Annotated in this window: 59 protein-coding genes (2 of these 59 cut by a window edge); 33 read left to right on the top strand and 26 right to left on the bottom strand. The window is 43.8% G+C overall.

The features are described from left to right. The 7 genes in view from FM019_RS19410 to FM019_RS19380 are tightly spaced (at most 32 nt apart) and all read right to left on the bottom strand, a layout consistent with a single transcriptional unit that may run on beyond the window. Positions 1–737 carry the 5' portion of a glutathionylspermidine synthase family protein gene (locus tag FM019_RS19410; RefSeq protein WP_143837732.1) on the bottom strand. Its footprint begins 430 nt before the window's first position, so 737 of the gene's 1,167 nt are visible here — the first part of the coding sequence; its start codon is at positions 735–737; its stop codon lies off the left edge, out of view. A 32-nt stretch (positions 738–769) separates the two neighbouring features. Beyond that, positions 770–1,381 (bottom strand): DUF1190 family protein, encoded by a 612-nt coding sequence (locus FM019_RS19405; RefSeq protein WP_143837731.1) that lies wholly within the window; start codon positions 1,379–1,381, stop codon positions 770–772. An 8-nt stretch (positions 1,382–1,389) separates the two neighbouring features. Further along, a complete protein-coding gene (locus FM019_RS19400; protein ID WP_143837730.1) occupies positions 1,390–1,806 on the bottom strand; it encodes a DUF350 domain-containing protein in 417 nt (138 codons plus the stop codon). A gap of 27 nt (positions 1,807–1,833) precedes the next feature. Continuing rightward, complete coding sequence (locus FM019_RS19395; RefSeq protein WP_143837729.1) at positions 1,834–2,481, bottom strand: YjfK family protein; 648 nt, start codon at positions 2,479–2,481, stop codon at positions 1,834–1,836. Positions 2,482–2,495: 14 nt separating this feature from the next. Further along, positions 2,496–3,557 carry a potassium channel protein gene (locus FM019_RS19390; RefSeq protein ID WP_143837728.1) on the bottom strand — a complete coding sequence of 354 codons (1,062 nt, stop codon included), beginning with the start codon at positions 3,555–3,557 and terminating at the stop codon, positions 2,496–2,498. A 16-nt stretch (positions 3,558–3,573) separates the two neighbouring features. After that, a complete protein-coding gene (locus tag FM019_RS19385; RefSeq protein WP_143837727.1) occupies positions 3,574–4,254 on the bottom strand; it encodes a PspA/IM30 family protein in 681 nt (226 codons plus the stop codon). A 26-nt stretch (positions 4,255–4,280) separates the two neighbouring features. Then, positions 4,281–4,670 carry a YjfI family protein gene (locus tag FM019_RS19380; RefSeq protein ID WP_143837726.1) on the bottom strand — a complete coding sequence of 130 codons (390 nt, stop codon included), beginning with the start codon at positions 4,668–4,670 and terminating at the stop codon, positions 4,281–4,283. A 213-nt stretch (positions 4,671–4,883) separates the two neighbouring features. Between FM019_RS19380 and FM019_RS19375 the strand changes: the two genes are divergently transcribed. The 9 genes from FM019_RS19375 to FM019_RS19335 all read left to right on the top strand — a co-directional run bounded on the left by FM019_RS19375 (position 4,884) and on the right by FM019_RS19335 (position 15,276). After that, a complete protein-coding gene (locus FM019_RS19375) occupies positions 4,884–5,165 on the top strand; it encodes a DUF6471 domain-containing protein (RefSeq protein ID WP_143837725.1) in 282 nt (93 codons plus the stop codon). 209 nt (positions 5,166–5,374) lie between these two features. Then, positions 5,375–6,415 (top strand): tRNA preQ1(34) S-adenosylmethionine ribosyltransferase-isomerase QueA, encoded by a 1,041-nt coding sequence (gene queA, locus FM019_RS19370; protein ID WP_143837724.1) that lies wholly within the window; start codon positions 5,375–5,377, stop codon positions 6,413–6,415. A gap of 134 nt (positions 6,416–6,549) precedes the next feature. Continuing rightward, entirely contained in the window at positions 6,550–7,674 is a 1,125-nt protein-coding gene (gene tgt / locus FM019_RS19365; protein WP_143837723.1) for a tRNA guanosine(34) transglycosylase Tgt, read from the top strand. Positions 7,675–7,683: 9 nt separating this feature from the next. After that, a complete protein-coding gene (yajC, locus tag FM019_RS19360; RefSeq protein ID WP_143837722.1) occupies positions 7,684–8,019 on the top strand; it encodes a preprotein translocase subunit YajC in 336 nt (111 codons plus the stop codon). A gap of 59 nt (positions 8,020–8,078) precedes the next feature. Beyond that, on the top strand, positions 8,079–9,923 hold the full coding sequence (gene secD, locus FM019_RS19355) for a protein translocase subunit SecD (RefSeq protein WP_143837721.1): 1,845 nt from the start codon (positions 8,079–8,081) through the stop codon (positions 9,921–9,923). Between the two features lie 9 nt (positions 9,924–9,932). Continuing rightward, entirely contained in the window at positions 9,933–10,874 is a 942-nt protein-coding gene (secF, locus tag FM019_RS19350; protein ID WP_143837720.1) for a protein translocase subunit SecF, read from the top strand. 206 nt (positions 10,875–11,080) lie between these two features. Continuing rightward, positions 11,081–12,205 (top strand): GGDEF domain-containing protein, encoded by a 1,125-nt coding sequence (locus tag FM019_RS19345; RefSeq protein ID WP_143837719.1) that lies wholly within the window; start codon positions 11,081–11,083, stop codon positions 12,203–12,205. Positions 12,206–12,418: 213 nt separating this feature from the next. Beyond that, on the top strand, positions 12,419–13,399 hold the full coding sequence (locus FM019_RS19340; protein WP_143837718.1) for a hypothetical protein: 981 nt from the start codon (positions 12,419–12,421) through the stop codon (positions 13,397–13,399). Next, positions 13,396–15,276 carry a M14 family metallopeptidase gene (locus FM019_RS19335; protein WP_143837717.1) on the top strand — a complete coding sequence of 627 codons (1,881 nt, stop codon included), beginning with the start codon at positions 13,396–13,398 and terminating at the stop codon, positions 15,274–15,276. Before FM019_RS19340 ends, FM019_RS19335 begins: the two co-directional genes overlap by 4 nt. Before the next feature lie 33 nt (positions 15,277–15,309). On the opposite strand, the gene suhB is transcribed toward FM019_RS19335, so the two are convergent. Then, positions 15,310–16,083: an inositol-1-monophosphatase gene (suhB, locus tag FM019_RS19330; RefSeq protein WP_143837716.1), complete on the bottom strand. Its 774-nt coding sequence runs from the start codon at positions 16,081–16,083 to the stop codon at positions 15,310–15,312. Positions 16,084–16,343: 260 nt separating this feature from the next. Here suhB and FM019_RS19325 point away from each other — a divergent pair, with 260 nt between their 5' ends. Further along, positions 16,344–16,799, top strand: a complete 456-nt coding sequence (locus FM019_RS19325; RefSeq protein WP_143837715.1) for a hypothetical protein — start codon at positions 16,344–16,346, stop codon at positions 16,797–16,799. A 76-nt stretch (positions 16,800–16,875) separates the two neighbouring features. Here FM019_RS19325 and FM019_RS19320 read toward each other — a convergent pair whose 3' ends face one another. Together FM019_RS19320 and FM019_RS19315 are read right to left on the bottom strand one after the other, a co-directional pair. Next, positions 16,876–17,307: a nuclear transport factor 2 family protein gene (locus FM019_RS19320; RefSeq protein WP_143837714.1), complete on the bottom strand. Its 432-nt coding sequence runs from the start codon at positions 17,305–17,307 to the stop codon at positions 16,876–16,878. 141 nt (positions 17,308–17,448) lie between these two features. Next, positions 17,449–19,956 carry a PilZ domain-containing protein gene (locus FM019_RS19315; RefSeq protein WP_143837713.1) on the bottom strand — a complete coding sequence of 836 codons (2,508 nt, stop codon included), beginning with the start codon at positions 19,954–19,956 and terminating at the stop codon, positions 17,449–17,451. A gap of 136 nt (positions 19,957–20,092) precedes the next feature. On the opposite strand from FM019_RS19315, the gene radA reads away from it, so the two are divergent. Continuing rightward, positions 20,093–21,457, top strand: a complete 1,365-nt coding sequence (gene radA, locus FM019_RS19310; RefSeq protein WP_143837712.1) for a DNA repair protein RadA — start codon at positions 20,093–20,095, stop codon at positions 21,455–21,457. Positions 21,458–21,486: 29 nt separating this feature from the next. On the opposite strand, the gene FM019_RS19305 is transcribed toward radA, so the two are convergent. Both FM019_RS19305 and ettA read right to left on the bottom strand, forming a co-directional pair. Then, on the bottom strand, positions 21,487–21,846 hold the full coding sequence (locus tag FM019_RS19305) for a PilZ domain-containing protein (RefSeq protein ID WP_143837711.1): 360 nt from the start codon (positions 21,844–21,846) through the stop codon (positions 21,487–21,489). A gap of 95 nt (positions 21,847–21,941) precedes the next feature. Then, a complete protein-coding gene (gene ettA / locus FM019_RS19300) occupies positions 21,942–23,609 on the bottom strand; it encodes an energy-dependent translational throttle protein EttA (protein ID WP_143837710.1) in 1,668 nt (555 codons plus the stop codon). Between the two features lie 141 nt (positions 23,610–23,750). Here ettA and FM019_RS19295 point away from each other — a divergent pair, with 141 nt between their 5' ends. The 11 genes from FM019_RS19295 to FM019_RS19245 all read left to right on the top strand — a co-directional run bounded on the left by FM019_RS19295 (position 23,751) and on the right by FM019_RS19245 (position 32,794). Then, on the top strand, positions 23,751–24,779 hold the full coding sequence (locus FM019_RS19295) for a Gfo/Idh/MocA family protein (RefSeq protein WP_260681678.1): 1,029 nt from the start codon (positions 23,751–23,753) through the stop codon (positions 24,777–24,779). A 198-nt stretch (positions 24,780–24,977) separates the two neighbouring features. Then, positions 24,978–26,234 (top strand): serine hydroxymethyltransferase, encoded by a 1,257-nt coding sequence (glyA, locus tag FM019_RS19290; protein WP_143837709.1) that lies wholly within the window; start codon positions 24,978–24,980, stop codon positions 26,232–26,234. Between the two features lie 189 nt (positions 26,235–26,423). Continuing rightward, a complete protein-coding gene (locus FM019_RS19285) occupies positions 26,424–26,822 on the top strand; it encodes a rhodanese-like domain-containing protein (protein WP_143837708.1) in 399 nt (132 codons plus the stop codon). Positions 26,823–26,943: 121 nt separating this feature from the next. Then, positions 26,944–27,393, top strand: coding sequence for a transcriptional regulator NrdR (gene nrdR, locus FM019_RS19280; RefSeq protein WP_143837707.1), 450 nt, complete (start codon positions 26,944–26,946; stop codon positions 27,391–27,393). Positions 27,394–27,401: 8 nt separating this feature from the next. Beyond that, a complete protein-coding gene (ribD, locus tag FM019_RS19275; protein WP_143837706.1) occupies positions 27,402–28,532 on the top strand; it encodes a bifunctional diaminohydroxyphosphoribosylaminopyrimidine deaminase/5-amino-6-(5-phosphoribosylamino)uracil reductase RibD in 1,131 nt (376 codons plus the stop codon). Between the two features lie 30 nt (positions 28,533–28,562). Continuing rightward, a complete protein-coding gene (locus FM019_RS19270) occupies positions 28,563–29,225 on the top strand; it encodes a riboflavin synthase (RefSeq protein ID WP_143837704.1) in 663 nt (220 codons plus the stop codon). A 46-nt stretch (positions 29,226–29,271) separates the two neighbouring features. Next, entirely contained in the window at positions 29,272–30,369 is a 1,098-nt protein-coding gene (gene ribBA / locus FM019_RS19265) for a bifunctional 3,4-dihydroxy-2-butanone-4-phosphate synthase/GTP cyclohydrolase II (protein WP_143837703.1), read from the top strand. A 64-nt stretch (positions 30,370–30,433) separates the two neighbouring features. Continuing rightward, the gene (gene ribE / locus FM019_RS19260; protein WP_143837701.1) at positions 30,434–30,907 is read left to right on the top strand and encodes a 6,7-dimethyl-8-ribityllumazine synthase; all 474 of its coding nucleotides are present in this window, start codon (positions 30,434–30,436) and stop codon (positions 30,905–30,907) included. A 3-nt stretch (positions 30,908–30,910) separates the two neighbouring features. Next, positions 30,911–31,342, top strand: a complete 432-nt coding sequence (gene nusB / locus FM019_RS19255) for a transcription antitermination factor NusB (RefSeq protein ID WP_143837699.1) — start codon at positions 30,911–30,913, stop codon at positions 31,340–31,342. 1 nt (position 31,343) lies between these two features. Next, positions 31,344–32,306 carry a thiamine-phosphate kinase gene (gene thiL / locus FM019_RS19250; RefSeq protein WP_143837698.1) on the top strand — a complete coding sequence of 321 codons (963 nt, stop codon included), beginning with the start codon at positions 31,344–31,346 and terminating at the stop codon, positions 32,304–32,306. Then, complete coding sequence (locus FM019_RS19245) at positions 32,306–32,794, top strand: phosphatidylglycerophosphatase A (RefSeq protein WP_143837696.1); 489 nt, start codon at positions 32,306–32,308, stop codon at positions 32,792–32,794. Before thiL ends, FM019_RS19245 begins: the two co-directional genes overlap by 1 nt. 36 nt (positions 32,795–32,830) lie before the next feature. On the opposite strand, the gene FM019_RS19240 is transcribed toward FM019_RS19245, so the two are convergent. Further along, on the bottom strand, positions 32,831–33,943 hold the full coding sequence (locus tag FM019_RS19240; RefSeq protein WP_143837694.1) for a Gfo/Idh/MocA family protein: 1,113 nt from the start codon (positions 33,941–33,943) through the stop codon (positions 32,831–32,833). Between the two features lie 450 nt (positions 33,944–34,393). Between FM019_RS19240 and FM019_RS19235 the strand changes: the two genes are divergently transcribed. Genes FM019_RS19235 through FM019_RS19225 form a run of 3 tightly spaced genes read left to right on the top strand, consistent with a single transcriptional unit; the run spans position 34,394 to position 37,914 of the window. Next, positions 34,394–35,512: a DPP IV N-terminal domain-containing protein gene (locus FM019_RS19235; protein WP_185969352.1), complete on the top strand. Its 1,119-nt coding sequence runs from the start codon at positions 34,394–34,396 to the stop codon at positions 35,510–35,512. A gap of 17 nt (positions 35,513–35,529) precedes the next feature. After that, positions 35,530–37,278 (top strand): hypothetical protein, encoded by a 1,749-nt coding sequence (locus tag FM019_RS19230; RefSeq protein WP_143837691.1) that lies wholly within the window; start codon positions 35,530–35,532, stop codon positions 37,276–37,278. A gap of 45 nt (positions 37,279–37,323) precedes the next feature. Then, a complete protein-coding gene (locus FM019_RS19225; protein WP_143837689.1) occupies positions 37,324–37,914 on the top strand; it encodes a hypothetical protein in 591 nt (196 codons plus the stop codon). A gap of 111 nt (positions 37,915–38,025) precedes the next feature. On the opposite strand, the gene FM019_RS19220 is transcribed toward FM019_RS19225, so the two are convergent. From FM019_RS19220 to FM019_RS19200, 5 genes are all read right to left on the bottom strand, one after another. Beyond that, entirely contained in the window at positions 38,026–40,098 is a 2,073-nt protein-coding gene (locus tag FM019_RS19220) for a TonB-dependent receptor (RefSeq protein ID WP_185969351.1), read from the bottom strand. 267 nt (positions 40,099–40,365) lie between these two features. Then, positions 40,366–41,295, bottom strand: coding sequence for a type II secretion system protein GspC (gene gspC, locus FM019_RS19215; protein ID WP_143837686.1), 930 nt, complete (start codon positions 41,293–41,295; stop codon positions 40,366–40,368). 168 nt (positions 41,296–41,463) lie between these two features. Further along, entirely contained in the window at positions 41,464–43,329 is a 1,866-nt protein-coding gene (dxs, locus tag FM019_RS19210; RefSeq protein ID WP_143837684.1) for a 1-deoxy-D-xylulose-5-phosphate synthase, read from the bottom strand. 24 nt (positions 43,330–43,353) lie between these two features. After that, complete coding sequence (ispA, locus tag FM019_RS19205; RefSeq protein WP_143837683.1) at positions 43,354–44,247, bottom strand: (2E,6E)-farnesyl diphosphate synthase; 894 nt, start codon at positions 44,245–44,247, stop codon at positions 43,354–43,356. Then, positions 44,244–44,495: an exodeoxyribonuclease VII small subunit gene (locus tag FM019_RS19200; protein WP_143837681.1), complete on the bottom strand. Its 252-nt coding sequence runs from the start codon at positions 44,493–44,495 to the stop codon at positions 44,244–44,246. The genes ispA and FM019_RS19200 overlap by 4 nt, the downstream gene beginning before the upstream one ends. 357 nt (positions 44,496–44,852) lie before the next feature. On the opposite strand from FM019_RS19200, the gene pomA reads away from it, so the two are divergent. Together pomA and FM019_RS19190 are read left to right on the top strand one after the other, a co-directional pair. Beyond that, a complete protein-coding gene (gene pomA / locus FM019_RS19195) occupies positions 44,853–45,617 on the top strand; it encodes a flagellar motor protein PomA (RefSeq protein ID WP_143837679.1) in 765 nt (254 codons plus the stop codon). Beyond that, positions 45,617–46,543, top strand: coding sequence for a flagellar motor protein MotB (locus tag FM019_RS19190; RefSeq protein WP_143837677.1), 927 nt, complete (start codon positions 45,617–45,619; stop codon positions 46,541–46,543). The genes pomA and FM019_RS19190 overlap by 1 nt, the downstream gene beginning before the upstream one ends. 94 nt (positions 46,544–46,637) lie before the next feature. On the opposite strand, the gene FM019_RS19185 is transcribed toward FM019_RS19190, so the two are convergent. From FM019_RS19185 to FM019_RS19155, 7 genes are all read right to left on the bottom strand, one after another. Beyond that, positions 46,638–47,186 (bottom strand): DUF3833 domain-containing protein, encoded by a 549-nt coding sequence (locus FM019_RS19185; RefSeq protein ID WP_143837676.1) that lies wholly within the window; start codon positions 47,184–47,186, stop codon positions 46,638–46,640. A 1-nt stretch (position 47,187) separates the two neighbouring features. Continuing rightward, positions 47,188–47,631, bottom strand: coding sequence for a chalcone isomerase family protein (locus FM019_RS19180; RefSeq protein WP_143837674.1), 444 nt, complete (start codon positions 47,629–47,631; stop codon positions 47,188–47,190). 82 nt (positions 47,632–47,713) lie between these two features. Further along, positions 47,714–48,967: an SAM-dependent methyltransferase gene (locus FM019_RS19175; protein ID WP_143837672.1), complete on the bottom strand. Its 1,254-nt coding sequence runs from the start codon at positions 48,965–48,967 to the stop codon at positions 47,714–47,716. Beyond that, entirely contained in the window at positions 48,957–49,700 is a 744-nt protein-coding gene (locus tag FM019_RS19170) for a DUF1365 domain-containing protein (protein ID WP_143837814.1), read from the bottom strand. The genes FM019_RS19175 and FM019_RS19170 overlap by 11 nt, the downstream gene beginning before the upstream one ends. Then, on the bottom strand, positions 49,700–50,974 hold the full coding sequence (locus FM019_RS19165) for an NAD(P)/FAD-dependent oxidoreductase (protein WP_143837670.1): 1,275 nt from the start codon (positions 50,972–50,974) through the stop codon (positions 49,700–49,702). The genes FM019_RS19170 and FM019_RS19165 overlap by 1 nt, the downstream gene beginning before the upstream one ends. An 8-nt stretch (positions 50,975–50,982) precedes the next feature. Further along, complete coding sequence (locus FM019_RS19160; protein ID WP_143837667.1) at positions 50,983–51,702, bottom strand: SDR family NAD(P)-dependent oxidoreductase; 720 nt, start codon at positions 51,700–51,702, stop codon at positions 50,983–50,985. Next, positions 51,702–52,121 carry a nuclear transport factor 2 family protein gene (locus FM019_RS19155; RefSeq protein WP_143837665.1) on the bottom strand — a complete coding sequence of 140 codons (420 nt, stop codon included), beginning with the start codon at positions 52,119–52,121 and terminating at the stop codon, positions 51,702–51,704. Before FM019_RS19155 ends, FM019_RS19160 begins: the two co-directional genes overlap by 1 nt. Positions 52,122–52,271: 150 nt before the next feature. On the opposite strand from FM019_RS19155, the gene FM019_RS19150 reads away from it, so the two are divergent. The 3 genes from FM019_RS19150 to FM019_RS19140 are packed head-to-tail and all read left to right on the top strand — an operon-like array spanning position 52,272 to position 54,175. After that, complete coding sequence (locus FM019_RS19150; protein WP_260681677.1) at positions 52,272–52,853, top strand: LON peptidase substrate-binding domain-containing protein; 582 nt, start codon at positions 52,272–52,274, stop codon at positions 52,851–52,853. Positions 52,854–52,911: 58 nt separating this feature from the next. After that, positions 52,912–53,526 carry a sigma-70 family RNA polymerase sigma factor gene (locus tag FM019_RS19145; protein ID WP_143837661.1) on the top strand — a complete coding sequence of 205 codons (615 nt, stop codon included), beginning with the start codon at positions 52,912–52,914 and terminating at the stop codon, positions 53,524–53,526. Beyond that, on the top strand, positions 53,519–54,175 hold the full coding sequence (locus tag FM019_RS19140; RefSeq protein WP_143837659.1) for a ChrR family anti-sigma-E factor: 657 nt from the start codon (positions 53,519–53,521) through the stop codon (positions 54,173–54,175). The genes FM019_RS19145 and FM019_RS19140 overlap by 8 nt, the downstream gene beginning before the upstream one ends. Before the next feature lie 86 nt (positions 54,176–54,261). Here FM019_RS19140 and FM019_RS19135 read toward each other — a convergent pair whose 3' ends face one another. Beyond that, a complete protein-coding gene (locus tag FM019_RS19135) occupies positions 54,262–55,029 on the bottom strand; it encodes an outer membrane protein assembly factor BamD (RefSeq protein ID WP_143837657.1) in 768 nt (255 codons plus the stop codon). Between the two features lie 152 nt (positions 55,030–55,181). On the opposite strand from FM019_RS19135, the gene rluD reads away from it, so the two are divergent. The 3 genes from rluD to clpB all read left to right on the top strand — a co-directional run. After that, positions 55,182–56,165 (top strand): 23S rRNA pseudouridine(1911/1915/1917) synthase RluD, encoded by a 984-nt coding sequence (gene rluD / locus FM019_RS19130; protein ID WP_143837655.1) that lies wholly within the window; start codon positions 55,182–55,184, stop codon positions 56,163–56,165. Continuing rightward, the gene (pgeF, locus tag FM019_RS19125) at positions 56,158–56,913 is read left to right on the top strand and encodes a peptidoglycan editing factor PgeF (protein WP_143837654.1); all 756 of its coding nucleotides are present in this window, start codon (positions 56,158–56,160) and stop codon (positions 56,911–56,913) included. The genes rluD and pgeF overlap by 8 nt, the downstream gene beginning before the upstream one ends. A 243-nt stretch (positions 56,914–57,156) precedes the next feature. After that, a protein-coding gene (gene clpB, locus FM019_RS19120) for an ATP-dependent chaperone ClpB (protein WP_143837652.1) crosses the window boundary here: on the top strand, positions 57,157–57,671 show its beginning. 2,059 nt of this gene lie beyond the right edge of the window; the window shows 515 of its 2,574 coding nt (coding positions 1–515); it begins with the start codon at positions 57,157–57,159; the stop codon falls past the right edge of the window.

Here is a 57,671-nt window from a genome sequence, read left to right as displayed (position 1 = left end):
CCAAACTCCTCACGCTGCATAAATTCCCAGGGGTATAGTTTGAATAGCGTATCGATTTGTAGGTCTTGATGATCGGTAAAACGGCCCGTTTCATCAATACCTATTTGTTCAATAAAAACAAATGGAACATCTAATCCAGCTTCTGCCGCACAGTCTTGTAAATATTGAACTGTGCCACGATCTTCAACGGTATCCTGGCAGCAAGCAAAGTGAAAAACGTCACTTTTATAAAATTGCGCGATCTGTGCAAACTGATTGATTAGCTTTTCTTGCAGTGAGTTAAATTGATCGGCGTTACGCGCTAATTGATTGCTATCTACTTTGTCTTGCAACCAAAGCCATTGCCAAAACCCCGATTCGTAAAGGCTGGTAGGGGTGTCAGCATTGTTTTCGTATAACTTTGCGTGTCCACTGCCATCATAAGCAAAATCTAGTCTTGAATATAATGACGGAGCGCGAATGTTCCAGGAATCCGCAATGGGTTGCCAAAATGTTTCTGGGATTTGGAAGCGAGCCATCAAGGCTTCATCTCGCACAACTTGCTCAACTACCTCAAGACACATTTGATGGATTTCTTCTGTCGGATCTTCCAGGTCCCGCTCAATTTGCTTCAGGGTGAACTGGTAGTAAGCCGATTCGTCCCAATAGGGCTCTCCATACATGGTATGAAAATGAAAACCAAACGATTGAGCTTTTTGTTGCCAGTTTGCTCTGGGCTGGCTAGGTAATCGAAACATATTATGCTCAAAAGGTCATTTTTTTCAGTGTGTTATCCGCCCCAGCCGCCTTTTGAGCCACTTCGACTGCCCCAGCTCGATTTAGCCCTAACAGAAGAGCCAAAGCCGCCACGCTTGATCGTGCGAGAAACCGTAGGCTTAGCTTTAAACGCATCAGGCCTGACTTTATAACGGCGTTTACGCAAATCCCCGTAATCGTAACCGTCTGCAGTTAACCATCGGTACCGATAGGAAGAGTAGGGTGAGTAAGACGTGAACATAGGTTGATAATAATAGCGACTAGGCGAGAGTAAATTGCCAATCATATATCCAGCCATAAGGGGCATGAAAAAAGAACCTGAGTTTTGTTGAACGGCGTAACATTGATTTGCACCAAAATCGCTTTCACAGTCGTTTCGGCCGTTATATTTCGGACCAGTACGTTGCGCTTCTTCAAGCGCCTGAGCATAGGCGGTTTCACAGGTTTGTGCGTGTTCAGGGTTGGCATTCGTACACTCGAGCGCATCCTTATAAATCACGGCATCCTGCCTGTCATCTGCACAAGCAGCTAAAAATACTGATGTCACACCTATGGCAAGTGGTTTAGGGACAAAATGCTTACGCATTCTGTTTAGGTTGATTTGAGCACTGCGTTTGCGTGTCATATATCCTCCTAATAGGTCATACAGGCTGCGTTTAGAACACCGACAGCTATTGACATTGACGCTAGCATGACACCCGCAGAAATTTCCTGATTATCAATACGCTCAGCAATTTTGGGCATAAAAGTAAAACGTAAAAGCAAAAATGCTAGGATTTGTGCAACCAAGGCAACCACACCCCAAACACCAAAATCAATCAGTGAAGCCGAGTTCGATGCAGCGCCACCCAAGGCAATACTAAAACCTAAAATTGCTCCACCAAAACCGATGGCGGCGGCCGTGTTGTGATCATCCTTAACTAATTTCCATTCGTCATGGGGTGTCACTGCTGCATACGCGAGCTTAAAAATAAACAGTAAGACGATTGAAATGCCGAAGTAAATGGCAAAATCTCCCAGCCCCGCTATTGAATCCAGTATTGCATCCATTTTTTTTTCCTCGTGATTTATTTTTGCTTAACCATTAATTCGGATATCTGAGGGCAATACATCGAAGCCCGTACTCACCACTAGACAGCGGTCGTAGTTATTGTTGACTATTTTTTCTTCTGCACTAACTAGCAGCGTTTCTGCAGAATCATTGTCTATGGCTCGTTCATAGAGCATGACAAATTGATCGGTTTCACTGATATCCCCATCTAGCTCGTAGGTTTTTTCCGTCATTGCTACCGGTGGCGATTCTTCACCTACAGCGTCCCAGACTCTATCAAAATCTTGGCCATTAAGTTGGTATTTTGGTTGGGAAACCCTGTTACTCATGACGTTTTGCCACTGACTATCAGACCCTATGGTTTTGGTCTCATAAAAATACCAGAGTTTCACATCTGTAATATGATTTTCTGTGTCACCACCATCTAAGATCACCTGTAAAAACGCATCATCGTCGGTATAGAAGCGCAAAATTTTTCCACCGGTATCGAGGTGCGCTTCTCCTACTGCCTGAATTAAATGTTGCCTCGCTGCACCTTCAATGGTCAATGACGGTTCAATTAGTTTGAGTTTCAAATCATCCAACTCAAAAGAACCACCCAAATATAAGCCCATTATTTCTGGTGCTTTGGGTTTTTCCGATATCTTTTTTTTACCAAAGAGTTTTGAAAACATGACATTGACTCCTGCTAGGCACTCGTTGCCGATAATGCCTGCCAATCGAATTGTTTGATCCGTTGCTGTGCAATATAAAATAGCTTGTATCCAGGCTTTAGCGGTTCATCAAGCTGTGGATTGAGATTGACCGTTGCTGGTCGTTCCGGCGGTAAAAACCCAATAAAGGTAGCGTCGTATTTTCGTTTGAGCGCTAAAAATACATCTTCAACACGCAATGATGGAAGCTCTTTGGGAACTTCTATTGAAAACTGGGCTTGGCCATCTTGCACGGTTAATAAATCGTATTGAAGCAGACTGGAACCGGGATCAAACGCAGATTTTGCCAACATTTCAACCGCTAAACTTGGTGTGCATTCAACGTTCGGGCAGTGGGTTTGCAATAGCTCAACCAAACTTTCGTCTTTGAAGTAAGCAATTAAATGTCCATCTTGATTGCGTTTGCTGCAATACAAAGCTGTAGTCATAGTGACATCATCTTCTTCATTGTCCATGACAATGACCGACGCCTGAGCAACGCAGGCCCTGTCCATTTCAGCATTACTATTGAAAGAACTCACCTTAACGAATTCGATTTTATCCGGCATAGGGTTGTCTATGTCCGCTTTTGCGCACAAAACAATGTCAGGTTGGTAGTCGGTTTCGGCACGTTCTTTGAGCAGTAAATTCAGTAACTGAATCGTGCGTTGACCATTCCAACCAATAACTAATACGTGGTTTTCTGTAGATAGAGGTTTCAAACCTTTGACTCCTTTTTGCCATTGCATTGACACCCAGGTTGCAATCCGTCCCAACACCATTGCAAAGATACTAAGCCCCAGTGGAATGACGTAGAACGAAACTATGTATTTACCAAGTTCGGTGCTTGGAGATAAGTCACCATAGCCGACTGTTGAGCCGGTAACGACTAGCCAGTAGACAAAGTTGCCGCTGTCGAGTAAGTCATGTTCACCTGCAAGATTTAACAGGCCCCAACTGGTAAAGCCATAAAACAAAAGCGCCAGTACAATACTGTACCAGCGCATTTCTGAGAATACTCGTGAGAAAACCTTGCGTACTCTGTTCAGCACATACATAGAGTTTAGGTATTCCTTATTGTCCTAGGATCCGCTTCAATTCGTCATCGGCAGAACTTTTACCACCGTGTATGCCAGCCTCGGCCAAGCGCTTTTCCAAATCATCTGACGACTCATTAGTGGCTAACTCTTCTGCAGCTTCCAATTCGGCATTTCTAAGTTTCTGTTTTTCTTGAATACGACTAAGGGATTCGGTAGCCGTTTTCATCTTACTATTGGCACCCATGTGGCGAGAAGACACTGCCACTTGCGCCTTTTGCACGGATTCGGTTGCTTTGACCATGTCAACTTGTTGTTCAAGTCGTTTTAGGTTGGCTTTGGCTTGCGAAATGTTTCCAGCGAGCTGCTTTTCAGATTGAGTAAATTGATCCAAATAGGCTTGCTCACCCTCTAACTCCACAGTTAAATCAGACACTTTCTGTGCGCAGTCAAGCGCCAATTGACGATCTGTGTCGACTGCTTTTCGTGCATGCTCTTCATATTGTGCAATCGATGTTTTTAAACTGTCGACTTTCTGCTGTGCGAGTTTGCACTTTGCCAAAATTTGCGTGCGCGCATGATCAGACTTGCGTAATTCTTCTTTCGCTTCACGAATTTCTTGTTCAAGAATACGGATTGCTTGGCTATCTACCACGTTTTGTGCAGCTTCCGTCGCACCGCCTTTTACTGCAGTGACTAATTTTCTCCAAACTGACATAAAATTCTCCTAATTAATCCATTCGATTAACGTAAATGATCTTGGTAGGCATCTAAAAACGCCGCCACATTATGAAATAGCGTTGCTACTTCTATCATCACACTCTCCGCTTTAGACTGAGAACTCAGTGCGCCAAACGCGACATAATATTCTTCGTCAGCGACCGTTGAAATCCCTACTGTCGTAAGCGGGAAGAGCATGTGTGTCTTGAGTATTTCCTCATTTAGTGCGTTTTTGTCTTTTACTTCCGAAGTAGAAAACAATAACGATTCCACAATAATTTGCTCACCACTTATGGCTAGCCATGCATCGAGTCCGTCTGCATTAGCGATCATTAAACAGTTTTCTTCGCGAGTGACCACAAGGTCGTCATTCTCAGTAAAAAGGGTCTCAAGTTGATTAAGGTCCCAAGTCATGCCTACTCTCCTGTCAGTGTTATGACCATAGTATGTTACCTTTGTATACGAAAAAACATGATCAGTAATCAAATCAATTGTAAGTTTTTTTGCAACGGTGCAGATAATAGTCAAGATAGGATAGGATTGTCAATTTTTATTTTTACCAATTGATTAAAATGCGTCACTAATGTAAATTATAAGTCACAAAAAGATTGTAGGTGTAGGTTGCCAATGTCAAGTAATAATAGCAGCGCCAATTGGCGCCAGGTCGTCCAACGTATTATCAAGGCTGAAATGTCAAAGCGGGGAGTTAAGTACCAAGACTTGAGTGAGCGCCTCGCCAAAGTAGACGTCAATCAAAGTGCAGATAATCTGCGCAACAAAGTGAATAAAGGGATATTAGGCGCCGATTTACTTTTACAAATCATGGTTGTGCTTAATATGCGTAAAATAGACAGAGACGAAATTGTCGAAATATTTGCTGATATGGGTGTCAGTTTGGATAATGAGTGAATTTTTCTCCAGAAAAAAAGTAAAAAAAAGCCCGACAGGGGATGTCGGGCATAAATTCGTTTGGGAGAAACGTCGAAAAAATTAAGTGTTTATAATTTAGCCTATCTGCACTTTAACTCAAGCATTTGAGGGTATGCTCAACGCACAAAAGGTATTTTTTATAATACCTAAAATGCCTGGATTTATTTAGTAAACCTGCTAGGAACACAATGAAAGTATCTGATTTCCACTTCGATTTACCTGACGAGTTAATTGCTCGATACCCAACTGAACAACGCTCCGCAAGCAGATTGCTATGTCTCGACGGCAAGTCTGGAGAAGTTAATCACTCCCATTTTACCGCTTTTGTCGAACACGTTGATGCGGGTGATTTACTTATTTTTAATAATACGCGAGTTATCCCCGCTCGATTATTAGGGCAAAAGGCAACGGGCGGAAAAGTTGAAGTGCTTGTAGAACGAATTATTGATGAGCAAACCCTTCTGGCTCACGTAAAAGCGAGCAAATCACCAAAACCCGGTACCGTACTCAAATTGGAAAGTTACATTGAGCTTGAAATGGTTCAACGACGGGATCAATTATTCGAATTACGTGTTCTCAATGACCAACCTATCCTGGCGCTACTTGAAGCGTACGGGCACATGCCATTGCCACCATACATAGATCGTCCTGATGAAGATTCTGACAAAGAACGGTATCAGACCGTTTATTCGGAAAAACCCGGTGCAGTCGCAGCACCTACAGCAGGGCTACATTTTGACGATGAAATTTTAGCTGCACTTAAGGCAAAGGGTGTCAACATGGAGTTTGTGACCTTGCATGTCGGCGCGGGTACCTTTCAACCGGTTCGAGTCGACAATATTGAAGAACACCATATGCACTCGGAATATGCCGAGGTTCCACAAACTGTCGTTGATGCGATAAACCAGACTAAAGCCAGTGGAAAGCGTGTCATCGCCGTTGGCACAACTTCAGTACGTTCATTAGAGTCTATGGCAGCAGCTACGGTGAAAAAAGGGAAGCCTATGGCGCCATTTTTTGAAGACACCGAAATTTTCATTTATCCCGGCTACCAATTTGAAGTTGTCGACGCGATGTTGACCAATTTTCATTTACCTGAATCAACACTAATTATGCTAATCAGTGCGTTTGCGGGTCGAGATAATGTAATGAACGCGTATCAGCAAGCAATTGAGAAAGAGTATCGATTTTTTAGTTATGGCGATGCCATGTTGATAGAAAAAGCCTAAAAATTCCTTCAATAACAAAGTTTGTGCTGAATATCGTCGATTGGCGATTTCAGCCAAGCACAGTTTCCTTTATAATCCCCGCTGTTTTGTGCACTGGACTGTTTTCCGGTATGCAGGAATCGAGAAGGTAAAAAATGAAATTTGAATTAGAAACTACCGACGGCAATGCTCGGCGGGGAAGGTTGGTGTTTGAACGTGGTGTTGTTGAGACGCCTGCGTTTATGCCGGTAGGAACCTACGGCACCGTAAAGGGCATGACGCCAGAAGAGTTAAAAGATACCGGTGCTCACATATGTTTGGGAAATACCTTCCATCTTATGTTGCGTCCTGGCACAGAAATTATGAAGCAACACGGTGATTTGCATGACTTTATGCATTGGGACAAACCTATTCTCACCGACAGCGGTGGTTTCCAGGTATTTAGCCTAGGCGACTTACGCAAAATCACTGAAGAGGGCGTGACGTTTCGTTCGCCAATAAACGGTGAAAAAATATTATTGACCCCTGAAAAATCCATGGAAGTGCAAAAAGATTTGGGCTCTGACATCGTGATGATTTTTGACGAATGTACGCCTTACCCAGCGACTGAGGCTGAAGCTCGTCGTTCTATGGAGTTATCTTTGCGCTGGGCGAAACGTAGCAAAGATTCGCATCAGGGTAACCCTTCGGCCCTATTTGGGATCATTCAAGGTGGTATGTATGAGGGTCTTAGAGACCTATCATTAAAAGGACTCGAAGACATTGGATTTGACGGTTATGCCATCGGTGGATTGTCGGTTGGAGAGCCCAAAGAAGACATGATAAGAGTGTTAGATCACACCGCACACAAGATCCCACAAGACAAACCCAGATATTTGATGGGTGTCGGACGACCAGAAGACATTGTTGAAGCCGTACGTCGAGGCATTGACATGTTTGATTGCGTGATGCCAACTAGAAATGCGAGAAACGGGCATCTATTCGTTACCGATGGAGTGATCAAGATCCGCAATGCTAAGCATAAGACGGATACTGGTCCACTTGATGAAAAATGTGATTGTTACACTTGTAAAAACTATTCACGGTCATATCTACATCATTTAGATAAGTGCAATGAGATACTCGGCGCCAGATTGAACACGATTCACAACCTGAGATATTACCAGCGCGTGATGCAAGGTTTACGTGACGCGATAGCCGAACATAAACTGGATGATTTCGTTGCACAATTTTATGCTGACAAAAATATGCCCGTACCGGCATTAGAACAACAAAAATAAGAGGAATTTATGAGTTTATTTATTTCCAATGCTTACGCACAACAAGCAGGTGGCGGGCAAGGCGGTGGCTTTGAAATGCTAATTTTATTGGGTGTATTTGGCCTGATTTTTTATTTTATGCTTTATCGCCCTCAAGCAAAACGCGTAAAAGAGCATAAAGCGCTTATTTCCTCCATCGGTAAAGGGGATGAAATTTTGACCCAAGGCGGTATGGTCGGAAAAGTGACAAAAGTAAATGAAGAGAAAGATTTTATTGAGGTTGCACTGAACGACAACACTAATATTGTCTTACAAAAAAGTGCGATTTCAGTAGTGTTACCAAAGGGTACAATGAAATCAATCTAATTTGAAAAGCGGGAAAACATCGGTTTTCCCGTTTTGCGTTTGTAGTGAAGGAAAGCTAAGTGTTAAATCAAACTCCCCTGTGGAAGTACATAATGGTGTTAATGGTCGTTGCCGTTTGCACGCTTTATGCTTCCCCGAACCTTTATGGTGAGGATTACGCAGTTCAAATTTCAGCAGCTAAAGATTCCACTGTTGATTTGAACCTGGTTGATCGTGTCAACGCTCAACTAGAAAAAGCGGGTATAGAAACTAAGGCCGTTGCCTTAGAGAACGAACAAATTCTTATCCGACTAAATGACGATTCGTCACAAAGATTGGCCAGAGAAGCGTTGGAAAGCGCCTTGGGTCGAGATTATATTGTGGCAATGAATCTTGCCCCAGATACGCCAGAATGGTTGGACAATCTAGGCGGCACACCCATGAAGCTTGGCTTGGATTTGCGCGGTGGTGTGCACTTCTTGATGGAAGTGGACATGCAATCGGTAATGACTAAGTCGCTAAAGGACATGGAAGGTGATTTTAAAACGTCTTTGCGTGAAGAGAGAATACGCTATCGACGGGTTTCCATTGTTAATGACGTAGTTCAGATTCAGTTTCGCGACCAAGAAACCCTTGAAAAAGCAGAATTTTTCCTCAAGAACCGCAACGCCGATATCACTATAGTGGAACAAGGAGAGTTGACCTTAGTTGCGAGTATGTCGGAGACCAAATTAGCCGAGATTCGTGATTATGCGGTCAAACAAAACATTACTATCATGCGCAACCGGGTTAACCAACTTGGTGTGGCTGAGCCTTTAATACAGCGTCAAGGTGCGGATCGTATCGTGGTGCAATTACCAGGTATCCAAGACACTGCGCGCGCTAAAGAAATTCTCAACGCCACCGCGACCCTTGAATTCAGAATGGTCGATCTTGATCATGATGTACGCGACGCTGTTAATGGACGGGTTCCACCGGGCTCCGAATTGATCAACGATCAACAAGGGGTACCTCAGTTGCTTAAGCAAGACATCATGCTTGAAGGTAGCCATATTATCGATGCAAATAGTGGTGTAGATGAATACGGCATGCCGAAAGTTTCAATTTCATTGGACTCAGCGGGTGGCAGCAAAATGTCCTTGGGTACTAAAGGAAATATTGGTAAACCCATGGCAACGGTATTTATTGAATACCAAGCCACCAATGAAAAAAATGCCGATGGCAAAATAATATTTGTTCCAGAACGGGAAGTGGTGAGCGTAGCAACTATTCGCGCTCAGTTAGGTAGCCGTTTTGAAATTACTGGATTAGATTCGCCTAAAGAAGCGCGCGATTTAGCCTTGTTGCTTCGCGCTGGCGCATTGATCGCGCCGATTACCATTGTCGAAGAAAGAACAGTTGGGCCAAGCTTGGGTCAAGAAAACATTGATTTGGGAATGCAAGCTATCATTTGGGGCTTTGTGTTGGTGCTTGCTTTTATGTTGGTTTACTACAAAGCATTTGGTGTTGTTGCCAACGTCGCTCTGACTGCCAACCTGGTTATGATTGTCGGCGTGATGTCTATGATTCCAGGAGCAACCCTAACCTTACCGGGTATGGCAGGTATAGTGCTAACCGTTGGTATGGCGGTTGATGCGAACGTACTCATTTTTGAAAGGATCCGAGAAGAGCTGCGCGACAGCAGAAGTCCTCAGCAGGCGATTCATCATGGTTACGATAGCGCTTTCTCGACAATATTGGATGCCAACATCACGACCTTTATCGCTGCATTAATACTTTTTGCAGTGGGAACTGGCCCTATCAAAGGCTTTTCTATCACGCTGATGATAGGTATTGTGACCTCGATGTTCACGGCCATTATTTTAACCCGCACTATTGTCAATGGTGTTTGGGGCGGCAAACGCCTCGAGAAATTGTGGATTTAGGAGCGGGCAATGCAAATACTTAAATTAAAAGAAAATGTGAACTTCATGTCATTGCGGATACCTGCAATGATACTTTCTGGCCTGCTTATCATTGGTTCTTTGGTTAGTTTATCTATTAATCAACTGAACTGGGGATTGGATTTCACTGGTGGAACCCTGATTGAAGTCGGTTATGATCAACCGGCTAAATTGGACGAAATTCGTGTCAATCTGGAAAGTGCCGGTTTTGGTGATGCAGTTGTGCAAAACTTTGGCAGCAGTGAAGATGTTTTAATCAGACTGGCGCCTCGTGAAGGCGTTAAAGCCGAAGAAGTTGGCGATGAGGTGCTAAAGACTCTTCGAGCTACAGGCGATAACGTTGATATGCGCCGCATTGAGTTTGTTGGTCCAAACGTAGGTGAAGAGCTGACAGAGCAAGGTGGTTTGGCAATGCTAACTGCGCTTATCTGTATTCTGATTTACGTTGCAATGCGTTTTGAATGGCGTTTTGCCTTGGGCTCTGTTACCGCGTTGGCTCACGACGTAATTATTACTTTAGGCTTATTCTCGGTGTTGCAATTAGAGTTTGATTTGACGGTCTTGGCGGCAGTGTTAGCGGTTATTGGTTATTCGCTCAATGATACTATTGTTGTTTCAGACCGCATCCGTGAAAACTTCCGCAAAATCAGAAAAGGTGAGCCAGTAGAAATTATTAATATCTCGCTTACCCAAACTTTGAATCGAACGATCATTACGTCTTTGACGACCATTTTGGTATTGCTGGCGTTGTTTTTTAAAGGTGGTGCACTGATCCACGGTTTCGCTACAGCCCTGTTATTTGGTGTAGTAATTGGTACTTATTCTTCCATTTACGTGGCCAGTTTAGTTGCATTGATGTTAGGCATCAGCAAAGAAGACCTAATGCCGACTGTTGTTGAAAAAGAAGGCGCGGATTTAGATCCCATGCCATAAAAACAGAAGACTGAAACGCAAAGGTCGAATTTATTCGACCTTTTTTTATGGTTATTTTTCAAGATGCTAGGTGTGTATGGCGATATTTCCAGCCTTAGGGGGAGTAAAAAAATACCCTATAATTCAATTGGTTATAACAACTTTTAGTTTAAAATGTTCAAAATTTGTTCTAATCTAGGGGGAGATTAATCGAATAAGTAACATTTGTGGAAATAACAACAGCGACAGGCTTCTTGGCATCGCTACTACTCATCAATTGCACAATTGCATTTTGGCTTTTACGCCTTGTTCCAATTGAAAACAATCGTTTTCAACGAAATTCACTGCGTTATTTTAGCGCTTACTTTTTATATAGTGTCATTGGCCATTTAGGTTATGCTGCGCGACCTTTCGTTCCCTTGGAATTGTCTGTAGCGATTACAAACGGGTTCATTTTAGTGTCGGTCTACTGCATTGTATTTGCGTTACTCTGGCGTTATAAACAAGAAATTAATTTTAATACTCCACTGGTGCTTTTTCACATTGGGCTCTTCACCGGTGCGCAAACAACTCTTAGTTTTCTCTATCCAGAATACGATATATTGCGCTTGGCCCTTATCTACATAAATGTCACAGCGGTTTTACTTTATGCCCTGAGTTTATTTAGCCGTTTTCGTAAAAAAAACTCGCAAACTGGGCGGTTACTTAGTATTGCAACACTAGTCGCGGCACTAAATGTATTGAGTATTCCTATTTCGTATTTAGCGACGTCTAGCTCAGTCATGTTTTTGAATATAATGCTTGTTAGTCAAAACGCTATCACCTTTTTGATGTTTGCAGCTATCATGTTCACGCTCTTCAACGACTCACTGCTTACCTTAAAAAGTAGTTCTAGCATCGATCCAGTTAGTGGTGTTTACAATCAAAAATATTTCATAGAGCAAGCCAACAAATTTCTCAGTGCAGCAGAACGTCATCAATTTCCAATCAGCATCATCTTGTGCGATATCGAGAATTTTTTAACGATAAAAAAGCAGGGTGGTCAGCAAGCGAGCGACGAATTGATAAAGCGGGTCGCGGAAGTTTTGAAACATGAAATGCGACAAGAAGATTTTATCGCCAGATTCTCCAGTGAAGTCTTTGTGTTGTTGTTGCCACAGACAAGAGAAAATGGCGCAGAGCTCATAGCAGAGCGCATTGAATTGGAAATTTCAAATTTACCGATAGACACAATCGATTGTTCCGAACCCATTGTTGTAAAAACCGGTGTCACAAGTATTACCCAATTTACCGACATTCAATCCAGTATCACTGAAGTACAAAATAAACTGTTTGCGAGCAGAAGCAATTAGTCGAACCCTGAATGTCTTGCGATACAAGGCCTTACCAAGTCAGCAAATCTTCCAATATTTGCCTGTTTACTCAATGAAAACAATGACCAACTACTACACAATTCGTAGATAAAGGTGTAGGTTAATACTTTGACAAGAAGTAACTTTGATTATGAAAACAATGCTTACGCCAACCATCTCAGGGGCTAAGTCATTGAAAAAGTGTGGTGCAATATGAAAACGCTTATTTATATAACGATGCTCGGCATGTACTGTTTGTTGACGAATAGCGCGTTGAGCCAAATCGTCTCTGAAAATCAACTAAGGGATAAAATATCTTACTGGAACGAGTCGAAGTCTGACATTGTTAAATTGCAATCTGTTGACCAGATCCAGAACGTACTGGACAAACTTGACGATGCTGACAGAGCGGTTCTCAGCCATTTGTGGTTAACTAAACTCTCTGAGCTAGAACAAGTTAACGCAGGGCAAAAGCACTGGTTGGACAATATGCTGAAAAGTGATCTCACCTTATCTGGGTACTTGGACGATCACCCAGAGAAGCTTTTAGACCTGATTACAATTTCTCGCTCTGCCAAGTCAACTATTCGTCTACTAAATGTAAAACACTTGGCTACAGTGTTGTCCCAGCAGTGGCAACAAGATGCGGTTGAATGGACTAACTGGTTAGAGCCGCAGACTTCCAATTATGCAGCGCTCATCCATTGGTTAAAAACGACGTCGCCAGAACAAGCAAAAAGGATTTCAGCGCAATGGCTCAATGCTGATTTGTTACCTAGTTTACCTGACAATCATGCGCTCACAGTGTTGCTAACTAAAAATTATTCTTTGGAATTAGTTGGGTATTTAGTACAAAGGCGCGCTGATGAATTTACCTATCAGTATTATCAACAATTACCTCAAACATCTGATTCGTTTAGTGCAATTGCCCAACTCGATTTAGCCTTGGGTAATTCTGACCTAGCTTCTCAAGCAATACTTGCCCTTGCGACTCATTATTCTCACGAACTAAGCGCACAAACCTTGATTAAAAACGCATTGCACAAGCCTTCAACGCAATGGTTCGCTATCACTGCATTGGAAAAAGTCAAAGACGAAGAGTTTAGAACTGCATTGCTAAAACGCTATGATAGCGACGCTTCAAGTTTGGCAAAAGCAGCTAAGAAGCAACTTAAAAAAGGAGAATCCCTATGACTCGATTTTCCTTACAAATATTGTGTTGGGGATTGGCTGCATTTTCAATTTCACTGAGTGCTGTCACCTTTACCTACACGAATACTGAAACAGGACCGAACAACATTCCTCTTGGCTTAGTAGTTCCTATTCCAGTGGATTCACTGACCCCGATCCCTGGCTTTCGTACCTATAACAGTCTAAATCTGAGACATGTGCAAATGACGGACGCCTCTGAATTGTTTACACAAATACAAATTGGTCAAACCGTCAATGGAAGAGCGATTTTTGCTTACAGTATAGGTGATGCTGACACAGTGACTATCAATGGAGATAGGGAAGGCTCAGCACTAATTAATGGTGGAATTCACGCCCGAGAATGGCAGACGCCTGAAGCGGTAACAGGATACATGGAGTATTTGTTTGATAATCAAGGCGATCAGCATCTTGCTCAATTTCTCTTGGAAAATATGCATTTTGTGGTTATTCCCGTATTGAATATTGATGGCTTTTTACAAACCCAACGTTTTCCAAACCTGGTCACTGACACCTCTTCTACGCCACGAGATGGACGTATGCGGCGCAAAAATATGCGCGATGTAGATGAGGACATTGATACCCTCGGCGACAATTTAAACGGTATCGATTTGAATCGGAACAATGCTCCCTATTGGGCAACCAGCAATAGTAGTTCAAATGACGTTTCAAGCTTGGTGTATCATGGTGCCAGTCCAGCGTCGGAGCCTGAAACCCAGGCGTTACAACAAGGTGCAACGGTTGCAGGAGAAGACCGGTTGCGCTTTTACATTGATACCCACTCTTTTACGCAAAAATATTTTGCTTCTTATACAAACAATAGCAGGCGTAACTCTGTTAATGATCGAATCGCTCTTATCATGCGTGCGGCCAACAATTTTAAGTATGAATACGATCCGACGCCAGCGAATGTTGGTATCGGTTTGACGGACGAATATTTCGCCAACACTTATCAGGCGATTTCCTACACGTTAGAGACCGAACCTGCACAATCTAATGCTGAATATGGTGGCACGGGTGTTTCCCACAGCGGATTTGTTTTGCCAAATGCTGAAGTGCCGCGTATGCGCACAGAAACGACTAATGCGACCATGGCTGGTTTGTATGCCATGACCTATCCTCCATCATTAACAGGGCTAGAGATTGTTCGCACTCGGGACCAAGTTAGTGTATTTGTCGGACAATTTGTCAAACAAGGTGAAGAGCGAGTTCTTAACGTTTCGAGTACTGAGCCTTTGCAAGGCGAAGAGCAATATCAACTGTTTGTGCGATTCAACAAACCTATGCGACAACTTGAAAACGGAGAAGTGGTTGGATTCTCTAATTTGTCCAATCCCATAGGTATTTCACTTGAATTAACAGGGACCATTGATGCGCAAGAGATTGTCTACGACATGGATACCTCGCAAGGAGAGTGGCTGGTGGATAACGAGTTTAGCCGTTATAAAACCGATACATTCTCGCAACCCTTTAGTCTGCCCAGTAATTTCGATTGGAGTGCACACACCTTGCTATCCTTATCCGCGACTGCAAAAGATTTCACGGGTCAAAATCTGGATGCAGATACATCTACCATTGCAGATTGGCAAAATGGCAGTTGGTCTGATTACGAAGACAGCAATGGAAACAGTAACAATGATCAGGGAGGTACAAATAAGGCGTTTAGACTCATTGATGATGGTAGTGATTTGTTCGCACCATCAGCACCTCCTCCGACGCCTACGCCGACTCCTGCACCGACACCGTCTCCGACACCTAGTTCATCTTCAGGAGGTGGGGCCTTACCAATGGGCATGTTGATGCTGTTGATAGTGATAGCACGGCGACGATTATCTGCAATTGGGCACAAAAAAGGGAGATAACCATCTCCCTTCAATGAAAAAACAGGCTAGAGGCTACTTTAGATGTTTAACCAATGACTGCACTACCCGGGGGTTTCCAGCGACTATTTCACCTTTATAAAGCGGGTCATTGCCACCCGTGTAGTCCGTTACCAAACCGCCTGATTCTCTGACCAATAGCTCGCCTGCAGCAATATCCCATGGTTGCACTCCTCGCTCCCAGTAACCATCATAGCGGCCCGCCGCTACATAAGCTAAATCTAACGCAGCAGAACCACAACGACGGACATCACCGCATTGTTTGAAAATGTTAGTAAATCGCGAAATAGACTCGTCGCTTTGCGCTTTATCTTTGAAAGGAAATGCGGTTGCGAGAGTGGTATTAGTTAAGTCTTTGGCTTTTCCTGTACGTATTCTAAAGCCGTTTAACTGGGCGCCTGCACCTTTGCTGGCGGTAAAAAGTTCACCACGAATCGGGTCAAAAACCACTGCCTGGTCAATGCGACCTTTGTGCATAAGCGCGATAGAAACAGCAAAGTGTGGGATGCCTTTAATGAAATTGGTCGTACCATCGAGTGGGTCAATGATCCATTGGAAATCTTTATCTCCTTCTACCAGGCCACCTTCTTCGCCAACGAAGCTGTGATCAGGAAAGGATTGCTGAATTTTGGAAATAATGGTTTGTTCAGCTTCCTTGTCTACTTTAGTGACGAAGTCGTTCTCGCCTTTTTTCTCAGTCAACAAGTCACTGCGATTTTCAAATCCACGTGTAATGACGTTTCCGGCCGAGCGCGCAGCGCGCACAGCTATATTCAGCATAGGATGCATAAGATTCCACCAATTTTAAAAGAACGTTGCCGCGCAATGCCAATGCATTGCACAAAATTTCGCCGCGCAGTCTACCAGTTTTCCCGAAGGATGCAATATTTAAGTCGTATCTAGTCTCAATGTACAGCTTATAAAATTGATGAACTAAGTCTAATATGGGCTGTATTATTTATACACTGATACAGATAAAATGCTGCAAAGTAATTGGTACATGATTAACCTGACTAAACACTTAGCCGAAAGAAAAGGGAAGTTTTTCCATGCAAAACATTATCATTATATTGCTATGCTTGTTCACCATGGGGTGCAGCAGTACAGGGCTGAAAGTTGACTTGGACAGCGATAAATCTCAGGTGCTCGAAATATTTTCTGCAGCGGACAACCAAACCGCTCAAGGGCTAGTGACTTACCTAGAGAATGTTGATGAAAATATCGTTTTAATGCCTCACAATCACCCCGCAGTTATTGGTAAGTCAGCATACGAGCAGCACATCATCCAGAATTGGCAGGGTGGTACGACCATAATTAAACATGAATTAATAGAAATGACCTCTTTCAAAGACGTAGTGATTGCAAGAGGGCGCGCTATAGGCACATTTCGACCCAATGATTCACAAGATGTCTTTGCTTTTGAAACGAAAAATATGTTTGTTTTTAAACGAGATGCTCGAGGAAACTTAAAAGTGTGGCAGATAATCTTTAATATGCAGCCCTAATAGGCTAATTAACCCCAATCCAGAATAAATGGTTGTGCTTACAACTACTGTTTATCTATGATTTGGGTAATTATAATTATCGCTCAATAAAATGGGCCACTTTGTCACTTATCTGCCAGCTTTCGCCGTTGTGAATGAGGTTCAAATAGTCAACGTACCCTTTTTTGCCATTCTCTCCCCACGTAAACTCAACGGTAGCATTAGCCGCTTTATTGGTTCTTTTCATATCGGTAATTTGTATTTTTGCATTCCATTGATTGCCTGTGTCGACTAACTTTGCGAAAGCGTCACGGGTATAGTCATTAAATTTACCTTCTTCATCATAGTACTGAATCGAAGCCGACTCAGAAAACGCAGCGAGTACGTGTTTACCCGATCCGGTTTTGACGCCAGTGATGTATGAATTCACGGCTTCTTCCGGGGTAGCAAAAGAATTTGCCAGTACAAGATTGGAAATAAGGAAACATAAAGTGGCTAAGACAGTTTTTAAAACAATAAAACGAGACATGGTGGACCCTCAGTGATGAATGCAAATTTAAACAAATCCTAACGATTTACTATGAACACTGCAAAAGCTTATTCACATGCGTATTCACAGAAGATGAATTTGTTCAGAAAACCCAATGCAACGGCAGGACAAATTATGTTGTTACGCTTTTAACAGATGCTCGACTTTGGTTGTTTTGACCTTGTGGTAAGCAGGAGCTTGATGGTTATTTTGAATTTCTTTCAAACTAAAATGGTGACGGATCATTACTTCGTCTGTGACATCTATCAGATCACCCACTCCAATGATGTTCCAAAGTTGCTCTTCGAGAACTTTTGCGCGATGGATGGCGTATATGCCCACATAGCTTAATTCAGATTGAAGCTGTTCTAAATCTGGTCTGCCTGCTCTGGCCAGAAAGACTTTAACCGCAATAAATTGACCATTGTCTTTCGCTTGAGAAATGAAATTTTTTCGTTCTTTGTCACCATGGAATTGATCGGAAAAACGACTTTTCACTGCTTCATCAATATGTTCTTTGCTGGGATCAAAGGCAACAAATATCTCGCGCATGACCGGCTTATTGTTGGTTTTTATTTTCTTCAGTGTGTACTGAATAAAATCTAGCTCAACACCGTAAGTCGAATATAAAAAGTGTAAATTGTAATTGCCTTGCTCTGCCCCAAACACCAACAAGTTATTGAGTCGACTATCCGGATTGCTGGTAACCATAGCATCGGGTAAAAATTCAATACCTTCTTTACGTATAAAAAATGCGGTATTGATCACGTTGCTGGCATATAGGTTGCGCATGGCAGTGCCTATACCTGGAATTTCTTCTTCTTCTTTGAATGCTTTTAATTTTGAACGATTGTTTTTGATCAGTTCATCGAAAAAACGTTGAGCCGTTTTATTGACAGCATCGGTGACGGCCTGCAGATGTAAAACATTTCTGTCGTAAGATATGCCTTTGACCCGATAAGGCAGGTTAACCAGTTCATATTTGCGTGTGACTTTTTGTAGAACAGGGAAACTCAATTTTACTAAGTCTTTTTCTTCACCGTGAAAAAAGTCATTAAGCTCCACTCTTAGTCCGCGTGTAGATACGTCTTCGCTACTCCCCTCTAAGGTCATATCACCAAAATTGAGCAACACTTTGGTGCGCAACTGATAACGAGTTTCCTTACGTTGATTATGATATTTGAAACGAAACATTTGGACTACTGGCGGGATCTTGTTTCGTGGGTGTCCAAACACTTTTAGTTGAGAGATTTCACCGCGACGAATTGGGATCCTTTCGTAGTTTTGGGTACCAACTTCGTCGGTAATATCCGTGATTAACGCGATGTTATGTATATTTTTCAACCGCGCCATGAGTCGAGGGGCAGGAGGCTGGTTTTGCCTTTTTACTGCGCTACTGATGGAATCCGGCAAGGAAAGTGGAATGTGAGTTTGTTCGAGATCCATGTCGGTGATTTGAACTTTATAAACCCTCCAACTGGCCTTACGAGCACCGTAACCCAAGAACACTTTCATCAGGTCGGGTCTTTCAAATAGCTCTTCTTGGCTGGCAGAATAGAAGTAAACCTTCTCATCTTTGATATGGTTAAAGGCGTAGACTATTGTCTCTCGTTGAATTCCAGTTGCATTAGCCAAACGTTCGATACGGTGATGGTTCAACATGTACCCGAGGCGCAATTCGAATTGCTCATCACTCCAAAAATACAGGGGGTCTTTATTACTGTCGTTTATCAGCGCATATTTAGGTCGATTAATACCATTTATACGTTCGATATAGACCGGAACCGACGTAAAGTTGGGAATAAAATACTGCTCATAGGTTTTCACTTTTATGGCGTTAAGCGTATTGTCCATATTGACTTTGTAACGCCGTTTATTACCGTGTATGAATTTTTCGAAAAAGTCTTCAAAAGCATGAGACGCCAACTCATCGTTTTTATGTAAATTGAGCTTTTGTTCATCTTTGTTATGCTCTACATCGACTATGGTATAACCAACACCTGCTTTTCTATCGATATTGTATTCACCTTCCAGACCTCGAAATTGCACGGTGATCCGCTCGCCCACCTTGAATAGATGTTCACTCGCTACTTTAACTTTCAGCCCACTCACTGACACATCAATGGTTGATGCTTGAATACTCTTGTTAAGTTCAGTAAATATCTCAATATTAACGGTAAAATTCATCCGCTCTTCGGAGCGCTTGGCATAGTCACCAAAACGGAAGACAGGTGCATGGTGAGGCTGCACGGGTTTAACGTTTGTGCCTTCTTTTTCTGCTTCTTCTCGTTGTTTTTGATAAATTACACGATAGCTGTTTTCGGTATTTTTGACCGCTTCATATACGCCCATCGTGTATTCACCAAATAACCGTACTTGACGCTCAAATACATCGATCGCGGTATCGTCCAAATAATGTGATTTACCCTGATAAGTATATTCTCTGCAATCGCCTGCGACTTGGCCACGTAAGTCAATTAAACGTAAACAGGGGCGGGCAAGGCGTTTTAGCTCCATTTTGATAAGGAAACGCTTTTGTTTTGCGACGCTAGAGGCAACCTGCGATAGAACCTGATTAAACTCAGGTTCATTGATCATAGGTTTGAGCTGCTCAATGATGTCTTTGTATTCAGCTAAATCTTGACTCATGCCAGTTAAATGTTCGTTATGGTTCGCGCGTCAATGTGATATTCTGTTATCGGCAATGGTTGAATAATCTTTGACACAAACTAAATGGCCATTTTCCATCTTCTTAAGACCCTAAATTAATGTAGTTCAATAACTTATGGCAAAACGAAAAACTGCTTTTGTATGTTCCGATTGTGGAGCAGAGTTCCCTCGCTGGCAAGGACAATGTAATGATTGTCAGGCATGGAATACGATTTCTGAAATAGTGCTCAGCTCCGACAAGCACACTCCCGAACGGAACCTAAAGGGTTATGCTGGTCAAACTCATGCTCAGGTAGACACACTGGATAAAATTGATCTTCAAGCTTTACCGCGCTTTAGTGCCGGGTTCAAAGAGCTCGATCGTGTTCTGGGTGGCGGTATTGTACCCGGCGCAGCCATGCTAATTGGCGGTTCGCCAGGGGCCGGAAAAAGTACCTTGTTGTTACAGGTCATGTGCCATCTAGCCGAAGGGCGCAGCGCCTTGTACGTGACAGGTGAGGAGTCTTTGCAACAAGTGGCGATGCGCGCGCAACGATTGGGGCTACCAACATCCAAATTAAAAGTATTGGCTGAAACCAATGTCGAAACCATCTGCGAGCTGGCGCTTGTGCACAAGCCGGATATCATGGTCATCGACTCAATTCAGGTTATGCATGTGTCAGACATTCAGTCTGCACCAGGTAGCGTGTCACAAGTAAGAGAAAGTGCGGCTTTTTTAACGCGGTTTGCCAAGCAACATCACATAGCCATGTTTTTAGTGGGGCATGTCACCAAAGAAGGAAACCTTGCTGGGCCTAAAGTCTTGGAACACTGCATCGATTGCTCAATGATGCTTGAGGGAGAAAGTGATAGCCGATACAGGACGTTACGTGGTAATAAAAATCGATTTGGCGCGGTCAATGAACTGGGCGTATTTGCGATGACAGATAAAGGATTAAAAGAAGTCAGTAATCCCTCAGCGATTTTTCTAAGCAGGGATGAGCAGCAATCGCCGGGCAGCATCGTGATGGTGGTTTGGGAAGGCACTCGACCTCTGTTAGTCGAAATTCAGGCGTTGGTGGATTATTCGCAGATGGCGAACCCCAGGCGCATTGCGGTGGGGCTAGAATCCAATCGACTCGCCATGTTGTTGGCGGTGTTGCATCGCCATGGTAATGTGCAAATGAACGACCAGGACGTATTTGTCAATGTCGTTGGGGGCGTAAGGGTATCCGAAACCAGTGCTGATCTGTCACTGCTCCTTGCAATGATATCCAGTTTCAGAAATCGTACACTAGCCAAAGAACTCATTGCCTTTGGTGAAGTGGGATTAGCAGGAGAAATAAGACCTGTGCCCAATGGCATGGAAAGGATCCAAGAAGCCGCGAAACACGGGTTTAAGAAGGCCATCGTGCCCAAGGGCAATAAACCGAAGCAGACCATTCCCGGTATTGAAGTGATTGCGGTTTCTCGGTTGTCTGATGCGTTGGACGCGCTATGAATTAGTTGAAGGATAGCAAACGAGCGTGTTTACTCATGCTCGCTCAGAGCTTTTAGATCGCGGTGCAATAGCGTCTCGTCGCCTAAATTGAGTTCAACTATACGCCTTAACTCTGTCATGCTTTCGATATCCATGTGTTCGGCATGAAACCCCAAACAGTGATTGGCACTATGCACGATGCTGCCTTCGAGAAGAATGTGACGATCGGCTCCTTCCATTTCAATATCTAATTCAAAAGTTTTTTCCAGATCGGCCGTAAATTCATCGGGATAGGCAATTAATGCACCTTTTAATGATAAGTCGAGTACGTCGGTCTGCCATTGGCGACCCTCTTGTTTCAGCAGGGCGTGGGCCGAATAAATTACACGATTAAATTGACGCTTATCCATATTAGTGCAGGTTCAGTAAATTTTAATTATCAGTTAAGCATAAAAAGAGCGCGATTGCGCTCTTTTAGAATTCTACTTGTCGAATACCGAGAGAATTATTTGCTGATCTTTTTGTATTTGAGTCGATGAGGCTCAACTACATCTTCTCCCAAGGTTTCTTTCAGCCAGGCTTCATAATCTGTGTAATTGCCCTCGTAGAAATTGATCTTCCCTTCATCACGGTAATCCATGATATGCGTTGCAACGCGGTCTAAGAACCAGCGGTCATGGGAAATCACCATGGCACATCCTGGAAATTCCAACAACGCATTTTCAAGTGCACGCAACGTTTCAACGTCTAAGTCGTTAGTGGGTTCATCCAGTAGCAGAACATTTCCACCGGCCTTTAGCAGTTTGGCAAGATGGACGCGGTTCCGCTCACCACCAGACAAATCTTTAATAAATTTTTGTTGGTCGGTACCTTTGAAGTTGAATCGACTACAATATGCTCGGCTATTGAGTTCAAAGTTACCAATTCTGATCACATCTGAGTCATCAGAGATTTCTTTATAAACAGTATTATTTTCATTCATGTGGTCACGAAACTGTTCGACACTGGCCAATTGAACGGTGTCGCCTACTACAATTTCACCTGAATCGGGTTGTTCTTGTCCACTGAGCATTCTAAATAACGTAGATTTACCTGCACCATTGGGACCGATAATGCCGACGATTGCGCCTTTTGGCACTTTAAATGACAAATCGTCGATCAATAGTCGGTCACCATAAGATTTGTTTAAATGGTTGACTTCGATGACCTTGTCACCCAATCGCTCACCAGGAGGAATGAAAAGTTCATTTGTTTCATTACGTTTTTGGTAATCACCGGTATTAAGTTCTTCAAATCGGGCCATACGGGCTTTACTCTTCGCCTGTCGGCCTTTGGGATTAGAGCGCACCCATTCCAATTCTTGTTTGATCGATTTTTGCCGGGCATTTTCAGTGCGTTCTTCCTGCTCCAGACGTTTGTCTTTTTGCTCAAGCCAAGAAGAGTAATTGCCTTCCCAAGGAATACCTTGGCCACGGTCGAGTTCTAATATCCAGCCTGCAACATTGTCGAGGAAATATCGATCATGGGTAATCGCTACCACAGTGCCTTCATAGTCATGTAGGAATCTTTCTAACCAAGCGACAGATTCAGCATCCAAGTGGTTGGTAGGTTCATCAAGTAGCAACATATCGGGCTTTTCCAATAGTAATCGGCATAGGGCGACTCGGCGCCGTTCACCACCGGACAGTTTGCTTACATCGGCATCCCAAGGTGGTAAACGTAAGGCGTCTGCTGCGCGTTCTAGCGCATTGTCGAGATTGTGACCGTCTTTTGCTTGAATGATTGCTTCCAACTCACCCTGTTCTTTAGCGAGCGCATCAAAATCGGCACCGTCTTCTGCATAGGCAGCGTAGACTTCGTCAAGTCGTTTAATCGCGTGGGCGACATCAGCAACGGCCTCTTCAATATTGCCGCGGACATCTTTGCTTTCATCAAGCTTGGGTTCTTGAGGCAGGTAACCAATTTTGAGGTCGGTTTGAGGTCTGGCTTCGCCTTCGATTTCTTGATCGACACCAGCCATGATGCGCAACAACGTCGATTTACCCGCGCCATTTAGGCCTAATACGCCAATTTTTGCGCCAGGAAAGAAACTTAGAGAAATGTCTTTTAATATAAATCGGTTGGGTGGGACGATCTTGCCCACACGGTGCATGCTATAAACGTATTGTGCCATGATTTTACTAGGTTATTAAACAAGCTAATAGTGTAATCGACTCTGTCAGTCTCGCCAATGGCGGCATTGATTTTTCTTCGCTGACATACTGGATTTCTTCGGGTGACTCGTCAGAATAAGCTTAGGGTGAAAAATATTTTAATGAAAATGGAGCAAATGATGTCGAATGAGCACGAATCAATTAGGTGGGGAATTATAGGCCCCGGAGGCATTGCACATCAATTTTCCCAAGCGTTGGCACAAACCCAAGGTGGAGAACTTTATGCAGTGGCCAGCCGCAACAAAGCGCGAGCTGAAGATTTTGCGCAACAATATGCAGCCGAGATAAGTTACGGCAACTACCAAGAAATTGTTTCAGATCCATCGGTGGATGTTATTTACATTGCAACACCTCACTCTCATCATTTTCAACATGCCAAAGCTTGCTTAGACGCCGGTAAGCATGTGTTAATGGAAAAGCCGCTAACCGTGACCGCTCAACAAACTCAAACGTTAGTGGCTTTATCTAAAGAAAAAGGATGCGTATTTCAAGAGGCGTTGTGGAGCCGCTATATGCCCTGTTTCGCCAAGGTCAAAACTTGGATCGATAGTGGCGAGATAGGTGAGCTGCAATATATTACTTCGCAAATTGGCTTTGCTTTTTCTCATTTACGTAATCATCGCTTGACGCTACCTGAATTAGCCGGAGGCGCAATTCTTGATTTGGGTGTCTACAGCACGAGTATCAGTCAATATCTAATTGGGTCTCATCCGACTAAAGTTCAAGCAATGGGTATGATCAATAAGGATGGCGTTGATCAAAACACCCTTGTTAACCTGCGTCACCCCGGAAATATCCATAGTCAATTTACCTGCACAATCGGCGCCCAATGCAGCAATGCAATGACGATACACGGGAAAAAGGGATACATCCTTTTGCCTCACTGCTTTTGGAATGGTAACAGCGCTAGTTTGTATAAAGATGAACGTTGTGTCGCGACGGAGAACTTTCCTCATCCAATAAATGGCTTTGAATATCAAATTGCCTCGACAATGGAATCAATCGTAGACGGTCGTTTGTGTGATCCACGTATGTCCCATGAAGACAGTATTGGGGTAATGAAGACACTTGACGAAATCCGCCAACAAATCGGTTTGGCATTTCCTGACAATATAGAATCCTGTGACTGAACGGTCAGTGTTTTTGCTGGCAGAATTACACTACACGGGATGAAAAATATTGTTATGAGTAATGCATTTTAACTATGTACAACAGATTCAAAATGACTAGAATAGGCGCTCGTTTTTTATCCCGTCGTTTGCCTTTAGACAAACAACCGATTTTGCCCGCACATTTATGAAAATGTGCCGTGATGTTGAGGAGACACCATGCTAAAACGTTCGATGAATATCGCTGATTTTGATCCCGAGTTGTACGCCGCGATTGAACAGGAAACTCAACGCCAAGAGCACCACATTGAATTGATTGCGTCAGAAAACTATTGCAGCCCGCGTGTTTTAGAAGCACAAGGTTCTCAATTAACCAACAAGTACGCAGAAGGTTATCCGCACAAACGTTATTACGGCGGTTGTGAGTATGTCGACATCGCTGAAGATCTAGCCATCGAACGTGCGAAACAATTATTTGGTGCCGATTACGCGAACGTGCAACCACATTCAGGTTCCCAAGCGAACTCTGCGGTTTTTATGGCGCTACTTGAAGCAGGTGACACTGTGTTGGGTATGAGTTTGGCACATGGTGGTCATTTGACCCATGGTTCACACGTTAACTTCTCAGGTAAAACTTATCATGCTGTTCAATATGGATTGAACGAAGAAAGCGGTGAAATCGATATGGCGCAGGTTGAAGCCTTGGCTCTCGAGCATAAACCTAAAATGATCATCGGTGGGTTTTCTGCATATTCTGGTATTGTTGATTGGCAAAAATTCAGAGAAATCGCGGATAAAGTCGGTGCATATTTATTAGTCGACATGGCTCACGTTGCCGGTTTAGTTGCAGCAGGCGTTTACCCCAACCCCTTGCCTCATGCGCACGTTGTCACCACAACAACGCACAAAACCTTGGCAGGCCCTCGCGGTGGCTTAATTTTGTCATCTTGTGGTGATGAAACGCTGTACAAAAAATTCAACAGTTCTGTCTTCCCTGGTAATCAAGGTGGGCCTTTGTGCCACGTTATTGCTGCAAAAGCGGTTGCCTTCAAAGAGGCACTTGCTCCTGAATTCAAAACCTATCAACAGCAAGTCGTTAAAAATGCCCAGGCTATGGTTGCGGTCATGCAACAACGTGGCTACAAGATTGTCTCTGATGGTACCGATAACCATCTGTTTTTACTTGATTTAATCGATAAAGATATTACGGGTAAAGATGCCGATGCGGCCCTTGGTAGAGCAAACATTACAGTTAATAAAAATTCGGTTCCCAACGACCCCCGTTCTCCATTTGTGACCAGCGGATTACGTATTGGATCACCAGCGATTACCCGTCGCGGGTTTGGCCAGGCTCAGGCAGAGCAAGTGGCGACTTGGATGTGTGACGTGTTAGATAACATTGAAGATGAAAGCACCATTGAACGTGTTAAAGCGGAAGTCGTTACGCTATGTGAACAATTCCCTGTTTACGCGTAAGTCTCGATACTGCCGAGAAGCCGCACTTTAGTGCGGCTTTTTTGTATCTTTAAATTGCACACATACCAGAAGGCAAAGTTAGGGGAGCGGTTATTTTGGCTAAAAACTATCGAAGATTGTCGATTAAGCCACTATCGCTCAACGAAGTATCTGACAGAATAAACACTCCACAACACATTGGAGATTAATATGTCATCAGCTGTTTCACGAGTTCCCGCCGCCAACGCTGCTCAGGCCCAAGTGCATTTTGCCAGCCTTTTGAGTTACGAAACAGATTGTTGGGACACCCACTTCGCAATGTCGAACAATCGACAGGACTTTGTCTTGCTTGATGTCCGCAGTGCCATATTATTTGCAGAAGGTCATTTACCTAATGCCCTAAACTTGCCGCATAAAAATATCAATCCAGATACATTAAACACCTTTCCTACTGATACGCTGTTTGTTGTTTACTGCGCAGGGCCCCACTGCAATGGCGCCGACAAAGCGGCGCTGAAGTTGGCGCAGTTGAATCGACCGGTTAAAAAATTGATTGGGGGAGTAACGGGGTGGCTGGATGAGGGGTTTGAACTGGTCACTGATCATTAATCGGCACCTAGGCTAATGAAAAAGTCCTCTCTGTATGCTGAATTTGTCACTAGCCCTATAAAAAGAAGGAATTTTTTGATAGCGTAGCGGGCATTATTCTTGACCTTAGTGGCGTCTGTGTATGTTATGCCCATTTTGTTCTGAGCACGAAACCAAAGTGATCGATTCCCGTTTAGTGGCGGAAGGTCATCAAGTGCGTCGTCGACGCGAATGTACAGGCTGCCATGAGCGATTCACAACTTTTGAAATGGCTGAGCTGGTTATGCCACGAGTCATCAAACGTGATGGCTCTCGAGAGCCGTTTAATGAAGACAAATTGGTGGCAGGGTTGATGCGCGCACTGGAGAAACGTCCGGTGAGCACTGAAAAGGTCGAGCATTGTATCAGTCAGCTTAAGTCTGCTTTACGCGCGACAGGAGAGCGCGAAATAAGTAGTGAGTTCCTAGGAAGCCTAATTATGGATGCACTCAAAGAATTGGACAAGGTTGCCTATGTTAGATTTGCTTCGGTTTACCGTTCGTTTGAAGATATTCGAGAGTTTGGCGAAGAAATTGCCAAACTCGGTGACTGAAAGCTGTAATGCCAAGTTCAGAAGACTTTAGCCTATTTGACCATCAAATGATGGCCCGCGCGATACAACTTGCAAAACACGGTCGCTTTACCACTACACCCAACCCTAACGTCGGGTGCGTGATTGTAAAGAATCAAAGCGAAATAGTCGGCGAGGGATGGCATCAAAAGGCCGGAACCCCTCACGCGGAAATTCATGCGCTCAACCAAGCTGCAGATAAGGCCAATGGCGCTACCGCTTATGTAACGTTAGAACCTTGTTCTCATCATGGGCGCACTGGACCTTGTGCAGAAGCTTTGGTGAAGGCGGGGATCACAAGAGTCGTGGCCGCCATGGTTGATCCAAATCCCAATGTCTCTGGTCAAGGCTTTGCACTGCTCGAAAAAAACCATGTTGATGTCGCTCATGGATTACTTGAATCTGAGGCAGTAAAACTCAATCGGGGTTTTATCAAACGAATGAAAACGGGCCGGCCTTGGGTCACCGTAAAACTTGCGGCTAGTTTAGATGGAAAAACCGCATTATCAAACGGAACAAGTCAATGGATAACATCGCCTGCGGCCCGACAAGATGTGCAAATTCACCGCGCGCTTAGTTGTGCTGTATTATCTGGCTCAGGCACAGTGCTTGCCGACAATCCCAGTCTCAATGTCCGCTATGATGAGCTGGGCGCCGCAACATCCTTGATCGAAGCCAATCAACTCAGGCAACCCTTACGCATTATTCTCGATGGTAAAAACCAATTAACAGGCCAACTAAAAATGTTTGATTTAGACGGTCAAACTCATGTGGTTAACCGTGTGTTTAACCCTCAGTTGCCAGATCATGTTAAGCAGAGTCAAATCCCTAGCAAAGGCAATAAACTTGATTTACATCATTTACTTGAGCTTCTTGGTCAGTGGCAATTAAACCAGATTTGGGTTGAAGCGGGCGGAATGTTAGCCGGTGCTTTGGTACAACAAAATTTAGTTGATGAGTTGATTTTGTATCAAGCGCCCAAATTGTTAGGCGACAAAGGGCAAAATTTATTTGTGATGGACGAGTTAACCGAAATGCAACAGGCCAAACAACTCCAATGGTCACAGATTCGTCAGGTAGGTGAAGATATTAAGTTCACTGCGTTGTTTAAAGACCGATAAACCGGCCTATCCCACTAATATTGAGATGACATGTTTACAGGAATTATCGAAGACATAGGTACAATTACCAAACTTCAACCAAAAGGTGATGACATACGTTTAACTGTCAATGTCGACAAATTAGACATGTCAGACGTTGCCTTGGGTGACAGTATTGCCACCAATGGTGTGTGTCTAACTGTTGTCGACTTTTCAGATAAACATTACAGCGTTGATGTCTCACCGGAGACGATAAAACGTTCTGGATTCGCCAATTACAATGTGGGCAGCAAAGTTAATTTAGAAAAAGCCATGCAGGCAACGTCGAGATTTGGCGGACATATTGTTAGTGGACATGTTGACGGTGTAGGCAAAATCGTTGCGATTAACCCCATTGATCGTTGGTTGGAGATCTGGATCCAAGCGCCCGATGACTTAGCAAAATATATCTCCGAAAAAGGCTCAATTACCGTCGATGGTGTGAGTTTGACGGTAAACGACGTGGATGGCGCCAAATTCATGCTTACTCTCATCCCTCATACCTTGCAGGAAACCATCATCGGCACCTACGAAGTTGGTAGTCGCGTGAATTTGGAAGTGGATCTGATAGCCCGTTACCTAGAGCGACTAATGATGGGTGACAAGGCTGCAAAGAGTTCACAAGGCGAAGGAATCGACATGTCCTTTTTGGCCAAACACGGCTACCTTAAATAACATTTAACTAATAATAACAACAAAAATTCAAAGAGACCCCTACATCATGGCATTACACAGCATTGAAGAGATAATCGAAGACATTCGTCAAGGCAAAATGGTTATCTTAATGGACGATGAAGATCGCGAAAACGAAGGCGATTTAATTATGGCTGCCGAGCATGTCACTCCTGAAGCGATCAATTTTATGGTGACTCACGCTCGAGGCTTGGTATGTCTGCCAATGACTGCGCAAAGATGTCAACGTCTTAATCTACCGCTAATGGTAGACAACAACGGCGCGCAATTTTCTACAAACTTTACGGTTAGTATAGAAGCGGCACAAGGCGTAACTACCGGAATTTCCGCAGCCGACAGAGCACGAACCATATTGGCCGCGGTCAACAAAGATGCTTCTGCTGAGGATATAGTTCAGCCAGGTCACATTTTTCCGCTGATAGCAAAAGAAGGGGGAGTGTTGAACCGGGCGGGTCATACCGAAGCTGGCGTTGATCTTGCGAGATTAGCGGGGGCTGAACCTGCATCAGTCATCGTTGAAATATTAAACGATGACGGCAGTATGGCACGTCGCCCAGAGCTTGAGGTGTTTGCGCAAAAACACAACCTAAAAATGGGCACCATCGCCGACCTGATCGAATATAGAAATTTAAACGAAACGACTATTGAGAAGGTAGCCACCTGCAAGCTACCTACTACCTACGGTGAATTTGATTTGGTCACGTTCAAAGACGTTATCGATGATCAGGTTCATTTTGCCTTGTGTAAAGGTCCAATAGACGGTGAAACCCCTACCTTGGTGCGTGTTCATTTACAAAATACCTTTAGTGATCTACTCGGTTCACAGCGTTCTATTGATCGCAGTATGGGATTGCCAGAAGCGATGCAGAAAATTGCTAATGAAGGCGGTGTTTTAGTGTTGCTGGGCAAAGGGGAAGACTTGATCGCTCAGGTGCAGCAATTCGAAGCTGAAGACAATGGTAAAAAGCCCGTGAACGCAAGTTGGCAAGGCACCTCAAGAACCGTCGGTGTAGGTAGTCAAATTCTGGCCACATTAGGCGTGCGCAAAATGCGTCTGTTAAGCAAGCCTAAAAAATATCATGCTCTTTCTGGCTACGGTCTCGAAGTGGTCGATTACGTTTATTAATCCATTTTTGTTTCGTCAGCGGTGTGCTACAATGCGCGCCGTTTTCTCACAGGACTCATAAATCATGAATATCATCGAAGGTAATGTTCGCGCAACAGGCAAAAAATTTGCCTTGGTTGTCTCTCGCTTTAACAGCTTTGTTGTTGAAAGTTTGGTTGATGGCGCGCTAGATACGCTAGAGCGTGTTGGCGAAGTCAACGAACAAGATATTACCTTGGTTAGAGTACCGGGTGCTTATGAGCTACCCATTGTGGCTAAAAAATTAGCTGAGAAAAAACAATTCGACGCAATTATCGCCTTGGGTGCAGTTATACGCGGTGGTACTCCACATTTTGATTTTGTCGCTGGCGAGTGTAACAAGGGCCTTGCCCAAGTCTCTCTAGAGTATGGCATTCCAGTTGCTTTTGGTGTGATCACCACAGACAGCATTGAACAAGCCATTGAACGTTCTGGCACTAAAGCGGGCAATAAAGGCGCTGAAGCTGCAATGGGCGCGTTAGAAATGGTCAACGTTGTTGCTCAGATTGAAGAGGCGTAATTTGTGAAGCCATCTGCGCGCAGAAAAGCAAGAGAGTTAGCGGTTCAGGCTGTTTACTCCTGGCAAATGACTCAAAACCCTGTTGAACAGATAGAATTGGGCATGGCAACAAGCAATGACATGTCCAAAGTCGATATGGGATATTTTCAAGAATTATTGCGCTCGGTGGTTAACGACACCCAAGCTCTTGATGCCGCTATCAAGCCCTACCTGGGACGTTTGCCTGAAGAGCTGGACGTGGTAGAAAAAGCAATTTTGCGGATCGCATGCTACGAACTTACAGCCAGACTGGATGTCCCATATAAAGTCGTCATTAACGAAGCCATCGAATTGGCTAAATCTTTTGGCGCCGAAGAAAGTCATAAATTCATCAATGGTGTGCTCGACAAGGCCATTAAAACGTTGCGTAAAGACGAAGTTTCCTACAAAGGCTAACGTGAAAGAATTCGATGTAATCGAGCGATTTTTCGCTCAACAAAGCCATCAGCGCAAGGATGTCCTGTTAGGCATCGGTGACGATTGTGCAGTGACAAGTGTGCCTGAAGGGCAAAATCTGGCGACCACCACTGATACGTTAATCGCGGGTGTCCATTTCCCTCATGATACCCCCGCTGAAGCCATTGCTCACAAGGCGCTTGCGGTCAACCTGAGCGATCTTGCCGCAATGGGCGCTGAACCGGCCTGGTTTAGTTTGGCGCTCTCCCTGCCTGAAGTTGATGAAAACTGGCTGGAAGGTTTTTCTCGCTCTTTGTTTGATTTATCCCAATACTATTCAATCCAATTAATAGGCGGAGATACCGTTCAAGGGCCGCTAAGTATCACTGTGACGGCTCAAGGGTTTATTCCTCAGGACCAAGCTTTGCGCCGCAGTGGCGCCAGTCCAGGTGATTTGCTCTATGTCACCGGCAATTTAGGTGATGCGGGGGCAGGCTTGGACATCAGTAAAGGTGAATTAAGCGTTTCCGAAAATTGTGAAACCTATTTGGTTAACCGCCTGAATTATCCAGCGCCTCGATTACTAGCGGGTACAGCGCTTCGCAGAATCGCTTCTTCTTGCATCGACATTTCTGATGGTTTGGCAAAAGATGTCATGCACATACTCAAGCAATCCGATTGTGGCGCTAAAATATTTGTCGAAAAACTGCCATTGTCTATAGCGTTAAAAGAAGCCGTTGATATCGAAGAAGCCTATCGCTATGCACTGAGCTCTGGTGATGATTACGAATTGCTATTTACCGTGAGTGAAGAGCAAAAAGGCAATCTTGATATCGCCTTGGCCAATGCCAACATTAATGCTACTTGCATAGGTCAGTTAAACGGTGTTAAGCAAAAGCTCGAGCTTCGACTGAATGACGAAGCATATTCACTACAGCGATCTGGATTTGAGCACTTTAACTAATGATTCCTGAATTGCGCGCGAGAGTTTCTCTTCTCAATCCTGTGCATTTCCTCGCGCTAGGATTTGGCTCTGGTTTAGCTAAGTTTATGCCAGGAACTTTTGGCACGCTAGCAGCGGTACCTTTGGTCTTGATCAGTGCCACAAGCTTGGACGTAAGTAGCTATATTGCGTTAACCCTCATAGTCTGCGTAATGGGTATTGTGTTGTGTGGTAAAACCGCACAGGATATGCAAGTCCATGACCATTCCGCAATCGTTTGGGATGAAGTTGCTGGACTGTTTATTACCCTAATCGCGGTGCCGATAAGCTGGCAAACAATGGTGTTAGGGTTCTTGCTGTTTAGATTGTTTGATATCGTCAAACCTTGGCCCATCAGCTTTGTAGATAAGCACGTACATGGCGGTTTTGGCATTATGTTAGACGATATTATTGCCGGAGTGTTTGCTTTAGCTACTATGCACCTGGTGCTTTATTTCAACTGGATTTGAACGACACCTTTAGTTGGCAATACATATCCAAAAGATTTATATTTGAATTGTCGCGCCTGTTTTTGCCGCCTCCAATGTTTTTTCGATAACGTGTACGTCTCGCATCCCATCCACATAGGTTGTTAAGAAAGGTTCTTTGCCCATTAGCGCCAGCGCGTCGTTGTCCATTTGATTTGCTTGTTGATTACCTTTAAATGGCGCTAAATTGCGACCGCTGCTATCACGTCCAGCGACACCGGAATAACTTTGCATAGGTGTAAGTTGATACCAACCTGATTGGCAATTCACTCTTAATTGATTAAAACTTTTAACCACACTGGTTCGACAATGTGCAACGACACCTTCTTTAAACTCTAACTGCATAACCGTTGTGTCATCAGCGCGAACAAATTTAGGGTGGTTCATTTCGTGATAAGCGGACACAGAGATAGGCTCTTGCCTAGTCATAAATCGAGCACCGTTTATTGTATAAACTCCCATGTCATACAAAGCACCACCGCCCATGCTCCGGTCCATGCGCCAGTTACTTTGCGCTAAGCCATTGCCTGCGTATCCTGCTTCACTGACCATGGACTGAATCGGACCAAAAGGCTGATTGTTAATATAGTTCGCCAGGGTACGCGTATTTGGTTCGTGCATCATTCGATAACCCAAAGTCAGAGCCATTTGATTCTTCTCACAGGCTTGATGCATCGCCATGCATTCTTTGACAGTCATTGCCATGGGTTTTTCACACCAAACGTGTTTGCCAGCGCTGGCTGCAGCAAGTGTGAATTTTTTGTGTGTAGCAGTAGGCGTAACGACGTAAATCACATCGATTTCATCGTTGTTGGCGATATCAGCTAGGTTGTCGTAAGAGTACACATTGCTATTTTTGATAGCGTATCTGTTTTGCCAGACTGGGACTTTATGAGGGCTACCAGTAATGATCCCCGTCAACCTACAATGTTTGGTTAGTTGTAAAGCAGGTGCTAATAAATCTCGGCTGTAATAGCCCAACCCCAGCAGAGCAATGCCTAATTGTGGTTTATTCACCGACCGGAGTTTCGATTGAGAAAACGCCAAAGAGGATACTCCACTAAACCCAAAAGAGCTAGCTGCGAGTGCTGAAAACCCTTGCAAGATCTTGCGACGAGTCATTAGTGCCATGAAAGTCACCCCCTTAGTTTGATAGAAATAATCTAGCAGTCCAAAAACAGATAACAAAGCTTATGCGGTGATTTACCGCACGATGAGACGACGCACGCGTGCAAGCAAATTTTCGATACATCCAGACATTTTAACTATGTTCGATTAAAAACACGCTAACAGTCTGAGCGATTTAGTTGGGTAAATTTTTTTTGTCAAAATATTTTACAGTTGGGCGCGACTTTACAAGTGATCAAAAAGTAACCAGTTGATTTGTATGTTTTTATTAGAGTGGAACAAAATATGCTTACTTTATAGAGTAGCCTAAATTTTAATGTAGTAAATGATCTATATGGTCAGGGCGTACATTCACGACATCTTATTGCATCCATTAACAGGAAGCTGCAGTTGATTTGTTGGCGATTAAAACGAGAGTGTTAATAAACATTTTTTAAAATCGGAGACTAATTGGTGAAGCTGCTTACACATGGATTGTTAAAAAGTGTGGTGTGTTGTCTTACGTTGAGCGTTCTGCTCTCATGCTCCCTGCATGAACAAAAATTCAGTAAAAATGATGTATTAGAGACTTATTCGGCACCAAAAGAAGCATTGTTTGTGTCTAATCAGGATGGTGATCGCGAAATTTATCTCACCAAGCTGGATGGAACTGGGTTGATACAACTGACGAATAATAGTAGCGACGATTATGAAGCAAGTTGGTCACCTCAGGGTGACAAAATCGTTTTCACCTCTAATCGCATAAAGGGCAATACTGAAGTTTATTTAATGAATGCAGATGGTACGAGCCTGGTAAATATTAGCAATAGCCCGGGTTTTGACGGCAGAGCCAGTTGGTCACCTGATGGAGAGTTTATTGCTTTTAATTCTGCACGCTCCGGTGTAGAACAAATATTTTTGTGGCATCGAAGTACCGGCACAATCACCCAAGTTACGGACAGCCAATACATGTCCAGTCTGCCAACATGGTCACCAGACGGAAAGTGGATTGCTTATCAAAACTTTGGGAAATCTCACAAAGCAGACTTGTGGATCACTTCTTTGGATGGCGCGAAAAATCGTCAACTTACCTCACATAAAAAATCAGAAGACGGTGCCTTTGACTGGTCTCCTGATAGCACCAAAATCGCGTTTCATTCGCGCCGAGATTATCGTTACAACCTATACGTGTACGATTTAAATCTAAATCAAGAATTTCAACTTACTCATACCTACACTTCAGACGTTCAGCCCAAGTGGTCGGCGTCTGGTGATGTCATTATGTTTATGTCTAACCGCGGCCAGTATGGTCGCACTCAAATATGTTTAATGCAGGAAGATGGAACTGAGCAACGCTGTATTACGGACAGTCGTTATCAAGCAGGGGATCCAACCTGGCTGAATGATAACAGTATTTTGCACAGCAATTGGAATGGGAAACGTTTTTCGAACATTTACCTTTTAGATCTCGGCACTGAGCAGCTTATACCGCTTGCTCCTGCCATAGGGTATCAAAGCCAACCGATTCCAAGACCTGAAGTACTTCCAAATAAAAAGCCTGTTATGACTGGCCAACAATTGGCTCGACGATAAAGGCACAGGAGGAACTTGTGAAAAAAACACAGCTAGCGTTATTAACCGGGGTCTTATCGGCATGCTTTTTTGCCAGCAGCGCTTATGCGGCCACGACAACTTATACCACCGACGCAGATTTTGCGTTAGGTACGCTTAATTCGGTCAACTTTGACGCACCAAATAGCGATCAACTTCAGCTTAATACCGTAGGGGATACCTTCCCAGTGCTTTGGGTAGCTAACGCTGGAGAGGATACCATCTCTCGGGTTAACACCGATGGCGATGGAGGCAATGGTTGCGAAGAAGCACGATATTTAACCGCATTTGGTGATCCGACAGCCCTTGCCAATCATGGCGCTTTTTCGGGACCCGCACCGTCAAGGTCGGCCGTAGATTCTGAAGGTAACTTGTATGTTGCCAATCGTAATTTTAGTGGTGGAAGACCGCCGGAATTGCTCAAAATTGCTGTTGAAGGCGGCGTTGATCGTAACGGCAATGGTGTTATTGATACGTCTACTGATCTAAACGGCGACTGCGCAATCACGCCAGATGAAATGTTACCGGTGATTGATGACAATGCCGACGGCATCATTCAAGTAAGTGAATACCGAGATGAGAGAGTCATTTGGGTGACTACCTTTGGTGACCCAAGTGATCTAGGTCGTTCATTGTGCTTGGACACCGACGGCAATTTGTGGGCAGGCACGTATAGCGGCCGCGAATACTGGAAGTTTGATCTCAACGGTTCGCCGCTTGCGGGTCCAATACTGACTAATACCACCAATTACGGCTGTGCCGTGGATGCCTCGGGTCGGTTATGGGGAGCTTCGCTAGGATCGACGCTAGTTGAAGTTGATACCAATACTGATACCTGGACTACAAACCGAACCATACAAAGCAACTACGGGATCGCGGTTGGCAATGACCGTGTCTATCTTGGCAACACGCTACATGCCTTTGACCCGGCAACGGGTACAACACAAACAAGTATCGCTTTTGGTGGTACGGGTGTGCAGGTAGATGGTTTTGGTAACGTTTGGTTTGGTACACCAACCCTTCGAAAATTTTCTGTTAATCCCGCTACTGGGGATCTGAATACGACACCCGATTGTTCTGTTGGTACCTTAGGTGGTCGCGGTCCAATAGTCGGTAAAGGTAATAACATCTGGACAATCAATACTGGCTCCAATTCCGTCTCCCAGTATGACAATGACTGTAACTTTATTTCTACCGTACCTGTTGGAAGAGCCCCTTATACTTACAGCGATGCAACAGGATTTGGCGCACGCACTCAAACCGACCCTTCAGGCATTTGGACCATTATCACTGATGGCGGTGCTGCCGGAACCGAATGGGATTCGGTAAGTTGGAACGGCGAACCTCAAGGCAATGTGCCTGCTGGCGCAAGCATCGAAGTTGAAGCGCGCGTTGCAGATTCCGAAGCTGGATTGGGATTAGTTGCTTATGCGCCTGTCGGCAACGGAGCTCCTGGCCTTGCCTTAGTTGGGCAATTTATTCAAGTTCGCGCTGTGTTAAGACCTAATGCTGCTGGCGATTCACCAATACTGTCTGATCTAAGTGTCGCCACGCAAGACGACTTAATGTGCGATGCGAATGCGGATGGCCAGGTAGATGTATTTGATGTGCGTCTAATCAGTGGTAGCAGAAATACACCAGTTCCCCCAGGTGATCCATTACTTGATGTAAACGGAGATGGGGTAATTAACGTGCTCGATGCTCGCAGATGTGCAGTACTTTGTACCAATCCTAGATGTGCGCCGTAAGCGGCACATCTAAATTTTGTTGATGGAAAAAATGGAGTAAATACTATGAAATTTTTAAAACACTTTGTGGCTGGTTGCCTGTTGTTGTTTGCTTCCAACGCAAGTGCTGCTGTGATCCTTTCGGCGGTACCAGGTTTTACTGATGCCATGCCGGGTGATTCAGTCACCATAGATATTGTGGTAAGTGGATTGGATGCAGGTGGTCCAGATTCGTTAGGAGCCTTTGATTTAGACATCTTGTACGACGCGGCTGCGTTATCTGTTACGGATATTACAGTCGGCAGCTTATTAGGTGATTTTGGATTAGGTGAGGCAATTGATTTTAGTTTTGGTGATTTAGGCGGAGTCATTGACTTGGCTGTTGTAAGCCTGTTGTTTGATTTTGAGCTGGATGCATTGCAACCCTCTGATTTTACCCTTGCATCGATTGATTTCTCTGTTGATGTATTGCCGGATGGCACATCTACTGAAGTCAGTTTCGGGCGTTCTGTACTTAGCGACGCATTTGGATTCGAAATTTTTCCAATGGGTACCACTAGTGCAGTTATCGCTAATGGCATTATCAACGAACCCGGTATATTGGCTCTGTTGATGGTCCCGCTATTTTTGGTGTTCCGCCGCCAGCACAATCGCTAAAGGGTATTTCGACTTATATGCTTAGCAATTAAAAATGCCACCTTCAATTGAAGGTGGCATTTTTGTGTTGTGAAAAAAGGGTAGTAAGTGGAAAGCTATTTTCTCAGGTTCTCAAAACTCTCCAACAATGCCTAACACAAAATTACGACCCGCTTCATTCTGTCCCGAACCATGTATTCGATAGTCCTTGTCTAGCAAATTTTCCAAGGTAAAGTTAAAGGTTAATTGTTCGCTAAATCGATAACCAGCCCGAAAATTTACTACGCCATAACCCGGAGTTCCGCCTTGCGGAATGCGATCTGTATCTGATTGATCTCGTGTGGAGAGTCGGTCCGCTTTTTCTGCAGCGATTAGACTGACAGTCATCCACCAAGGCATCTGATTGGCGTCATAGCGCATGGATAAATGGGCTGTTGTCGGCATTAATCGACTGATATATTCCCGCTCAACCAGTCTTTCTGAGGTTGGAAAGGTATCGACTTTACCTTGTAAATAAGCCAGTGCACCTTGCACGCTTAAGGTCGGGACTATCTGGTATTCAAGGTTCAATTCGGCACCGTAAACGTAACCATCACCAATGTTCTCTTTACTGATCTCAAATTCACCCTCTTCATTTTGCATGCCTGTTGGAACGCGTTCAATCTGGTCGTCTACGATGGTGTAATAAGCAGAGAAATCGGCGGCGAATGCTGCGGAGTGATATTTATAACCAACGTCAAAGTTGGTGAAGTGCTCGGCATCTAAATCGGTTGCCGGAATTTCAAACTCGTTACTTCGAGCACTGTCAAAACGGGTTAAATCCGATAGATTGGGCGCCCTAAAACCTTGTGATACGCCGGCATGTAATGCTTGGTTTCTGTCTACTCGGTAATTGAGCATCAGATTTCCAACAAGATTACTCCAATTGTTTTTAACACGGATCTGACTATCAGAATTTGGATCGCTCACCCGATTAGCTTCAACATCTACGTGGGTAAATCTTATGCCTGCCAGCAAATCTAGTTTGTCAGAGAGTGCTTTTCGACCTTGTACATATATACCCAGTGACTCATAAGTGGCGTCATCAGCAACCGGTCCTTGGATCTCGTTTCGAGAAGAATAGCTGGACACGTGGTCAACATAATAATCAATGCCATAAATCAGTCTTGCCCAATCAAAATTGGACACAAACTGACCTTGTAGCCCCAAGGTGTCGGTTTCGATACCTTGGGCATCAAATCGATCTCCGGTTCTAAGGCGCTCTCGACTTTCTTCTTGAGAGTGCCAAGAGAGGGTTAATTCGGCCGCTGAGACAACGCCGCCCAAACCATTACCCGTGACTTTTGCATAAGTCAGTAATCGGCGATGATCCAAATCACGCCTCAATTCGTTGCCAATGGTAGTGCCAGCAAAAGAGGTGGAATCTATGGTTTTATGGGTTCTTGGCACGTCATCCTGACGAGTAAGAAAAGCGGCAGTGGTTAATATCCAGTGAGGATTAATTTGCACAGCAAATTTTGCATCAACATTATATTCATCGTAACCCGTATTGGGTTGCTCAATTCCGCCTCCACGTGTCAAGTCACCAAAATCTTTGAAGCCTGCACCAAATCGAAAGGCAGTCTCTCCTGATTCCCGGACGTAACCCGCTGACACTTGATGTGATTCTTCTGCGCTTGCGCCACGATAATTAAAATGAAAGGTATCGTTTGGTTGGATCTCTCCTAAATTTAGTTGTTGGCTAAACACCTGAACCGTTCCGCCAATCGCATCTGCACCGTATTGAGACGAGCTAGCGCCCCGTACTAATTCAATTTTACTGATAGAACCTAAATCAACAGTATTCCAATACTGATTGGGACCTTCACGAAAGATCGAGTTGTTTAACCGAATACCATCGATAAGGAACAGCGTGCGAAACCCTGTGAACCCACGAATATAAGGGGAACCTTGGCCGTATGCTGTTTTTTGAACAAGTATGCCGGGAATACTTTCAAACACTTCCGGTAGGTTGCGAAAGTTTTGTTCCTGAATATCTTGATTGGATATTTGCGAAACAGAATAGGGCGTGTCGAGACGGTTTGTGACGATCCGTTCGCTTGTCACATAGATAATTTCTGGGATGTCATTCGATTCTGCATGGGCTTGTCCTAAGCTCGTGGCTATCGCGACGCAGTAGGCACTTTTTTTTATGTTGGGAAACATATCCATTCTCCTTGAATACTGGCTATTTTTCGTAGCGAAGTTCCAATCTAGCCTTATCAAATTATTTCATGTAAGTTGAAATTTTTCCAAACCTAAATGGTTGTTTTTTAGTCAAAAAGAGACTAAAAAATAAACTCTTATGAAAGTGTTGAATAGGTTAATTTAACGGGATAAGTTATTACGCATATCGACGGCTACACGTTATAAAAAAGTATTCACATTAGAGGTTCTTGTACCAACAATGAAGCAACACGTGTCAAAGCCGATTTAGTTCGATCCGCTTGCGGATATATCTAAATACAGGGTGATTGAGTCGTCACCTCGTTCAACGGATAACTGCAATGATTGAGGGCGCCGTAACGGATTTATTGCTTCCCGTATTTGTTGAGGGTCGGCTAATTCTAATCCATTGATCGACACGACAATATCACCGGGTTGAAAGCCAGCTTGTTGAAAAATATCAGGTTTTTCGCCTGGGTCGACACGCAAACCTACGATATCTCCATCCTTCCGATGGAGAGAAAATTCTATGAAATCGCGAATGGAAGCAGTGCTATTTTGTAACTTTATTGCTATTTCAGCTTCCTCTGCAGATATCTCATCTATTGGCTGCATTCTGGACTCGGCCCTTGCGACCTTAATTTTCTCCCGTCTATTTGATACTTCATTAATGTCGTAACCGTCTAACATGAGCGTTTCTCTTCGCCCGCTATTTTTTATAATGACGCGATCGGAAAAAACTTCTTCTAGGGTTGCGTTAGTATTGTCTATTTGGTCATCTATACCGTATGTATTTTGCAAACCTCTATGTTCTATAACCGCAGCGGCGATCTCAGGATCGCTTGACGCAACAACACCTGAAAGCACCAATTTTAGTCTGGTTTCAGGCACATTGGTTAAAGATTGTAGCTTTTCTTCTGTGGCTGCAGGTGCGGATTGATCTCCAAACAAATTTAGCTGCTTGAGTTGTGTGATATTTGTTACCTGCGAGGGACTATATGAACTATTGCTTGCAATAGTGTCAGACAAATCATCCTTAATATTTGATTGGTCTGACTGAAGTAGACGCCACGTTAAATCGACGGTAAAAATTAATAAATACAGCAGCAATAAAGTGGCAACAACAAGATGGAGTTGTTGTTTGAATTTGCCATAAAAAGGCCAGATGTGTATTGTGTTATTGCTGCCGGTAGTCATCTAAATCACGAATATTCGTCCCTTATTAAGCATAGCGCTAAAAAGCCTAATTCGCTTTCGCAATCTCTATTGATTGAGCGTTATTTTTGCTTAAGGGATCAAGAAAAAAGTGATTTCGGAAAAAGCAGTGGATCAGCCACTGCACATTCTAGTAATCCCGAGTTCAGGTTAGTTAGATGAAAAATCGTTAACTTTGGACACGATGCCGTCAGCATCCAAACCATGCTCTGCGTACATCTCTTGCTGGGTGCCTTGCATGATAAATTCATCAGGCAGGCCTATCTGCAACAATTTGTTTGTTTTTTGTTGGGCAAGTAAATATTCACCCACTGCGCTACCCGCTCCGCCAGCGATGGCTCCATCTTCGATACTGACTAATAAATCATGGTTTTGGCAAGCAGTGTCAATGGCTTGGGTGTCCAAAGGTTTAACAAAACGCATATCAACAACAGTCGCGTTCAGCGTTTCTGCAGCGTTTAATACCTGAGGCAATAATGTACCGAAGTTTAACAGTGCAATCTTTTGGCCGCTTCTTAGTGAACGAGATTGCGCCAGTGGAATTGTCTTCATGTTGGAATCGATATCAACGCCCATGCCAGTGCCGCGAGGATAACGGACGGCTGCGGGTTGGTTGAGTTTGTGACCCGTGAACAGCATTTGGCGGCATTCATTTTCATCAGAGGGGGTCATGATCACCATATTTGGAATGCACCGCAAAAACGGTATATCAAAGGCTCCCTGATGTGTCGGACCATCAGCCCCCACCACTCCGGCACGGTCTATAGCAAACAAGACTGGTAGGTTTTGCAAAGCAACATCATGGATTAATTGGTCGTATGCACGCTGCAAAAATGTAGAATAAATTGCAACAACAGCATTAAGCCCTTCTTTTGCCAACCCAGCAGCAAATGTCACTGAGTGTTGTTCAGCGATAGCAACATCAAAGTACTGTTCAGGGAACTCTTGTGAAAACCTCACCATTCCCGAACCTTCACGCATGGCGGGAGTAATCGCCATGAGTTTGGGATCTTGTGCCGCCATGTCACACAACCAATCGCCAAAAATTTTAGAGTAAGTAGGGCCACTGGGTGCAGATTTGGGTAGCTCTAGCTCCTTTGGATTGAATTTTGGCACAGCGTGAAACTTTATTGGATCTTTTTCCGCTAGCTCAAATCCTTTGCCTTTTTTGGTGACTACGTGAAGAATTTGCGGGCCACTGATATTGCGCATGTTTCGCAGGGTTCCAACAACGCCATTTACGTCATGGCCATCGATAGGACCAATGTAATTGAAACCCAATTCTTCGAAAATGGTACCAGGCACAACCATGCCTTTGATATGTTCTTCGGCTCGGCTGGCAAATTCTTTTATTGGTGGAACATTACTGAGTAATTTTTTACCACCATCACGGATGGAATTGAAAAAACTTCCGGTTAGCAGACGGGCTAAATGGCTATTCAATGCACCGACATTTTCTGAAATCGACATTTCGTTGTCATTGAGGATCACCAACAGATCTTTGTCGATGTCTCCACCGTGATTGAGCGCTTCAAAGGCCATACCTGCCGTCATTGCTCCATCACCAATCACTGCAACGACCTTTCGTCCTTTTTTTTCTTTTTCTGCGGCAACCGCCATCCCCAGCGCTGCACTGATTGATGTCGAAGAATGCCCTACTGCAAAAGTATCGTAGTCGCTCTCTGCAGGCCAAGGAAAAGGATGCAATCCATTTTTCTGGCGTATTGATGTCATTCTTTCCCGACGACCGGTCAGAATTTTATGGGGATAGGCTTGATGCCCAACATCCCATAACAAACGGTCAAATGGTGTGTCGTAAACGTAGTGCAATGCAACGGTTAGTTCCACTGTGCCTAATCCAGAAGCAAAATGGCCACTGCTTTTACTTACACAAGACAATAAATACTGGCGCAATTCGTCAGCGCACTGCTCCAGCTGCTCTTGAGGAAGTTTACGCAACTCCTCTGGCGTACCAGCTTTGGCGAGAATAGGGTAGTGTGCTAAGTCGAGTGTCATGAATTGCCTAATTTTATTATTGGTTTAGTGGTCGCGCTGAACGATAAAATCATTAAAGGCGACTAAAACTCTAGTATTGTAAGGTAAAGCGTCTAGTGCGTGAAGGGCTTGTTGATGAAGTTCAGACAAATAATTTTTTGCGCCTTGCAATCCTAACAGCGATGGATAGGTTGATTTATTTTGTGCCTGGTCTGAACCTTGTGGTTTGCCTAACGTTGAGGAGTCACCGATCACATCAAGAATGTCGTCCTGAACCTGAAACGCCAGCCCCAGAGCTTCACTGAAAGTGGTTAATTGCTGATACGATTCAGTACTTACATCGGGTGCGATTTCTGCGGCCATCTGAACCGCTGCTTTTAACAGGGCACCTGTTTTAAGTTGATGAAGGTGTTTCAGTTGTTGTTCTGATATGGCGGAATTTGTTGCTGCCAAATCCATTGCTTGACCACCACACATCCCTCGATAGCCCGAGGCACTGGCTAATAATTTGATCAATTGCAATGGCAATTTAGGTGTATCAATTTTAAATTGAGCGTTGGCAAGTATTTCAAATGCCATGGTCTGTAGTGCATCACCAGCCAAAATCGCTGTTGCTTCATCAAAAGCGATGTGACAAGTTGGTTTGCCACGACGCATATCGTCATCATCCATTGCCGGAAGATCGTCATGGATTAACGAATAGGCATGCATACATTCAATTGCTACTGCGGCACAATCTAGGTCATCCAATGTAGCACCAAGCATTTCACCTGTGGCATATACCAAAAAAGGACGCATTCTTTTGCCGCCATTGAATAGCGCATACTGCATCGCTTTTTTCAGTCTAGGAGCGTGTTCACCAGCGTTGTTAATATTCTTTTCGAGAAGGCTATCAACGCGTCGCTGATAGTCTTTTAGTTGGTTTGGCAGAACACTCACTGATCGTCTAACTCTTGTGGTAAATCCTGCAATTGATCTTCACCATTTTGCTTCATTAGAATTTGAACTTTTTGCTCTGCACTTTTTAACATGCTTTGGCTGGTCCGAGCGAGAGAAATTCCTCGTTCAAACTTTGCTAACGCCTGTTCTAGAGGCAAATCACCACTTTCCATTTCTTTCACTAATTGTTCAAGCTCTTGCATAGCCTGCTCGAAAGATAAGTTGTCAGTGGTTTTGGCGTTACTCATAGTAAGCTTTTTCCTCTAAATTTGGGGTTTTCAAAAGAGGGAGAAAGATACCTGAGGCCCCAGGTTGGGTCAATGGCTTTTAGCCCTTAAACAGCGTGGAGTAAGGATTTAAACCGGGACAATACGTCAGATAATGATGAATGCTTAACCTATTTTAGCTACATCTAAGCTTTTGTCTCCTAGCTGTTGTGCTATGGTTATTTCGAAGGATACAGTGAATGTTGATAATATCCTTTAGAATCAGGCTGAATAGCCGATAATAGTGAATAATTCAGTGACTTATCCGGCCAAATCCCTTAAAAAGAGAGAATTGGACCGTATCGGTTAATTAGGTATTCGACGTCTTGGGAGGACATTGTGGATTTAGCAACCCTTATCGGTATGCTTGGTGCAATCGGGTTCGTTGTCATGGCCATGGTGCTTGGTGGTGACATCAGCATGTTTCTTAACGTGCCCTCAATCTTGATTGTATTTGGCGGTACCTTATTCGTTGTATTATCACAATTTACGCTAGGACAGTTTTTTGGTGCAGGAAAAATTGCCGCCAAAGCCTTTATGTTCAAAATTGAAGCGCCAGATGACTTGATTCAAAAAATCGTTGAAATGGCTGATGCTGCCCGCAAAGGTGGCTTTCTTGCATTAGAAGAAGCGGAAATTGAAAATGCCTTCATGCAAAAAGGCGTCGATATGCTGGTAGATGGCCACGATGTAGACGTTGTGCGCGATACTCTTGCCAAAGATATCAAAATGACTACTGAACGACATGAGTTTGGAGCGAAGATATATAAAGGAATGGGCGATGTTGCTCCGGCGATGGGCATGATAGGTACGCTGATTGGTTTGGTGGCGATGTTATCGAATATGGACGATCCCAAAGCTATTGGACCTGCAATGGCGGTTGCACTTTTAACCACACTCTATGGTGCTTTTTTCGCCAATGTAATTTGCCTGCCAATATCGGTAAAATTGAGTAACAGAGCAGAAGAAGAGAAGTTAAATCAAAGTTTAGTACTTGACGGAATTATCGGTATCGCTGATGGTCAAAACCCTAGAGTGATAGAGGGAATTTTGAAGAGTTATCTCGCTGCTAATAAGCGCGGCACAGCAACAGAGGACGAGTAATCGTGGAAGATGAATGCCCTAAATGTCCCCCCGAGGGACTGCCCGCATGGATGGGGACATTCGCAGATTTAATGTCGCTGCTGATGTGCTTCTTTGTGCTGTTGCTAGCATTCTCAGAAATGGACGTGCTGAAATTTAAACAAATTGCTGGCTCCATGAAATTTGCTTTTGGTGTGCAAAACAAAATTGAAGTAAAGGATATTCCCAAAGGCACCAGCGTTATTGCCATGGAGTTTCGCCCCGGTCGCCCAGATCCAACTCCCATCGAAAACATCCAGCAACAAACTATCGATATGACTCAAGAAATGCTTGAGTTTCAAGCCGGTGATGAAGACTCTGCTGGTGGGCGTCAAAAGCAACGTGGCGAACAGCGCGGTGGAGCTGCGCAGCAAACCGCAACCGATCAGTCGTCCGCAGCACAACAGCAAGCTAGTCAAGAGCAGACCAATGAGCTGATGAAAAAAGTCGCGCAGCAGCTGCAACGCCAAATTTTAGATGGTTCGATTGAAATGGAATCTTTGGGTCAACAAATTATTATTCGCATCCGTGAAAATGGTTCGTTTTCAGCCGGAAGTGCATTTTTACAACCTCAATTCAGCCCCATTCTTTTGCAAATTGGCGAGTTGCTTGCCGACGTTCCAGGCGAAATTGAAATATCGGGCCACAGTGATAGCCAACAGATCTCCAACGAGCTGTATCGATCGAATTGGGATCTTTCAGCTCAAAGAGCTGTTGCTGTAGCAGAAGAAATACGCCGAGCCGATGGGTTTGATGAACAACGTATGCGCGTGGTCGGGAAAGCTGACACATCGCCCTTATCGACCAATACTAGCGCGAGTGAGCGAAGTCGAAATCGCCGTGTCGAAATCACAATTAATCAAGGCAAACCGATGTTTTCTCAACCGATTTCGGTCGTAGAAGAGTAAACCTTATCGGGTTGATTAACTTTAAACTCGGATAGGAAATAGCGGCGCTAACGGGCGTTGTTTCCTGAATTGGGGTAACGTCCCCCAATTCAGTTCACTTGCATTTTCTTACAGGCGAGGTTTTATCAAAGAAAATTGAAATCTCAGCTACATCTACACCAAATTTACTCATGTATGAACGGTTCATCATTCGATTCTCGTCCATCATGAACATCCAGTCGTCGACATGCAAATCGTACTCACTACCATCCACAGGTACGGTTAAGGTGTATTTCCAATTAAAACTCATGCCGTTGGCCGATCCGCTCGCGGTACCAACAACATCGCCTGCAGTGCCAGTTACCATGCCGTCTGCGTCAATTTCCAGCTGCCAAATCCTAATTTGTTCCTCACCATCGGCAAAATAGAAGGTTTCATGCAAGGTCCCTTGGTTTTCATTCCAAGTTCCAATAATGTCGACACAGAAGCGACGAGTCGTTTTTTGTGAGATGTCCTGCACTATACCCCAGGCTGTAATGTCACCTGAAAAATAGGTTTTTAGATCAAATTTGGGAGAGGTGTTTTGATAATCATCCAATGAAGAGGAACAGGCAGAAATGCCCAGCCAGGTTGCAACCAAAATAGAAATTCTAAGCCGTTTCATTTCATCCACCTATTAACTTCTTGCGTAATTTGGGATAGCTACAATCTTCATCTAACCAAATGGCTAAAAAGCTTTTCCCAAAGTTATCGTCATCCATTTCACCAATTGGATCATTGTTGAAGTAAAAAACACTGGTTCCGCCTTCTTCGACACGCAATGTCAACATGTCGTCTTCTTTGATGTCAGGCCAAATTTCTTCAAGTCTGTGCAACCACGAATTTGTTTGTTCATCGGTGTAGCCCAGCTTTTTCCATTCTTTGTCAGTACGCTCAATGAGATCTTTTGCCTTGATATCTCTCAGATACTTGATCTGCAGAGCGAGAGGATAAGTGCCTGGCTGATATTGACCATCTTCGCTAAACAGCTCGGAATAGTAGATATCAAAGAAAAAAACTTCGAGTTTGGCACTCCCCACTTTTTGCAGATCCTGAATTGGACTGGCCATAGCATTTCCCAGTATAAATGATGCCAAAAAGGCAAGGGTGTAAAGGAGCTTACTCAACGTATTCATTGCAAATCATCATCTTTTATCTTTGCAGAGCGCTGTAGTAAGCAGGCTTACTCATTAATAGCTGAACCGTGCTAATGGTTCGCTCAAGAAAGCCACCTTCGCAATAACTTAAGTAGTAACGCCACATTCGTACGAAGCGATCGTCATAGCCATCTTTCATTAGAATGTCGACATTCTCTAAAAAACGGTTGTGCCAATCTTCTAGGGTTCGAGCATAATCCAATCCAATATCGTGTAGGTCACGGATCATCATGTCAGTGTAGCGTTTCAGATGTCGGTTAAGCTCAAATTGAGAAGGTAAGAAGCCACCAGGAAATATGTGTTTTTGGATGAAATCCACGTCTTTGCTGTAACTTTCAAAGCGACGATCGTCGATGGTAATGGACTGCAATAACATCAATCCATCTTTTTTCAGAAGAGACGAGCATTTTTCGAAAAAGTTTGGCAAATATTGTTTGCCGACGGCCTCAATCATTTCGATGGACACTAACTTGTCGTATTTTCCTTCAAGCGTGCGATAGTCCTGTTTGAGTAAAGTGATTTTGTGTTGTAGCCGTTCTTTTTCAACCCAATCTTGTGCGTAGTTGAATTGCTCTTCTGAGATAGTCGTGGTTGTCACTTTGCAACCATAATGTTTTGCCGCATAGACGGCTAGTCCTCCCCAGCCAGTACCAATTTCCATCAAATGGTCGTTTTCATTCAACTGTAACTTGTCGCAAATCGCTTTAAGTTTGGCGTTTTGGGCTTCCTCTAGCGACGTATTAACATCCGGATAAATGGCTGCAGAATACATCATGCTTGGGTCTAGAAAGCGAGTATACAAGCGATTGCCCAAATCGTAGTGTGCTGAAATGTTCTTTTTTGCTTGGTTGGCGGAATTACGATTTTTCAGATGCGTGATCTGACGAAGCGGTGTCGCAAGCCAGCTCATTTTCGCTTCCCAACTGTCTAACATCGGCAGGTTGCGTGCAAAAATGCGAATGACATCCGTTAGATTTGGTGTTTCCCACATGTTTTCGGCAAAAGTTTCTCCAGACGCCACACTGCCGCCGAGCAAAAGTCTGCGATATGCACGTAAATCTAAAAAGTTGATTTCTGCGTGAAGTTCTGAGGAGGCGTCACCAAAGCGATCAACCAGCACACCGTTTTCTTTTATCGTCATCAAGCCTTCTGGAAGTCGGCTAAATATTTTTAGAAGAATGGTGCGCGATGTACGATCTATCCAAGATAATGTCTCGGTTTGTACTAAGGTATTTTCACTATCTAACATTGCTGCCTTTTTCCTTATCGCCAGGGTGACCATAAAACGGGACGCCTTTAATGAAGAGCTTGAGCGCCTGCCAATATATGCCAATCACCGTTTTAATGGTCATGCTTGGTATACTTAATACTACGCGCCAAAGAGAATTTGAGTTCAGTACTTTTCGACGAAGATTTAAACTTGCTTCAAAATGTTTGACTTCTTTACTGCAACTTAAAGATAGCGCAAGTCTTTGACTTGGCTGTTTTATTTTCCAATGGTACTGCATGTCCAAAGGATTAAACGGGGACACGTGGAATGCCTTGTCACAATCTTTTTGCTCTGCCAAATCAACTAAGTAATGATGTCGCTGGTTCCAGGGTGTATTGCTCACTTCGGCCAGTAAATGACTATATGTCCCATCATCTTGTTGCAGATAATAGAAATTGACTGGGCTGAAATAAAGACCAAACATTCTGAGCTGTCCAAGCATAAACACCTGTCCATCGAGTTGCTGCCCAGCTAATTCGCTCATCCGAGATAGTACTGCTTCTTTTAAGGGGGTATTTGGGTCACCTAAATAATCACTACGTTTAAAACGCACGGGTGAAAAGCGACCAAAAGATATTCCTCTGACTGTTTTTGCGACGTCATCGAGTTCGTCGAGGTTTAGCCAAAATAAAAAAATGTTGTAATCAAACGCATGTTTTTTCGGAACATGCCGGGCATGAAAGACTTTTCCTACGTATAGCGCACTTTGTATCACAATTGTGCTCCAAAGCGTTTGCAAACATCTAATGCACTGCGCACGCCATCTTCATGAAAACCGTTGTACCAGTACGCACCGCAAAAATGCAGTCCTTCTTTGCCGCAAATCTCCTCACGCAGTGTTTGAGCTTTAGCGCTTTGCAGACTAAATTGCGGATGCGCGTATTCAAATTTCCTTAATATTTTGTTTGGGTCGATATGATGGGTGTTATTGAGCGTGACACAAAAGGTATGCGGTGCGTCCAGCCTTTGTAAGATATTCATGTTGTAGGTAAGGGATGTGGGCTCTGTCTGCTCATCGCGCTCTCCCTTCAATAAATAATTCCAGCTGGCCCAAGCCAATTTTCGTTTGGGTAATACTGATGTATCGGTATGTAAAACGACTTCATTTGGCGCATAAGGCATGGCACCAAGAATTGAAGATTGTTCTGTCGTGGGGGCATCGAGCATGGCTAATGCCTGGTCACTGTGGCAGGCAAAAATGACGTCATCAAAGTGTTCATCTTGCTGGTTAGAAGTTACTTTTACTACATATTTTTCACCCTGCTTTGCGACGGACTGTACAGGCGTATTCAATCGAATTTTATCTTTAAACCCTTCGGTTAGCGGACCAATATACTGTTTAGAACCACCGATTATTGTGTACCATTGAGGTCGGTCAGTAATATTTAACAAGCCGTGATTATTGAAAAACTGCAGGAAGAATGCGAGTGAGAAGCCTTTAATATCTTCCAACGTGGCTGACCAAATTGCCGCGCACATGGGCAGAATGTAATTGTGACAAAAGTCTTCACTAAATTGATGTTCAGCCAAAAACTCGCCTAGAGTCACGTCGCCGATCTCCATTGCAGATTTGTCTGCGTATATGGCTTTACACATTTTATTGAAGCGTAATATATCTCTGACGATACGATGAAATTTTGGACGCAATATATTGCGCCGTTGTGCAAACAAGCTGTTGATGGTGTTGCCGTTATACTCTAGATTTTCGGCAAGATTTTTGACACTAAAACTCATCTCAGTTGGTTGTCCTTGCACACCTATTTGTTCTAGCAGCTTTATAAAGTTGGGGTAAGTCCAGTCGTTGTAGACTATGAACCCTGTATCAATGGCATACTCCGTTTCGTCAACCTTCACATCGATTGTGGCGGTATGGCCGCCGATGTAGTCATTTGCTTCGTACAATACGATGTCATATTGTTTGTGCAGTAGGTATCCGCATGTCATGCCCGATATACCCGTACCTATAATCGCTATCCGTTTAGACATTAAATATCCTACTGATTTTGTTTGATTTTTTTACTAATACTTACTTTAGCCCAACTTGGCATAATTGACAGGAAGCGTAAAATAAGACTGAAAATTTTGGGAAAGTAAATACTCGAATCACGCTTCTCAATACCATCCAAAAATGCCACGACGGCCTCTTGTGCGGTTATTTTCATCGGCATCTCGAAGTCGTTTTTATCCGTCAACGGCGTTTCGATGAATCCCGGTGAAACACTTTGTACAGTAATTCCCTTGTGGGCTAGGTCAACCTGCAAACTCTTGGTTAAGTAGTGTACTGCAGCTTTACTTGCACCATACGCTTGACTGCGGGTAAACGGCAGGAGCCGAGCCAGGCTGTCCACAATTAATAACTGACCACCTTGGGGCAACGCCTCAATGAGAGGCTCAATACAGTTAACCACACCAAAAAAGTTTGCGGCAAAAACCCGTTGGAACATCTGTGGCTCAAACGCATCCATATCGACATACTCACACACCCCAGCATTGAGCACCGCTGTATCGCACTTCACTTCGCCCAAAGCTTGTTTAACAGCATCAAGGTCGGTGACGTCGAACTGGAGCTTCTCGATATTTTCATTCACAGCTAGTTCTTCGAGCGCTTGTTGATTGCGTCCGCAAGCAATCACACTATATCCCCGTTTAGCACACAATTTTGCCAACTCGAGTCCAATCCCAGAAGTCGCGCCTGTAATCAGGATCCGCTTCATTACACCGCCCTCCGTTTTATCGATTTAATCACGTGCTTTAGCACAGGGATCTGCTCGTAAATCATTTCCCCTAAATCATAATAGTCTCGATGGAACACCATTTTATCCGCTTTCGATTTTAAGTGGCTGACGCCATTTACAACAAACTTACGACCGGAATTGAGCTGTGGATGCACAACTGTCATTTTCCAGGTAACAAAAAAATGTTCACCTTGCTCTGAAATGTGTTCAATATTGCATTCACATGCTTGTGTGTTTTCTAACAAGGATTCAAAGTAGGCCTTGATGGCATCTAAACCCTCGTGTTTGCTAAGGGGGTCGGCCAAGACAGCGTCGACGCTGTATATCTCGCTTAGCTGCTGCAAAGAGTTAACAGAAACGTCACGGTAAAACGCTTCAAATCGTTCGATCAATTTCATAAAACCTTCTCCTAAATCCGATAACAAAGATTACAAGGCAATATGGGATTGGGATCATCTTTCTTTTTGTCTTAGATAAAGTCATGCACTTTAGATCCAAATATGAGTGAGTGCCGTAAACTAAACCAACAACAATTTAGGAATCATATTTTGGCAACCAGCACTTTCTCACTACCATTATTTCCCCTATCGGCACATATACTGCCAGGCGGCGTAATGTCATTGCGGATTTTTGAGCCGCGATACATTCGGATGATAAAGGAAGCTTGTGCCAACCAAACTGGTTTTGCCATTTGCATGCTAAATTCGCAAGGCGACAAAGAGCAAAATGAGCATATCTACCCGGTAGGTACTTTCGTAACGGTCGAGGATTTTGACTTGTTAGAAGACGGCTTGCTAGGGATAAAAGTGAAAGGCCATCGCTGTGTCAGAATTGAAAGAATTGACACTGATAAAGATGGCTTGCGAATTGGCCAGTGCCACTGGCAAGAAAATTGGACATGTGAAATCAACCCCCAAGCCATTGCCCCAATGGATTCCCGTTTAAAGGAAATTTTCAACAAATACCCTGAAGTTAAAACGCTTTATCCACAACCAGAATTTAATAACCCAATCTGGGTGATTTATCGCTGGTTGGAATTATTACCGGTAAACGCTGAGCAAAAACAAGCATTCCTTGAGCAGAAAGATTGTCAGATCGCTTTAGAATTCCTGTCTCAACTGGTAGAGTGATCCGTATTCGTAAATCTTCGTATCAATTACCAACGAACTAATTTAGGTAAAGATACGCATGCTAGTCGGAATTCCATTGGAAGCGAAAAGCTCACAAGCACCGAAACCAAAAGAATGTGCTCAAGAAATGTCTCAGTATCTCGCAACAGTCGCTGAAGAGCGTTGTAAGCGGTCGTTTTCTAAAATATTTAGTTATTTCGCACCCAGGTTGCGCTCTTATGCTCTGAAGCAAATAGGGAATGAAGCGCTGGCAATGGAGTTAGTTCAAGACACCATGTCGAATGTTTGGCAAAAGGCGCATTTATTCAATGCAGATAAAGGTTCACCCTCGACGTGGATTTTCACTATAGCTCGTAACATACGATTCGACATGCTACGTAAACAGCAGAATCGCAAAGAAGACATTTGTTCAGACGATTTGTGGCCAGTCTTGTGTGAACACACCGCAGACGCAAACGAAGTGCCACTAGATGAGCAGATGACGTTGGAACAGGTCAGCAACTTGTTCAACAATTTACCTGCTAAACAGAAAGTCGTCATTGAAGCGATTTATGTTGAAGGAAAGTCTCAACAGGAAGTAGCAGACGAACTAGATATTCCCCTTGGAACTGTTAAGTCTCGAACCAGACTTGCTCTCCAACGATTGAAAGAGATGTTAGTAGATCATGATTAATTTTCACCCCACTCAGACACAGTTGATTGATTTCGTAGAAGGCAATTGCGCTTCTGCTATGTCGTTAATCATCTCGGCTCATTGTGATATGTGTCCACAATGCAGACGGTCAGTTGATTTATTAGAGGCTCGGGTAAGCGAAAGTGCAATGGAAGGGTATGATGACAGCGTTGATTTTTCTTCAATGCTCGCAGACATTACTCGCTTGCCCGCTGCAGAGAGTTTTTCGATATCTCGTAAAGAACAAACCATTGAGTTAGATGGGCGTCAATTTAAAGTGCCTAGAGCCTTGCGTCGCTATGTTGATAAGACCGGCAACTTTTCGCACTTACTCGGAAATCTCTGGCAAGCGCCAGTAGACCTAGGGCCTATCGGTAAAGCGAACTTCATTTACATGCAAAAAGGTGGTGCGGTTCCAGAGCATACGCACCGTGGAAATGAGATGACGCTGGTGATCGATGGCGAATTCAGTGACGGGATTTCTCATTACGATACAGGTGACTTTATTTTAATGAACGATCAAAACACGCATGCTCCGCATTCTGAAGCTACTGAAGGTTGTCTCGTGTTTTCGATTGTCGACGCACCACTACACTTCACTTCAGGTGTGGCGCGGCTGCTCAACCCATTTAGCCATCTATTTTTTTAGAGGTTAATTAAGTCATAGAGGTGGCACACCTTCTCGAACAAAAAACGCGCTATTAAGCGCGTTTTTTTATTTGCCAAATAGGACAACTAGCCTGAGTAGGTGCTGTCAGGAAAGTTGAGTCGCAACGTCTTTAGTGCGTTATTTTTCAAGTCGGTCAAATCAAGTTGATCATAACACTCAACCATAATTTCTAACGCTCGCTGGATTTCGGTTGAATCTGGATAGTATTCCAAAACATATCTTCCCCGATTGGCAGCGGCAACAAAGGCTTCGCGACGCATATAAAATCGTGCGATGGCAATTTCATATTTGGCTAAGCGATTTTTAATGTAAACCATACGCTTTTTTGAGTCAGCAGCATATTTGCTGTTTGGAAACTTATTAATTAAGCGGCGGAAATCGTCAAATGCTTCTCGTGAACGGGAAGGATCTCGATCTGAGCGATCCATTCCTACCAATTCTTGGAACAGGTTTTTATCAGAATCCATATTGGTTAAGCCGCGCATGTACAAAGCGTAATCAACATCAGAATGGTTAGGGTTCAATCTAACAAAACGGTCGATCGTCGCTAATGCTTCATCGGCTTTACCAATTTTATAGTAGGAATAAATCAGATCTAGCTGCACCTGGTGCGAATGAGGACCAAACGGGAAGCGCGAATCAAGCGCCCCCAATATATTTGACGCTACATTAAAGTTGCCTTGAGCCATGCTTTGCTGAGCTTGTTCATATAGAGCACTTTCACTGCGATTCGCAAGCAAAGCGTCGTCCTCATCTGGAGAGGTAGAACAGCCATATAAAGTGACCGCCGATAGGAGTAGAGCTATTTTGAAGAATGAATGTTTAGGTGTCATATTACTCTTTTTCATTATAAGCATTCAGCAGCATACAAAAATCCGCTAAACTTAAGTTTTTATCATTCAATTTATCGATGCATTCTACCTTAGGGATCTAAGGGATGCACTTTTTATTGCCACCATCATTGACTGACAGGACGCTTTTTTACATGTCAACCCACCAACAAGCTGTTCTTCTAAGCGCAGAAATACCAGAAAGTCTTTTGGGTAAGCGATTAGATCAAGCATTAGCGCAATTGTTCCCCGATTATTCAAGATCTCGCATAAAAGAATGGATTTTGGCCGGAAAAGTCTCGATTAATGGAGAAATTTGGGATAAACCACGAGAAAAAGTTTTAGGCAACGAAGCTGTTGAGATAAATGCATCGCTCGAAATTCAAGAGCAGCATCAAGCCCAAGACATCTCATTAAATATTGTGTTCGAGGACGAACATTTATTAGTCATTAACAAACCGGCAGATCTGGTGGTACATCCTGGTGCCGGCAATGCAGATGGAACCGTGCTAAACGCTTTGTTGAATCATGCTCCGGAAGTTGCGTCTGTACCCAGAGCTGGCATTGTGCATCGACTAGACAAAGACACTACCGGACTCATGGTCGTTGCAAAAACGGTCCCAGCTCAAACACACCTGGTAGAAAGTCTGCAAGCCAGAGAGATCAGTCGTGAATACGAAGCAGTTGTCTATGGAACCATGGTTGCAGGTGGTGTTGTTGATGCACCGATCGGGCGGCATCCAACAAAACGCACCAGTATGGCAATCAGAGAGACAGGAAAGCCAGCAGTTACCCATTATCGAGTTAAACAAAAATTTCGAGCTCATACACACATTCGACTGAAATTGGAATCCGGACGCACTCATCAGATTAGAGTTCATATGTCTCACTTAAAATACCCACTGGTAGGTGACGTACTTTATGGAGGGCGCCCTCGCTTGCCGAAAGCCTGTTCTGAAAACATGATAGATATGTTGCGCGGCTTTAAGCGCCAAGCGTTGCATGCTATTCAACTTGAGTTGTTTCACCCGATTACTGGAGAATGGATGAGTTGGCATGCACCACTTCCTGAAGATATGGTAGAGTTACTTGCGGTATTACAAGAAGACACTAAAGAACACGGGATCGCAGATGACTGAGCAACTGGCAACTTCGGTTATAACCCCACATTGGCAACTCCCTGAGGGAGTGTGTGCGTTTTATTCCAATCGTAACGGGGGCGATAGTGAAACCCCCTATGATTCTAATAATCTGGCCTTACATGTGGGGGATGACTCAAATGATGTTATCAGTAATCGAGAGTTTTTGCCGATGAGTGAACGCATTGCCTGGTTGAATCAAGTGCATTCTAGTCGTTGCGTGAAAGTCACTGACGATTATTTTCTGAGTTTGGAACCGGCTAAGGCAGATGCGAGTTTTACCTCGCAAAAAGCAACGGTTTGCGGTGTGTTAACGGCCGATTGTGCCCCAATCTTGATTGCCGACCAGAGCGCTTCCTGTGTCGCCGCTATCCATGCAGGATGGCGGGGGTTGGCCAGTGGTGTGATACAAAATACAATCACGGCACTACCTGTTACTCCTGAATCACTGACAATCTGGGTTGGGCCGCACATTTCCCAAACGCATTTTCAGGTAGGTGAAGATGTTAAATCAGCGTTTGAGCAATATCCCGAAGCCTTTGTCGAAGATAAACAAGCGGGCAAATTTAGATGTAGTCTGTTTGCAATCATTGAAACTATTTTACATTCAATGCATGTACCAGATGTTATCAACAGTGGTATTTGCACGTTTGAACAGCATAACGCCTTCTTTTCGCACCGGCACGCGCAAAATAATAACGTGTCACATACTGGCCGCTTTATCAGTGGGATTTATTTAAAACCCTAAGTGTTGGAGGGTTTTAAGCGCTGCTCGGAATAAGCAATCCCTGTTGACATAGCTCAATACTATTTAATTGCTATGTTGTGATAAGTTATTGAAATAAATGCGTATTTTAAGTTGATTGTAGTGTTCTTTTTTGCGTTACGGTCACTTCAATATCTAATCTGGATCAAGAGATTTGACTCTTTATCTTGAATCAAAGGGTTTTCGGTCCCATTAATTGTTTAAGTTATTTTTTAGGAACAATTTATGCGATTAGATAGATTTACCAGTAAATTCCAGATGGCAATCTCTGACGCACAATCCATTGCGTTAGGAAGAGATCATCAATACATTGACCCAGTTCATTTGATGACGGCATTGCTAAATCAGCAAGGAGGTTCGATCCGCCCGCTATTAGATAGCGCAAATATTAACGTTAATGCATTGCGCTCTTCTCTGGCTGAGGCCATAGAACGATTGCCCCGCGTAGATGGCATTGGGGGGGATGTTCAACTCAGTAAAGACACTATTGTCTTACTCAACCTTAGCGATAAAATTGCGCAAAAACGCAAAGACGAATATATCAGTTCGGAAATTTTTGTGCTTGCCGCGGTTGAAGACAAAGGCAAATTAGGTGAAATCTTCAAACAACTGGGTATCACCCAAGAAGTAGTCGAAAAGGGCATAGAAAAGATGCGTGGTGGTCAAAAAGTCACGGATCCGAATGCTGAAGATGTGCGCCAGGCACTCGAAAAGTTTACTACTGATCTCACAGAGCGCGC

Source organism: Aliiglaciecola sp. M165, from assembly GCF_007197995.1.
In the GTDB taxonomy this organism is placed as follows: Bacteria; Pseudomonadota; Gammaproteobacteria; order Enterobacterales; family Alteromonadaceae; genus Aliiglaciecola.
Note: the sequence above shows the minus strand (reverse complement) of the source record. Positions and strands in the feature narration are given on the sequence as shown.

Bases quoted from the DNA above. Each gene is read 5' to 3' on its own strand.
- FM019_RS19405 (WP_143837731.1), bottom strand. From the start codon at position 1,381: ATGACACGCAAACGCAGTGCTCAAATCAACCTAAACAGAATGCGTAAG.
- FM019_RS19400 (WP_143837730.1), bottom strand. From the start codon at position 1,806: ATGGATGCAATACTGGATTCAATAGCGGGGCTGGGAGATTTTGCCATT.
- FM019_RS19395 (WP_143837729.1), bottom strand. From the start codon at position 2,481: ATGTTTTCAAAACTCTTTGGTAAAAAAAAGATATCGGAAAAACCCAAA.
- FM019_RS19390 (WP_143837728.1), bottom strand. From the start codon at position 3,557: ATGTATGTGCTGAACAGAGTACGCAAGGTTTTCTCACGAGTATTCTCA.
- FM019_RS19385 (WP_143837727.1), bottom strand. From the start codon at position 4,254: ATGTCAGTTTGGAGAAAATTAGTCACTGCAGTAAAAGGCGGTGCGACG.
- FM019_RS19380 (WP_143837726.1), bottom strand. From the start codon at position 4,670: ATGACTTGGGACCTTAATCAACTTGAGACCCTTTTTACTGAGAATGAC.
- FM019_RS19375 (WP_143837725.1), top strand. From the start codon at position 4,884: ATGTCAAGTAATAATAGCAGCGCCAATTGGCGCCAGGTCGTCCAACGT.
- queA (WP_143837724.1), top strand. From the start codon at position 5,375: ATGAAAGTATCTGATTTCCACTTCGATTTACCTGACGAGTTAATTGCT.
- tgt (WP_143837723.1), top strand. From the start codon at position 6,550: ATGAAATTTGAATTAGAAACTACCGACGGCAATGCTCGGCGGGGAAGG.
- yajC (WP_143837722.1), top strand. From the start codon at position 7,684: ATGAGTTTATTTATTTCCAATGCTTACGCACAACAAGCAGGTGGCGGG.
- secF (WP_143837720.1), top strand. From the start codon at position 9,933: ATGCAAATACTTAAATTAAAAGAAAATGTGAACTTCATGTCATTGCGG.
- FM019_RS19340 (WP_143837718.1), top strand. From the start codon at position 12,419: ATGAAAACGCTTATTTATATAACGATGCTCGGCATGTACTGTTTGTTG.
- FM019_RS19335 (WP_143837717.1), top strand. From the start codon at position 13,396: ATGACTCGATTTTCCTTACAAATATTGTGTTGGGGATTGGCTGCATTT.
- suhB (WP_143837716.1), bottom strand. From the start codon at position 16,083: ATGCATCCTATGCTGAATATAGCTGTGCGCGCTGCGCGCTCGGCCGGA.
- FM019_RS19325 (WP_143837715.1), top strand. From the start codon at position 16,344: ATGCAAAACATTATCATTATATTGCTATGCTTGTTCACCATGGGGTGC.
- FM019_RS19320 (WP_143837714.1), bottom strand. From the start codon at position 17,307: ATGTCTCGTTTTATTGTTTTAAAAACTGTCTTAGCCACTTTATGTTTC.
- FM019_RS19315 (WP_143837713.1), bottom strand. From the start codon at position 19,956: ATGAGTCAAGATTTAGCTGAATACAAAGACATCATTGAGCAGCTCAAA.
- radA (WP_143837712.1), top strand. From the start codon at position 20,093: ATGGCAAAACGAAAAACTGCTTTTGTATGTTCCGATTGTGGAGCAGAG.
- FM019_RS19305 (WP_143837711.1), bottom strand. From the start codon at position 21,846: ATGGATAAGCGTCAATTTAATCGTGTAATTTATTCGGCCCACGCCCTG.
- ettA (WP_143837710.1), bottom strand. From the start codon at position 23,609: ATGGCACAATACGTTTATAGCATGCACCGTGTGGGCAAGATCGTCCCA.
- FM019_RS19295 (WP_260681678.1), top strand. From the start codon at position 23,751: ATGAAAATGGAGCAAATGATGTCGAATGAGCACGAATCAATTAGGTGG.
- glyA (WP_143837709.1), top strand. From the start codon at position 24,978: ATGCTAAAACGTTCGATGAATATCGCTGATTTTGATCCCGAGTTGTAC.
- FM019_RS19285 (WP_143837708.1), top strand. From the start codon at position 26,424: ATGTCATCAGCTGTTTCACGAGTTCCCGCCGCCAACGCTGCTCAGGCC.
- nrdR (WP_143837707.1), top strand. From the start codon at position 26,944: ATGTTATGCCCATTTTGTTCTGAGCACGAAACCAAAGTGATCGATTCC.
- ribD (WP_143837706.1), top strand. From the start codon at position 27,402: ATGCCAAGTTCAGAAGACTTTAGCCTATTTGACCATCAAATGATGGCC.
- FM019_RS19270 (WP_143837704.1), top strand. From the start codon at position 28,563: ATGTTTACAGGAATTATCGAAGACATAGGTACAATTACCAAACTTCAA.
- ribBA (WP_143837703.1), top strand. From the start codon at position 29,272: ATGGCATTACACAGCATTGAAGAGATAATCGAAGACATTCGTCAAGGC.
- ribE (WP_143837701.1), top strand. From the start codon at position 30,434: ATGAATATCATCGAAGGTAATGTTCGCGCAACAGGCAAAAAATTTGCC.
- FM019_RS19245 (WP_143837696.1), top strand. From the start codon at position 32,306: ATGATTCCTGAATTGCGCGCGAGAGTTTCTCTTCTCAATCCTGTGCAT.
- FM019_RS19240 (WP_143837694.1), bottom strand. From the start codon at position 33,943: ATGGCACTAATGACTCGTCGCAAGATCTTGCAAGGGTTTTCAGCACTC.
- FM019_RS19225 (WP_143837689.1), top strand. From the start codon at position 37,324: ATGAAATTTTTAAAACACTTTGTGGCTGGTTGCCTGTTGTTGTTTGCT.
- FM019_RS19220 (WP_185969351.1), bottom strand. From the start codon at position 40,098: ATGTTTCCCAACATAAAAAAAAGTGCCTACTGCGTCGCGATAGCCACG.
- gspC (WP_143837686.1), bottom strand. From the start codon at position 41,295: ATGACTACCGGCAGCAATAACACAATACACATCTGGCCTTTTTATGGC.
- dxs (WP_143837684.1), bottom strand. From the start codon at position 43,329: ATGACACTCGACTTAGCACACTACCCTATTCTCGCCAAAGCTGGTACG.
- FM019_RS19200 (WP_143837681.1), bottom strand. From the start codon at position 44,495: ATGAGTAACGCCAAAACCACTGACAACTTATCTTTCGAGCAGGCTATG.
- FM019_RS19185 (WP_143837676.1), bottom strand. From the start codon at position 47,186: ATGAAACGGCTTAGAATTTCTATTTTGGTTGCAACCTGGCTGGGCATT.
- FM019_RS19180 (WP_143837674.1), bottom strand. From the start codon at position 47,631: ATGGCCAGTCCAATTCAGGATCTGCAAAAAGTGGGGAGTGCCAAACTC.
- FM019_RS19175 (WP_143837672.1), bottom strand. From the start codon at position 48,967: ATGTTAGATAGTGAAAATACCTTAGTACAAACCGAGACATTATCTTGG.
- FM019_RS19165 (WP_143837670.1), bottom strand. From the start codon at position 50,974: ATGTCTAAACGGATAGCGATTATAGGTACGGGTATATCGGGCATGACA.
- FM019_RS19160 (WP_143837667.1), bottom strand. From the start codon at position 51,702: ATGAAGCGGATCCTGATTACAGGCGCGACTTCTGGGATTGGACTCGAG.
- FM019_RS19155 (WP_143837665.1), bottom strand. From the start codon at position 52,121: ATGAAATTGATCGAACGATTTGAAGCGTTTTACCGTGACGTTTCTGTT.
- FM019_RS19145 (WP_143837661.1), top strand. From the start codon at position 52,912: ATGCTAGTCGGAATTCCATTGGAAGCGAAAAGCTCACAAGCACCGAAA.
- FM019_RS19140 (WP_143837659.1), top strand. From the start codon at position 53,519: ATGATTAATTTTCACCCCACTCAGACACAGTTGATTGATTTCGTAGAA.
- FM019_RS19135 (WP_143837657.1), bottom strand. From the start codon at position 55,029: ATGACACCTAAACATTCATTCTTCAAAATAGCTCTACTCCTATCGGCG.
- rluD (WP_143837655.1), top strand. From the start codon at position 55,182: ATGTCAACCCACCAACAAGCTGTTCTTCTAAGCGCAGAAATACCAGAA.
- pgeF (WP_143837654.1), top strand. From the start codon at position 56,158: ATGACTGAGCAACTGGCAACTTCGGTTATAACCCCACATTGGCAACTC.